Raw genomic sequence first — 57274 nt, 5'->3', positions numbered from 1 at the left:
GCTCCTTGCAGAGTTGCAGAACTCTACAAGTATGCACCACGAGGCGGCACCCTCGGGCCGCTGACGACCGCAGGTCCGGATTCACCCGTCCGCGGCGGTTTCGGCGGAAGCGGATCGCCCATACCGTGGACACGGGCACGACGAGAGGACAACGACGATGTTGAACACCATCACCCGTGACGGGGCGACGTGGATGCAACGCGCTCCCGGTGAGCAGCACTACTCGGCACGCTGGGACAACGGGCACCTGCTCCTGCACGCCGACAAGGAGTGCTGCCGTCTCGACGACCCGGTGGTCGTCTCACCGAAGATCGTGCAGACCCTCTGGGAGAGGGACGCCGCCACGAGCTCCACCGCCGACGAGAACGACGTCCAGTGGTGCGAGAAGTGCGCGACGAAGCGGGTCGACTAGCCCGCCCGGCACCCGGTGCCGCCCCGGTCGACGCTGCCGGCCGGGACGCCCTGGTGACTAGCTCGCCCGGCACCCGGTGCCGCCCCGGTCGACGCCGCCGGCCGGAACGCCCTGGGACGACCCCCCAGGGGCACAGCGAGATGCGACGGGATCGGCGATGAGGCTGCCCGCCGTTACCCTTGACCCGCCATGACTGCCCCGAAGACCTACGACGTGCGCACCCACGGGTGCCAGATGAACGTCCACGACTCCGAGCGCCTCGCCGGGCTGCTCGAGACCGCCGGCTACGTCGACCTCGCGAGCGTGCCCGAGGGCGTCCGCCCCGAGGTCGCCGACGTCGTCGTCTTCAACACGTGCGCCGTGCGCGAGAACGCCGACAACAAGCTCTACGGCAACCTCGGCCAGCTGCGCCCGGCCAAGACCGCCAACCCCGACCTGCAGATCGCCGTCGGCGGCTGCATGGCGCAGAAGGACCGCGACACCATCGTGACGCGCGCGCCCTGGGTCGACGTCGTCTTCGGCACCCACAACATCGGCAGCCTCCCGGCCCTGCTCGACCGCGCCCGGCACAACAAGCGGGCCGAGGTCGAGATCCTCGAGTCGCTCCAGACCTTCCCGTCGACGCTGCCGACCCGCCGCGACTCGGCGTTCGCCGGGTGGGTGTCGATCTCCGTGGGCTGCAACAACACGTGCACGTTCTGCATCGTGCCGAGCCTGCGCGGCAGGGAGCAGGACCGCCGCCCGGGCGAGGTGCTCGCCGAGGTCGAGGCGCTCGTCGCCCAGGGCGTCGTCGAGGTCACCCTGCTCGGGCAGAACGTCAACACGTACGGCGTCGAGTTCGGTGACCGGCTCGCGTTCGGCAAGCTGCTCCGGGCCTGCGGCGAGGTCGAGGGACTCGAGCGGGTGCGCTTCACGAGCCCCCACCCGGCGGCGTTCACCGACGACGTCATCGCCGCGATGGCCGAGACCCCGAACGTCATGCCCAGCCTGCACATGCCGCTGCAGTCGGGCTCGGACCGGGTGCTCAGGGCGATGCGCCGGTCGTACCGCAGCGCGCGGTTCCTCGGCATCCTCGACGCCGTGCGCACGGCCATCCCGGACGCCGCGATCACGACCGACCTCATCGTCGGCTTCCCCGGTGAGACGGAGCAGGACTTCGCCGAGACCCTGCGGGTCGTCGAGGCCGCCCGCTTCTCGAGCGCCTTCACCTTCCAGTACTCGATCCGCCCGGGCACCCCTGCCGCGACGATGCCCGACCAGTTGCCCAAGGCCGTCGTGCAGGAGCGCTTCGAGCGGCTCATCGAGCTCCAGGAGCGGGTCTCGTGGGCCGAGAACCGCGGCATCGAGGGCCGCGAGGTCGAGGTCCTCGTCGCCCCGGGCGAGGGCCGCAAGGACGGGGCGACCGCGCGCCTGTCGGGCCGGGCCCGCGACAACCGGCTCGTGCACTTCGCCGTGCCCGCGGGGGCCGAGCGACCGCGGCCGGGCGACGTCGTCACGGTGGGCGTCACCTACGGCGCGCCGCACCACCTCGTCGCCGACAGCGGCGTGCACGGTGGGACGTATGCCGTGCGCCGCACCGCCGGGGGTGACGCCTGGGAGGCCCTGCAGGGCGCCGCGGTCCCGGGCAAGCCGGCCGTCTCCCTCGGGATGCCGTCGGTCGGGGTGCCGCCGAGGCCGGCGGTCACCGTCTCGGCCTGCTCCGCCTGACCGGACCTCAGATCAGGGCCCACGCCCCAGCGCCGGCAGCGACGGCGACGACGGCGAGGGCGAGGACGATGCCGACGAGCCGCCGGCGGCGGTCCGGGCCCCGGCGGGCGAGGTCCTTCTCGCGCTCGGGGGAACGCGCGGCCGCGTACAGGGCCGAGGGGTCGAAGGGCTCGAGGTCGAGCTTCGGCAGGCCGGAGGTGTTGTGTGCCAACGGTCTCCTCGTTTCGCGACGGCGGCTGGGGTCGACGACAAGGCTAGGGTCGCGACGCGTCCGCCGCCCCGGGAACCGGCCCCGCGGCGCGAGGACTGACCGAACGGCCGAGGCCCTCGACCTGTTCGGTCGAGGGCCTCGGGTGCGTCGGAGGAGGGCTCAGGGCTCGCCGATGGCCCCGTCGGCCTTCCCCTGGGCCTGGTCGACGTGCTCTGCGTACTTCCCGCCGGTCGCGGTGTCGACGGCGTCGCCGCCGCGATCGATGGCCTGGTCGCTGAGCTGCTCGACCTGGTCGGGGTGTTGTGTGGCCAGGTCCTGGAGCTTCTCCTTGGCGCTGTCGAAAAGACTCACGTGACCTCCTCTCGCTCGGGGGCATGGTCTCCCACGAGGGGAGTCCCTCAAGGGAACGCCATGAGCGGGCCGAGCACAACCCCTTGCATGCCCCTTCGACGCGCAGCCTCCGCGGCACGACGCCCCCCGCGCAGCCGCCGAGCCCGGTCCGGCGGGCTGCGCGGCCTCTGGAAGAATCCCGGCATGGCCATCCGTCCCGTCGTCATCACCGGGGAACCCGTCCTGCACCGCCGGGCGCAGCCCGTCGAGGTCATCGACGACGGCACCCGCGAGCTCGTCGCCGACATGTACGAGACGATGGATGCCGCCCGCGGCGTCGGTCTCGCCGCCCCCCAGGTGGGGGTCGGCCTGCGAATCTTCACGTGGCAGCTGGCCAACGACGACGGCATCCCGCCGCGCGGCGTCGTCATCAACCCCTACCTCACGTCGGCGAAGCCCGTCGTCGGTGACCCCGACCCGCACGACGAGGTCGAGGGCTGCCTGTCCGTGCCGGGGGAGTCCTTCCCTCTGCGCCGGGGCGAGGCGGCGACCCTGAGCGGCCTCGACCTCGAGGGCCGCGAGCTGCGCTACGAGGCGACCGGCTGGTTCGCCCGGATGCTCCAGCACGAGTACGACCACCTCAACGGGTTCCTCTACGTCGACCGGCTCACCGGCAAGTGGTCGCGCCGGGCGCGCAAGGCGGTCAAGGCGCACGGCTGGGGCGTGCCCGGCCTCAGCTGGACCCCCGGTGTCGACCGCGACCCGTTCGGCCACGACGACGACACCCCCGAGGGGGAGCGTGTCGACTGACGGCGGCCCCACCGTCGTCGCCGTCGTCGGACCGACGGCCACCGGGAAGTCCGAGCTGGGGCTGCGCCTCGCCGAGGAGCTCGGTGGCGAGGTCGTCGGCGCGGACGCGAGCCAGCTCTACCGCGGCATGGACATCGGCACCGCCAAGCTGGCGCCCGACGCGCGCCGCGGCATCCCCCACCACCAGATCGACGTGCTCGAGGTCACCGAGGAGGCCAGCGTCGCGGCGTACCAGCGTCACGCCCGCGCCGACCTCGCCGACATCCGGTCCCGGGGGCGCCACCCCGTCGTCGTCGGCGGCTCGGGGCTGTACGTGCGGGCCCTCCTCGACCGCCTCGACATCCCGCCCACCGACCCCGCCGTGCGGCGACGGATCGAGGAGCACGCCGACGAGGTGGGCACCGACGTCGTCCACGCCGAGCTCGTCGACCGCGACCCGCTCGCCGCCGCGGCGCTCGAGCCGGGCAACCGGCGCCGCATCGTGCGCGCACTCGAGGTCATCGAGCTCACCGGGCGACCCTTCTCGGCGACGCTGCCACGCCGCGAGTTCGTGCACCCGACGCTCGTCCTCGGCCTGCTGCCACTTCGCGAGGTCCTGGACCGGCGGATCGCGCAGCGGGTCGAGCGGATGTGGGCGCAGGGGCTGCTCGACGAGGTGCGCACGCTCGAGCGGCACGGCATCCGGTCGGGGCGCACGGCGAGCACCGCCATCGGCTACGCCCAGGCGCTCGCGCACCTCGACGGCCTGCTCGACGAGGCGGCCGCCCGGGAGCAGACCGTCACCGCCAGCCGCCGGCTCGCCCGCCGCCAGGAGTCGTGGTTCCGCCCCGACCCGCGGGTCACGTGGGTCGACCCCACCGACCCGGATGCCGTCGACGCGGCGGTCGCCGGGGTGCTCGCCGCCGTCCGCCGGGGCGTGGGCGACAATGGCCGGCATGGCTGACCGGCTGACCTTCACGAAGGGGCACGGCACGGAGAACGACTTCGTGCTCGTGCCGGACCTCGACGGGGCCCTCGGCCTGTCCGCCGCCCGGGCGGCCGCGCTCGCGGACCGGCGCGCCGGCATCGGCGGCGACGGGGTCATCCGGGTCGTGCCCACCGACGCGGCCGACGAGCCCGACGTGCGGGCCCAGGCCCCGCGGGCCCGCTGGTTCATGGACTACCGCAACGCCGACGGCAGCCTGTCCGAGATGTGCGGCAACGGGACCCGGGTCTTCGCCGCGTTCCTGCGCCGGGAGGGCCTCGAGACCGCGGACGCCTTCGCGATCGCCACCCGGGCCGGGGTCAAGCAGGTCCGCGTCGACGTCGACGGCTTCGCCGTGGGGCTCGGCCCGTGGCGCCTCGGCGACCCCGCCACCGCCGACCGCGACGGCTTCGACGCGCTCGTCCACCTCGACGACGGGGACCCCTTCTCGGCGCTGAGCGTCGACCTCGGCAACCCGCACACCGTCGTGGCGCTGCCCGAGCAGGTCGAGCTCGAGGCGCTCGACCTCACCGCCGCCCCCGTCGTGCGGCCCGACCCCCCGCACGGCACGAACGTCGAGCTCGTGCGCCCGATGGGCCCCGGCCACGTCGCGATGCGCGTGCACGAGCGCGGGGTCGGCGAGACCCGCTCGTGCGGCACCGGCGCGTGCGCCGCCGCCATCGCGACGAGCTTCTGGGCCGGGTCGCTCGACACGGGCGCCACGTGGCTCGTCGACGTCCCGGGCGGACGCCTCACCGTGCGGCTGCTCCCCGACCGCGGGGTCGAGCTCGCCGGCCCCGCCGTGCTCGTCGCCGACGGTGCCGTCGACCTCAGCGTGCTGCCGGCCTGACCTCGAGCACCCGGAAACCGCGGCTCGACGCGAACCGGCGGCACGGCATCGCGAGGTCGGCCTCGATCCACCGCTGGAGGCTGTCGGAGCCGAGGTTGCGCTGCACGACGAGGTACGCGACCCCGTCCGGCGCCAGGCGGGGGAGCCAGGTGCGCAGCAGCGCGTGGAGTGCCACCTTGCCGACCCGGATCGGCGGGTTGGACCAGATGAGGTCGAGGCGCACGGCCTCCGGGATGCCGTCCGGCGTGCTGGCGCGCACGCCGTCGAGCCCCAGCGCGGCCGCGTTGCGTCGCACGAGGTCGAGCGCGCGCTCGTTGACGTCGACGGCGTGCACGGTCGCCGCGGGGGAGTGCAGGCCCAGGGTGAGGGCGAGCGGCCCCCACCCGCAGCCGAGGTCGAGGAACGTGCCGGTGGGTGGCGGGTCGGGGGCCTCGTCGAGCAGCACGGCCGTGCCCTTGTCGACTCCGCCCGGGGAGAAGACCCCCGGCGCGACCTCGACCTCGACCTCGCGTCCGGCGAGGCGCACCCGCACCCGGCGGCGCTCGTCGGCGCTGGCCGGTGCGGCCGTGAAGTAGTGGTCGTCCTCGCTCATCGCAGGGCCACGGTAGCGGCGCCCGGAAGAAACCGTTCGCCCCGGTGCGTTGACCGATGAGACCCTAGGGAGAACATGACTGCACGACACATCCTCTCCGGGCGGGCCGACGCGCTCGCCGACCCGACCGCAACCTCCGCGGGTGACCAGGCCTTCGACGACTCCGGCTTCGTGCGCCCACGCGAACCGTGGGACCCGGACGACGACGCCTTCGACGGCGAGCAGCTCGACCGCGAGGAGCGCGCCGCGCTCCGCCGCGTCTCAGGGCTGTCCACCGAGCTCGAGGACGTCACCGAGGTCGAGTACCGCCAGCTGCGCCTCGAGCGCGTCGTCCTCGCGGCGGTGTGGAGCGAGGGCACGGCCGACGACGCCGAGAACTCCCTGCGCGAGCTCGCCGCGCTCGCCGAGACGGCCGGTTCGGAGGTGCTCGCCGGCGTCGTCCAGCGCCGTGCCACCCCCGACCCGGCGACCTACCTCGGCAAGGGCAAGGCCGCGGAGCTGCGCGACATCGTCATCGCCGAGGGTGCCGACACCGTCGTCTGCGACACCGAGCTCGCGCCGAGCCAGCGCCGGGCCCTCGAGGACGTCGTCAAGGTCAAGGTCATCGACCGCACCGCCCTCATCCTCGACATCTTCGCCCAGCACGCGAAGAGCCGGGAGGGCAAGGCCCAGGTCGAGCTCGCTCAGCTCCAGTACCTCCTGCCGCGGCTGCGCGGCTGGGGCGAGTCGATGTCGCGCCAGGCCGGCGGCCAGGCCGCGGGCGGGCAGGGCATGGGCTCGCGCGGACCCGGTGAGACCAAGATCGAGCTCGACCGCCGGCGGATCAACACGCGCATCGCCCGCCTGCGTCGCGAGATCAAGGAGATGAAGACGGTCCGCGACACCAAACGGGGCAGCCGCCGCGCCAACGCCGTCCCGAGCGTCGCCATCGCCGGGTACACGAACGCGGGCAAGTCGAGCATCCTCAACCGGCTCACCGGGGCCGGGGTGCTCGTCGAGAACCAGCTCTTCGCCACCCTCGACCCCACGGTGCGCCGAGCCGAGACCCCCGACGGGCGGATGTACACGCTCACCGACACCGTCGGCTTCGTCCGCCAGCTGCCGCACCAGCTCGTCGAGGCGTTCCGGTCCACCCTCGAGGAGGTCGCCGACGCCGACCTGCTCCTCCACGTCGTCGACGGCTCGCACCCCGACCCGGAGGGCCAGGTCTCCGCCGTGCGCGCCGTGCTCGCCGACGTCGACGCGACCGACGTCAAGGAGGTCATCGTCATCAACAAGGCCGACCTCGCCGACCCCGAGGTCATCGCCCGCCTGCGCCGGCACGAACAGCACTCGATCGTCGTGTCGGCCCGTACCGGCGCGGGCCTCGACGAGCTGCGGGCGCTCATCGCCGCAGAGCTGCCCCAGCCGGACATCGACGTCGACGTGCTCGTCCCCTACGACCGGGGCGACCTCGTGAGCCGCATCCACGAGACCGGCGAGGTGCTCGCCAGCGAGCACGTCGCCGACGGCACCCGGCTCACCGCCCGGGTCGGGCCGGACCTCGCCGACCACCTCACCGCGTTCCGGGCCTGACCCCCACGCACCGGCCCGGACGGGCCGCACGGATAGCCCTGTGCGCCTGTGGCCCCGGGTAGCCTCGCGCGAGTGCAGAGGGCGCCGCGGGAGATCTCGACGAACCGCCTCACCCTCCGACGACCGGTCGGGGGTGACCGGTCGTTGTGGGTGCGCGTGCACCGAGACCCCTCGCTGCACGCCTTCGCCCCGTGGACGATGGCCGTGAGCGACGAGGCGGCCGAGGCGGGCTTCGGCGACTGCCTCGACCGGTGGCGCCGGACCGGCTTCGACCACGCGGTCGTCGAGGAGTCGAGCACCCGGTCCGGGATCGGGGTCGGCGGCCTGCGCCGGGGTACCGACGACTCCGGCCACGAGGTGCTCGCCCTGACCTACCGGCTCACGCCCTCGGCCCACGACCGGGGACTGGCCACCGAGGCGACCCGGGCGTGGGCGGCCCACGCGGTCGAGTGGCTGCCGGACCTGCCGCTCGTCATGTCGGGCCGCGAGAGGGACGAGCGGGCGATGCGCACCGCCCTCGCCGCCGGCCTGGAGCGGGTCGGCACCGTCGACGACGCCCCGCCCGGGGAGGCGGCCTCGACCCTGCTGCAGGCCCCCTCGGTGCAGGCCCATGACCGGTTCGACGAGCAGACCCGCGAGTCCCTGCTCGACCTGTGGTGCGCCGTCAACGACGCCGGGGGAGCCGTCGGCTTCCTCCCGGGGGCCTCGCGCACCCAGGTGGCCCGGACCCTGTCCGTGCACGAGGAGGGCATGGCCGACGGGGGGACGACGGCCGTCCTCCTGCGCGGTTCCGGGGGCCGGGTCGTCGGTGCCGGGTTCTGGGTCACCGACCGGAACCCGATGCTCGGCCACACCCGCACGGCCTACCGGGTCATGACGCTGCCCGAGCACCGCGGCCGCAACCTGGGGCGCCTCCTCATGGCGGCGATGCACCGCGTGGCCCGTGAGCAGGGGGTCGAGGTCGCCGTCCTCGACGTCCGCAGCGGCCTCGGCACGACCCGCTTCTACGAGGGTTGCGGGTACGTCGAGGTGGGGCGGCTGCCCGGGGTCATCCGGGTCGCCGCCGGGGACGACCGCGACTCCGTCGTCATGGCTCGTCGCCTCGACGACCGACCGATGGTGGCGGACGGTCGGGCCTGACCGGCGGCTCCTCCAACGCACGCAGGGTCGCCGGGTCGCCGAGGGCGGCCTCCGCGAGGGCCAGGCCCGAGCCGCTGTAGATGTGCAGCACCGTGTCCGCGCCGTGCGCGAGCAGGTCGGTGACCTCGTCGTCGTAGCGCGCCACCGCGGCGACCGTGCCGGTGAAGTGCCGGGCCCGCACGACGGCGAGGGCCCCCAGGTTCGCGTGGTGGAAGGGCATGGCGAGCACGACGGTGTGGAGGGAGCGGACCGCGACGAGGCGACGCCACAGGGCCGAGTCCGTCGCGTCGGCGGCCACCGCCTCCACTCCCTGTGCGGACAGCTGGGCGACCCGCTGCTCGTCGTGCTCGATGCCGAGGACGCGCAGCCCCTCCTCCGCGAGCCGGGTGTACGCGGCGGTCCCGACGCGCCCGAGACCGAGCACGAGTGCGTCGACGTCGTGCAGCGGGATCGGTCGCTCGGCCGGGTCGAGCCGCGCGGGGTCACGGTCCGGCCAGCGGCGCTCGACGGCATCCGCCCAGCGCTCGGCACGCAGGTTGACCGCCGTCGAGACCAAGAAGCTCGCGGCCACGGCCACCGACATCGTCGTGACCCAGCCCGGTTCGAGCAGCCCGGCGCTCGCCGCGGTGGCCGCGACGACGAGCGCGAACTCGGAGTCGTTCGCCAGCGCAGCAGCGGTGAGGGCCGACGTCCGGCGGCGCACCCCGAGCGCACTGAGCAGCACGAGGTAGAGCGCGGTCTGGGCCGGCAGGAGGAGCAGGAGGAGCAGGCCGGTGGCCACCTGCCCCGGGGTCGGGACGCCGTTCAGCCCGATGGACAGGAAGAACGCGACGAGGAGCAGCTCCTTGACCGAGAACAGCGACTTGACGAGGTCGCCGGACCGCGGGTGGGGCGCGAGCAGCAGGCCCATGACGACCGCCCCGAGCTGACCCTCGAGCCCCACCGCCTCGAAGAGCAGGTAGCCCGGCACGAGCGCCACGACGACACCGAAGAGCACCTGGAGCTCGCCGTGGCCGAGCCGTTCCCAGACCGCCGCGAGGAGCCGTCGGGCAGGCCAGAGCAGCACGAGGGCCAGCGCCCACGGACTCGGCCGGCTCGTGCCGCTCACCGCGATGAACGCGACGACCGCGAGGTCCTGGACGACGAGGATGCCGATCGCGATCCGTCCGTAGCGCGAGCGTGACTCGCTGCGCTCCTCGAGCACCTTGACGACGAGCACCGTGCTCGAGAAGGCGAGGGCGAACGCGAGCAGGGTCAGGGTCGACGCGGGGAGACCGGTGAGGCCGCCCACCCCGACGGCGGCCAGCCCGGCGAGCACGACGAAACCGGCTCCGACCATGAGCACGAGGTGTGCCGTCGCGGTGAGCCACACCTCGCGCCGCAGGAGCAGGCGCACGTCGAGGGAGAGGCCGACCGCGAAGAGGAGGAGGGTGACGCCGAGCTCGCCGAGGGTGTCGACGACGGGGTGCTTCTCGACGCCGAGCGCCGCGAGGGCGAAGCCGGCGGAGAGGAAGCCGACGAGCGGCGGGAGCCGGAGCCACCGGGCGAGCGAGCCCCCCGCGAGGGCCGCGACGAGGTAGGTGGCCGCGAGCGTCATCGCCGGGGCCGCGTGCTCAGCTCAGCCCCACGACGCGACCGTCGTCGTCGACGTCGATGCGGTGCGCCGCGGGTTCGCGGGGCAGGCCCGGCATCGTCATGATCTCGCCGGTGACGAGGACGACGAACCCGGCACCTGCCGCGAGCCGCACCTCGCGCACCGTCACGGTGTGCCCCGAGGGGGCGCCCCGCAGCGAGGGGTCGGTCGAGAACGACGCCTGGGTCTTGGCCATGCAGATGGGCAGGTGGCCGTGCCCCTCGGCCTCGATCTGCTCGAGGCGGCGCCGGGCCTTGGGCTCGAAGGCCACCCGCGACGCACCGTAGACGCGGGTCGCGACGGCCTCGGCCTTCTTCTCGAGCGAGAGGTGGTCGTCGTAGACGAAGCGCATGTCGCTCCTGCCCTCACGCACCGCCTCGACGACGCCGCGGGCCAGGGCCTCGGCCCCGACCCCGCCGTCGCGCACGTGCGTCGCCGGGTAGGCGCGCACGCCCTCGTGGCGGCACATCCGCACGACGAGGTCGACCTCGGCGTCGGTGTCGCTCGGGAAGCGGTTGACGGCGACGACCGGGGTGAGCCCGAGCACGCCGCGGACGTTGTCGAGGTGCCGGCGCAGGTTCGTCATCCCGGCGCCGACGGCGGCGAGGTCCTCGCGGTCGACCTCGCCCACGGGGACGCCGCCGTGGAACTTCAGGGCCCGCACCGTGGCGACGACGACGGCGACCGCAGGCCGCAGCCCGGCGGCGCGGCACGTGATGTCGACGAACTTCTCGGCGCCGAGGTCGGCGCCGAAGCCGGCCTCGGTGACCACCCAGTCGCCGAGCTTGAGCGCGGCCCGGGTGGCCATGACCGAGTTGCAGCCGTGGGCGATGTTCGCGAACGGGCCGCCGTGGATGAACGCGGGCGTGTGCTCGAGCGTCTGGACGAGGTTCGGGGCGAGCGCGTCGCGCAGCAGGACGGTCATCGCCCCCTCCGCCCCCAGGTCGCGCGCGGTGACCGGCTGCTTCGTGCGGGTGTGCGCCACGACGACGTCGCCGAGGCGACGCCGCAGGTCGGCGAGCGAGGTGGCGAGGCACAGGATGGCCATGACCTCCGAGGCGACGACGATGTCGAAGCCGTCCTCGCGGGGGATGCCGTTGACGAGGCCGCCGAGGCCGATGACGATGCCGCGCAGCGCCCGGTCGTTGAGGTCGACGACCCGCTTCCACGTGATGGTCCGTGCGTCGATGTCGAGGGCGTTGCCGTGGTGGAGGTGGTTGTCGATCATCGCCGCGAGCAGGTTGTTGGCCGCGGCGATCGCCGCGAAGTCACCGGTGAAGGCGAGGTTGATGTCGACCATCGGCACGACCTGCGCATAGCCTCCGCCCGCGGCGCCGCCCTTGATGCCGAAGACCGGCCCCATCGAGGGCTCGCGCAGGGCGACGACGCTGTTCTCGCCGATCCGCCGCAGGGCGTCCGCGAGGCCGACCGAGGTCGTCGTCTTGCCCTCACCTGCGGGGGTCGGTGACATCGCGGTGACGAGGACGAGGTGGCCGTCAGGACGGTCCTCGAGCGTCGTCAGCCACGGGATCGAGACCTTGGCCTTGGTGTGGCCGTACGGGACGAGGGCCGCGGCGGGGATGCCGAGCGCGTCCCGGGCCAGGTCGGCGACGGGGGTGATGTCGGCCGACTCGGCGATCTCGATGTCGGACGGGAAGGGCACGGGGGCGTCGACGTCGATGGTCACCAGCCCATCGTGGCACCGACCGCCCCGCTGTCGTCGCACTTCGTGGGGTGTTCCGCAGACGGGCACCGAGGCGCGCCCACGGCCCCCCGACGGGGACGATGGCACCATGGCCGCTGCTCCGCCGCCGGGTCCCGGACCCGGCCACGTCACCCGGATCGCTCGCCGCCGCGCCCTGCCCGGCCACGAGGCGCAGTACGAGGCGCTCGTGCGGGAGATGTTCGGGACCATGCGCGGGCACCGGGGCTTCCTCGGCGCCGAGCTGCTGCCGCCCGAGCGGCACGGCGAGGACTACCAGGTCGTCGTCAACTTCACCGACGAGGACGCCCTCGCCGCGTGGGACGCGAGCGAGGAGCGGGCCGCCGTCCACGCGAGGATGCGCGAGCACGCCGTCGGCGAACCGGAGCACCGCCGGCTCTCGGGCCTCGAGGCGTGGTTCGCGCCCGCCGTCGTCCCGGCCTCGATGCACCCGCCCCGGCACCGGATGGCGCTCGTGACGTGGCTCGGGATCTGGCCGACCGCCTCCCTCGTGCTGTGGCTGCTCGCGGGTCGGCTGCAGGACCTCGGGCTGCCCTTCCTCGTCGTCACGCTCGTCAACACGGCGGTCATCACGGCGCTCATGACGTGGGTCGTCATGCCCCGGCTCACCCGGCTGGCCCGCCCCTTCCTCGCCGGACGTCGCCGCGCCGGGTAGCGCCGCGTGCTGTGGACGGTCGCGACCACCCCGTCGGCCGCACGGCATACCCTGCTCTCGTGCCGACCCTCGACGACCTCCTCCACGCGGCCGTCGCCGGTGTCGGCGGCACGGAGCGACCCGGCCAGGTGCAGATGGCGCACGCCGTCGCGGAGGCCATCGACGGCAGCGGCCACCTCCTCGTCCAGGCCGGCACGGGAACCGGGAAGTCGCTCGCCTACCTCGTGCCCGCGGTGCGTCACGCCGTCGACACGGGCCGGCCCGCCGTCGTCGCCACCGCGACGCTCGCCCTCCAGGCCCAGGTCGTCGACCGCGACATGCCCCGGCTCGCGGACGCCGTCGCACCGCTCCTCGGACGTCGCCCGACCTACTGCCTCGTCAAGGGCCGGCGGAACTACCTGTGCGCGCACAAGCTGCACGGCGGCTTCCCCGACGACGACGCCGACGCGCTCATGTCCGTCGGCGCGGTCGACCAGCAGGCGTCGCGGCTCGGCGCCGAGGTGGTGCGCCTGCGGGAGTGGGCCGAGGTGACCGAGTCGGGCGACCGCGACGAGCTCGTCCCCGGCGTGTCCGAGCGGGCCTGGCGCCAGGTCTCGGTCTCCGCCGAGGAGTGCCTCGGCAGCCGCTGCCCGATGGTCGCCGAGTGCTTCGTCGAGCGGTCGCGGGAGGCGGCGCGCGACGTCGACGTCATCGTCACCAACCACTCGTTCATGGCGATCGACGCGTTCGAGGGGCGCCAGATGCTGCCCGAGCACGACGTCCTCGTCATCGACGAGGGGCACGAGCTCGTCGACCGGGTCACCTCGACGATCACCGACGAGCTCACCCCCGGCATGGTCCGGGCCGCCGCCCGGCGCGCCGGCCGCCAGGCCGACGCGTCGTCCACCCTCGACGAGGCCGCCGACCTGCTCGAGTCCGTGCTCGAGCCGGCACCTGAGGGGCGGCTCACCGGCATCCCCGACTCCCTCGCGATGGCGCTCGGGCGCGTGCGGGACACCGCCCGTGCCGTGCAGAGCGAGCTCAAGCCCGCGCAGGGCGACGAGCCGGACGCCGCGCGCCAGGTCGCGCGGGCCGCCGTCGACGAGGTGTACGACAACGCCTGCCGGGTGCTCGAGGAGCGTGAGCTCGACGTCGTCTGGGTCAGCCGCGACCCCCGCCGGGGCCCGGTGCTGCGGGTGGCCCCGATGAGCGTGGCGGCGCTCGTGCGCGAGAAGGTGTTCGACGAGCGCACCGTCGTGCTCACCTCGGCCACCCTCGAGCTCGGCGGGTCGTTCGACGCGGTCGCGGGCACGATCGGGCTGCGCGGCGACGGGGCCCCGCCGTGGCGCGGACTCGACGTCGGCAGCCCGTTCGACTACCCGCAGCAGGGCATCGCCTACGTCGCGCGGCACCTGCCGGCCCCGGGGCGCGACGGGCTCGCCACCGAGACCCTCGACGAGATCGAGGCGCTCGTGCGGGCTGCCGGCGGCCGGACCCTCGGGCTCTTCTCGTCCATGCGCGCGGCCCGCGAGGCCACCGACGCGATGCGCGAGCGGTTCGCCGACGCGCAGGGCGACATCGCGTTCCTGTGCCAGGGCGAGGACCAGATCAGCACGCTCGTGCGGCAGTTCGCCCGCGACCCGCGCACCTGCCTGTTCGGCACGCTCTCGCTGTGGCAGGGCGTCGACGTGCCCGGCTCGTCCTGCCAGCTCGTCCTCATCGACCGCATCCCCTTCCCGCGCCCCGACGACCCGCTCGCCTCGGCCCGATCGCAGGCCATCGCCCGGATGGGCGGCAACGGGTTCATGGCCGTCTCCGCCACGCACGCCGCGCTCCGCCTCGCCCAGGGCGCCGGGCGCCTCATCCGCCGGGCCGACGACCGCGGGGTCGTCGCGTTCCTCGACCACCGGATGATGACGGCCCGCTATGCCGGGTTCCTCCAGCGGTCGCTGCCGCCCTTCTGGCCCACCGCCGACCGGGAGATGGTGCTCGCCGCCCTCCGCCGGCTCGACGAGACCGCGTCACCGCCGCTGCCCGTCGCCGAGCCCGCCCTGCGCGGGCTGGCCGGGGCGCTCGCGGGCCCCGTCGGCGACACCGCCCGGGCCGCGGATGCCGCGGCACCGGTGCCCGAGCGGCCGGTCGCCGAGGCGCCTCCGCCGGCGGCGTCGTCGCGCACCGCGGTCACCCACGGCCACGCGTGGACCGCGCAGGAGGACGAGGAGCTGCGCGACGGGACCGAGCTCGGCCTGACCCTCGACGAGCTCGCCGAGTCGATGGAGCTGCCTCCGGAGACGGTCGCGGCCCGCCTCGCGGGCCTCGGCCTCGAGGCCGGCCGGGGCCCGACGCTCACCTTCGGCTGACGGCGGCTCGTGGCAGAGTGACGGGCATGGAGGACGAGGTCGCGGTGCACCACCGGGTGCCCCCGTACGTCCTCATCGCCGGGCCCGAGCAGCTGCTCGCGGAGCGGGCCCTGGCCCAGACGCTCGACGACCTGCGGGTGACCCAGCCCGACCTCGAGACGATCCGCCTGGATGCCGCGGCCTACGAGCCGGGCGAGCTCACCCTCCACGCCAGCCCGTCGCTGTTCGGCGGGGCGAAGTGCATCGTCGTCCACGACCTCGACGAGGCGGCCGACGACCTCCAGGGCGACCTGCTCGCCGCGCTGTCCGTCGACCCAGAGCCCGACCTCACCCTCGTCGTCCTGCACAAGAGCGGCACCCGCGGGAAGAAGGTGCTCGACACCCTCAGGGGGTCCGGGGCGCGGGTCATCGACGCCCCCGCGATCAGGACCGACCGCGACAAGGCCGACTTCGCGGCCCACGAGTTCCGGCGGGCCCGGCGCAAGGCGACGGGGGAGGCGGTGCACGCCCTCGTCGAGGCCGTGGGCAAGGACCTCCGCGAGCTCGCCGCCGCCTGCCAGCAGCTCATCGACGACACCCACGGCGTCATCGACGAGCAGGTCGTGCTCACCTACCACGGGGGCAAGGTGGAGGCCACCGGCTTCCGGGTCGCCGATGCCGCCCTGGCCGGCGACACCGGCGAGGCCCTGCGCCTGCTGCGGCACGCGATCGCCGTCGGGGTCGACCCGGTGCCCATCGTCGCCGTCCTCGCCCAGCAGGTCCGCCAGCTCATCAAGGTCGGGTCGGCCGGACGGGGCCGCTCCGCCGACGTCGCGCGCGACGTCGGCATGGCGCCGTGGCAGGTCGACAAGGCGCGGCGGGCGCTCGGCGGCTGGTCCGCCGACGCCCTCGGGCGGTGCGTCCGGGCGATCGCCGCGGCCGACCTCGAGGTCAAGGGCGGCGGACGCGACCCGGTCTACGCGGTCGAGCGGGTCGTCCTCACGATCACCGGCGAGCACGCCCGCAACTCGGGGTGACGGCGGTCGCCGCACCCGCTCCGCCGGCGACGTTTTGGAGCGGGCGGCTCCCCGCTGGTAACTTTGCTCCCTGCGTGTGCGCTTGAGGTCGTGCGCGCACGAGAGAACCACCCAGCGCACGTCAACCACGGGTGCCCCACGCCCGGTCCCGACGCGCGGCTGCCGCCCTCTACACGGCACACCGACCCCAGCAGAAAGCACACACAGACCAGTGGCGAACATCAAGTCCCAGCTCAAGCGGATCAAGACCAACCGCGCCGCGACCGAGCGCAACAAGGCGATCAAGTCGGAGTTCAAGACCGCGATCCGCAAGTTCCGCGAGGCCGCCGACGCCGGCAACGCCGACGAGGCCCAGGCCGCCCTGCGCTTCGCCTCCGTCAAGCTCGACAAGGCCGTGAGCAAGGGCGTCATCCACAAGAACCAGGCCGCGAACAAGAAGTCCGCGATGGCCAAGCGGGCCAACGGTCTCTGACCGCACGCCCGCTCCCGACGGGGCCCGTCGCCGCTCGCGGTGACGGGCCCCGTCGCGTCACCGGTGCAGGTCGGCGACCGCCCGCGCGACGGAGCGGAAGCGTTCCGGCGACAGCACGGCCCCCTCGCGCCTGACGCGCCGGGGGTCCACCCGCACGACGCGGTCGACCCGCACCTCGCTCGGGCGGCCGCGGCGGTCCCACGCCCCGCTGCCGATGTCGACCCACCGGCGCCGCACGTCCGGCACCGGGTGGCCGTCGTGGTCCCTGCTCGACAGCTGGAGGCCGAGGAGCCAGTCCCCGTCGTGACCCACGAGGAGCACCGGGCGGTCCTTGCCCCGGGAGTGGTCCTCCTCGAAGGGAACCCACGTCCAGACGATCTCGCCGGGGTCCGGGCGACCGTCGGGGCTCGGGGCGTAGACCGGGGCCAGCGCGCCGGTGTAGTCCCCGGGGTAGCCGGATGCCGGTCGCGTGCCGAGCCACCGGCGCAGCGAGGTGGCCGCGGAACGCAGCAGGCCGCGGCGCAGGGGCGGGGGAGTCGACGTCACGGCAGCAGGGTATTCCGCCCTGAGGAACCCGGTTTTGCGCAGGTAAGCCTTACCTAATACCTTGGTGCTCGTCCCGGTCCCCTCCGCGAGGAGCACCCTCCATGTCCGTCCGACGCGCGCTCGCCCTCGGCGCCGCCGCCCTCATCGCCCTCACGACCGCCGCCTGCGGCCAGGAGGAGGGCGAGGAGCCCCTGTCCGACGACGCGCTCGTCATCTACTCGGGCCGCAACGAGAACCTCGTCGGCCCGCTCCTCGACCGGCTCGAGGAGGAGACCGGCATCGACGTGCAGGTGCGCTACGGCGGCTCGAGCGAGCTCGCCGCCCAGCTGCTCGAGGAGGGCGACGGCACCACGGCCGACCTGTTCTTCAGCCAGGATGCCGGGGCGCTCGGTGCCCTCGCCAAGGCGGGGCGGCTCGAGACCCTTCCGGCGGCGACGACCGCCGCGGTCCAGGAGGGGTTCGCGGACCCGGACGGCCGCTGGGTCGCGACCTCGGCCCGGGCCCGCGTCATCGCCTACGACCCGGCGCAGGCCCCCGAGACCACCGAGATGACGACGGTCGACGCGGTGCTCGACCCGAGGTACAAGGGCAGGGTGGGCTTCGCCCCCACGAACGCCTCGTTCCAGTCCTTCGTCACCGCCCTGCGGGTCAGCAAGGGCGAGGAGGGCGCCCGCCAGTGGCTCGAGGCGTTCAAGGCCAACGAGCCCAAGGCCTACGACAACAACGTCCTCGTCCTCGACGCGGTCGACTCCGGCCAGGTGGCCCTCGGCCTCGTCAACCACTACTACTGGTACGAGCGGGTCGCCGAGAAGGGCGCGGACGCGGTCAACGCGAAGATCCACTTCCTCGACGCCGACGACCCCGGGGCGCTCATCAACGTCGCCGGCGCCGGCATCCTCGCGGGGAGCCCGCAGCGTGACGCCGCGAACTCGGCGATCGAGTACCTCCTGTCGCCGGAGGGCCAGCAGTACTTCGCCGACGAGACCGCGGAGTACCCCGTCGTCCCCGGGGTCACGGCGACGAAGCACGACCTCGTGCCCCTCGCCGAGCTCGAGGGCTCGAGCATCGACCTCAACGCGCTCGACTCGCTCGAGCAGACGCTCGTCCTCCTCGACGAGGTGGGGCTGACCTGAGCACGCTGACGCCGCCCGGGGTGCGGGACGCCGAGCCGGCGACCCGCACCCCGGCGCGCCGTCGGGGCCCGGCCCCCCCGCTCTTCCTCACCGCGCCCTCGGTCGTCGTCTCGCTCATCGCCCTCCTGCCGATCGGCTACCTCCTCATCCGCACGGCGGAGGCCGGGCTCGCCCGCGTCGTCGACATCCTCGTGCGCGAGCGCACCGTCGAGCTCATCGCCCGCAGCCTGCTCCTCGTCGTGCTCGTCACGTCGCTCAGCGTCGCCATCGGCGTGGGGCTGGCGTTCCTCGCGACCCGCACGGACGTCCCCGGGCGACGCACGATCGCCGCCCTCGCGGCGCTGCCGCTCGCGATCCCGAGCTACGTCGCGGCGTTCGCCTGGATCTCGGCCGTTCCGCAGCTCGCCGGGCTCCCGGGGGCGGTCCTCGTGCTCACCCTGTGCTGCTACCCCTACGTCTACCTGCCGGTGCTCGCGGCGCTGCGCCGCGCCGACCCGGGGGTCGAGGAGGTCGCCCGCAGCCTGGGCCGCAGCCCGTGGCAGACCTTCCGCGAGGTCACCCTGCGGCAGGTGCGCCCCGCCGCGGCGGCCGGGGGCCTGCTCGTCGCGCTCTACACGCTGAGCGACTTCGGCGCGGTGTCGATCCTGCGCTACGACGTCTTCACCCGCGTCATCTACACGGCGTACCGGTCGAGCTTCGAGCGTTCGACCGCCGCCGTCCTCTCGCTCCTGCTCGTCGCGCTCACCGTCGCGATCAGCATCGGTGAGTCGCGGGTGCGGCGGCGCGACGTCGCCCGCGTCGGGGCCGGCACCGCGCGGGCCGCCGTCCCGGTGCGGCTCGGGCGCGGGCGCCTCCCGCTCGCCGGGGCGTCGGCCGTCGTCATCGGGCTCGCGCTCGCCTTCCCGGTCGCCTCGCTCGCGTACTGGTTCGCCACGGGGCTGTCGGCCGGCCTCGACGTGGCGCACCTCGGCGAGAGCATCGTCGCCACCGCGTGGCTCTCGCTGCTCGGGGCGATCGCGTGCACGCTCGGGGCCGTGCCGGTGGGCATCCTCGCCGCCCGCCACCGGGGGCGGTTCACGACGGTCGTCGAGCAGGTGACGTACGCGGGGCACGCCCTGCCGGGCATCGTCGTCGCCCTCGCGCTCGTCTTCCTCGGCGTCCGGGTCGTCCCGTGGGCCTACCAGGAGGCGCCGCTGCTCGTCCTCGCCTACGTCGTGCTCTTCCTGCCCACCGCGGTCGGGTCGGTGCGCAGCTCGGTGGCCCAGAGCTCGGTGCGTGGCGAGGAGGTGGCCCGCTCGCTCGGGTCGCGGCCCGGGGAGGTGCTGCGCCGGGTCACCCTCCCGCTCGCCGCGCCCGGCATCGGGGCGGGTGCCGCGCTCGTGCTGCTCACCTGCATGAAGGAGCTCCCGGCGACGCTGCTGCTGCGGCCGACGGGCACCGACACCCTGGCCACGAGCCTGTGGACCGAGACCGGTGTGGGAGCCTACGGTGCAGCGGCCCCGTACGGCCTGGCCCTCGTGGTCCTCGCCGTCCTTCCCACGATCTGGCTCATGCGCCTGTCCGACCCGGACCGAGGAACGTCCCGATGAGCACCCTGACGATCCGCGACCTCGACGTCACGCTCGGCGAGATGGCCGTGCTGCGCGGGGTCGACCTCGAGGTGCCGAGCGGCTCGGTCACGGCGGTGCTCGGGCCCTCCGGCTGCGGCAAGACGACCCTGCTGCGGGCGGTCGCCGGGTTCGTGCGGCCCGAGGGCGGCGAGATCCGGATCGGCGACGCCGTCGTCGTCGGTCCCGGGCGCCACCTCGCGCCCGAGCGGCGCGGGGTCGCACTCGTGCCGCAGGAGGGTGCGCTCTTCCCGCACCTCAGCGTCGGCCAGAACGTCGCGTTCGGCCTGCCCCGGTCCGAGCGGCGGCGTTCGCCGCGGGTCGCCGAGGTCCTCGAGCTCGTCGGGCTGGCCGGCTACGAGGACCGCCGTCCGGACGAGCTGTCCGGGGGCCAGCAGCAGCGGGTCGCGGTGGCCCGTGCCCTGGCTCCTGACCCCTCGGTCGTGCTCCTCGACGAGCCGTTCTCGGCCCTCGACGCCTCGCTGCGCGAGTCCGTGCGCAGCCAGGTCCGTGACGCCCTCGACCGCTCCCGCGCGACAGCACTCGTCGTCACCCACGACCAGGACGAGGCGCTGTCCGTCGCCGACTCGGTGGCGGTCCTCGACGAGGGCCGCATCCTCATGCACGCGACCCCCCAGGACGTCTACCGGGCGCCCACCGGGCTCGGGGTGGCCCGGTTCGTCGGCCAGTGCGTCGAGCTGCCGGCCGACGTCACCGGCGGCGTGGCCGCGACCGCGCTCGGGGCCCTCGCCGTCGACGCGGCCGTGGCGGGGCCGGCACACGGGGTCGTCATGCTCCGCCCCGAGCAGCTGCGCCTCCTGCCCGCCGACGCTCCCGACGGCACCGCCGGCGAGGTCGTCGGCGGGGAGTACTTCGGCCACGACGCCCTCGTGCGGGTGCGGTTGTCCGGGCCCGGCACCGGCCCGCCGTTCGACGTGCAGGTGCGCACCCTCGGCGAGATCCCGGAGCGCGGGCCGGTGCGCGTCGCCGTCAGGGGCGCCGCCCGGTTCTACCCGCTCGGCTGAGAACCGGCGAGCGGGTGCGCCAGCTCGTCGGCGGGCAGGCGGGCCCAGACGATGGCCACGACGGCGGCGACGAGGGGGACGAGGCCCGCGACGGCGTACGTCGCCCGGAGGCCGATGAGCTCGGAGACCGGGCCGGCGAGCGCCATCGACACCGGCATGAGCGAGACCGACACGAAGAAGTCGAGGGAGGCGACCCGGCCGAGCAGCTCGGGCGGCACCCGCAGCTGGAGCAGGGTGCCCCAGATGACCATCGGCGCCGAGAACAGCGCCCCGATGACGAAGGCGCACGCCACGACGACCCAGAGCTGCGTCGTGACGCCGATGAGCAGGAACGGCAGGCACGCCACACCCCAGCCGAGGTTCATGAGGGTGAGGTAGCGGCGCGGCATCCGCACCGACGCCATGACGAGCGAGCCCACGGCGCCGCCGATGCCGAAGCCGGCGAGGGCGAGGGAGTGGTCGCCGGGACCGCCGCCGAGGACGTCCTTGACGAGGAAGGGGATGAGGACCTCGAGCGGCCCCATGACGACAAGGACCATGAGGGAGGCGAACAGCAGGGTCGCGAGCAGCCACGGGGTGCGCACCATGTAGGCGAAGCCCTCACGCATGTCCCGGGCCGCGGACCGCACGGGGTGCGCGGCGTGCTCGGGGTCGAGGGTGCGCCGGATGGGGGTCTGGGGCACCTTGAGCAGGGCGAGGACGGTGCCGACGCAGCTCACCGCGGCGATGGTGAAGGCGGCGCCCGGGCTGCTCGCCGCGACGACCGCTCCCGCGACCGCCGGGCCGACAGCCTGGGAGATCGTCGGCCGCACCATGCCCTCGAACCCGTTCACGGCCTGCAGGTCCGACTCGGGGACGAGGGCGGGCAGCCACGCGGAGTAGGCGGGGTAGTAGAACGCCATCGCCATACCCGTCGTGAACGCGACGCCGGCGAGGACCCACAGCGCGTTGAGGTCGGCGGCCGAGAGCAGCGCGACGAGCGACATGCCGGCCAGCTCGACGCCGGCGACGGCGAGGAGCACGACCCGCTGGGGCACCCGGTCGGCGACGACACCCGCGACGAGCGCGGGCAGGAGCACCCCGACGGCGCTCGCCGTCGTGACGACGGAGAGCTGGGCCGGGCCGCCGCCGAGGCGGATGACCTCCCACACGAGCGCGACGATCCACACCCCCGCCGCGAAGGAGCTGGCGGTGAGGGACACCGCGAGCCACCGGTAGGCGGGGGTGCTGAACGGCGTGAGAGCGCGGGGCAGCCGCCGGCCGACCACCTGGTCGCCGACGGCGTCGCGGATCGTGTCCGACAGCGGGTCGCTCACCGGTCCAGCATGCAAGGCGGCACCGACAGGGTGCCACCGGGTTTCCGACCGCCCGGGGTGAGCGGGCGGCATCCGAGGACGTGGGAGACTGGTCGGCAGTGCCCTGACCCGTCCGCCCCACCCACGCAAGGATCCACCACCTCGTGTCCCCCCGCGCCCGCACCGTGCTGCAGCCGCACGCCACGCCGCCGGAGGCGATCCGCAACTTCTGCATCATCGCCCACATCGACCACGGCAAGTCGACGCTCGCCGACCGCATGCTCCAGATGACCGGGGTGGTCGACGACCGGGCGATGCGCGCCCAGTACCTCGACCGGATGGACATCGAGCGCGAGCGCGGCATCACGATCAAGAGCCAGGCCGTGCGGATGCCGTGGGAGCTCGAGGGCGCCCCGGTCGTGCTCAACATGATCGACACCCCGGGCCACGTCGACTTCACGTACGAGGTGAGCCGCAGCCTCGCCGCGTGCGAGGGCGCGGTGCTCCTCGTCGACGCCGCGCAGGGGATCGAGGCGCAGACCCTGGCGAACCTCTACCTCGCGATGGAGAACGAGCTCACGGTCATCCCGGTGCTCAACAAGATCGACCTGCCGGCGGCCCAGCCCGAGAAGTACGCCGAGGAGCTCGCCGGCCTCATCGGCTGCGAGCCGGACGACTGCTTCCGGGTGTCGGGCAAGACCGGTGTCGGCGTCGAGCCCCTCCTCGACGCCATCGTCCGCCAGGTCCCCGCCCCGACCGGCGACGCGGACGCCCCGGCCCGGGCGATGATCTTCGACTCGGTCTACGACACCTACCGCGGCGTCGTCACGTACGTCCGGGTCGTCGACGGCAACCTCAACCCGCGCGAGCGCATCGTCATGATGTCGACCAAGGCCACCCACGAGCTGCTCGAGATCGGTGTCATCAGCCCCGAGCCGGTGCCCGGGAAGGGCCTCGGCGTCGGGGAGGTCGGCTACCTCATCACCGGGGTCAAGGACGTGCGGCAGAGTCGCGTCGGCGACACCGTCACCAACCTGGCCAAGCCGGCCAGCGCCCCGCTCGGCGGGTACCGCGACCCCAAGCCGATGGTGTTCTCCGGGCTCTTCCCCCTCGACGGCTCCGACTACCCCGACCTGCGCGAGGCGCTCGACAAGCTCAAGCTCAACGACGCCGCGCTCGTCTACGAGCCCGAGACCTCGGTGGCGCTCGGCTTCGGCTTCCGCTGCGGGTTCCTCGGCCTGCTGCACCTCGAGATCGTGCGCGAGCGGCTCGAGCGCGAGTTCGGCCTCGAGCTCATCTCGACCCAGCCGAACGTCGTCTACGACGTGACGATGGACGACGGCACCGAGATCGTCGTCACCAACCCCAGCGAGTTCCCCGGCGGGAAGGTCGCGGAGGTGCGCGAGCCCAAGGTGCGCGCCACGATCCTCGCACCGAGCGAGTACATCGGCGCCATCATGGAGCTCTGCCAGGGCAAGCGCGGCACCCTGCTCGGCATGGACTACCTGTCCGCGGAACGCGTCGAGATGCGCTACACCCTGCCGCTCGCCGAGGTCGTCTTCGACTTCTTCGACCAGCTCAAGTCGCGCACCCGCGGCTACGCGAGCCTCGACTACGAGCCCGACGGCGACCAGGTGGCCGACCTCGTCAAGGTCGACATCCTCCTCCAGGGCGAGACCGTCGACGCCTTCTCGGCGATCGTCCACAAGGACAAGGCCTACGGCTACGGCGTCATGATGGCCGGCAAGCTCAAGGAGCTCATTCCGAGGCAGCAGTTCGAGGTGCCGATCCAGGCCGCCGTCGGCGCCCGGGTCATCGCGCGCGAGAACATCCGCGCCATCCGCAAGGACGTCCTCGCCAAGTGCTACGGCGGCGACATCTCGCGCAAGCGCAAGCTGCTCGAGAAGCAGAAGGCGGGCAAGAAGCGGATGAAGAACATCGGCTCGGTCGAGGTGCCGCCCGAGGCGTTCATCGCCGCCCTCACCTCCGACGGCGCCGGCGCCCAGGCCACCAAGAAGTAGGCCGGGCTCAGCCCGACCGCTCGGCGATGCCGCGCAGCCGGGCCACGTAGGCCTCCCACCAGGCCTCGTCCACGTCGGGCAGGTTCGTCATGCCGTCGCGCAGCCCGCGCGCACCGTCGAGCTGCTCGCGCAGGATGTCGAGCTGGCCGGCGTGCCGGGCTGTCTCGACGGCCATGTGCACGAGCAGGGTGTGCAGGTCGGTCTCGGGCGTGCGCCACCACGGCACGGATGCCGGGGCGTCGGGCGGGAGGGGCTCGATGGTCTCGTCGGCGAACGCCGTGACCCGCCGGTAGAGGTCGAGGACGTCGGCGGGGGACTCCTCGGCCGTCGCCCACATGTCGGCGTTCGGCTCGGCGTCGTCGGCCCAGAAGGCCATCGGCTCGGGCCAGGGGCGCCCCAGGCACGCCCCGAAGTACTCCGCCTCGACGCCCGCCAGGTGCTTGACCACCCCCAGCAGGTTCGTGCCGGTGGGGGTCAACGGCATCCGCTGGTCACGCTCGGTGAGCCCTTCGACCTTCCAGAGCACCGTCTCGCGCAGCCCTTGGAGGTAGCGCCACGCCGTCTGCTTCGCATCCATCCGGCCAACCTCTCACGAGGCGGGGACACTCGACTCCTCGACAGGGTCGGCCTGCACCGGCCCGTCGCTCCACGCGTGCGGTCGCTGCGCCAGCTCGAGCACGGCGAGCACGTCGCGGGGCCACACGTCGTCGTCGGTGGTCGCGAGGTCGGGCAGCGCCCACCAGCGGATGTCGGCCACGGTCAGCAGCTCCTCCTCGGTGTGCGCCGTGGTGTCGACCTCGAAGGCCGGCACCCGCACGACGTAGAACACCTCGGTCTGGTCGACGACCTTGTCGCTGTACCCGTGGACCGCGACGCGGGTCAGGACCGGCCCGACGAGCTCGTCGGCGTCGACGACGAGGCCGGTCTCCTCCCACAGCTCGCGCACCGCCGCCTCGTGGTCGCTCTCGCCCGGGTCGACGCCCCCACCGGGGGTGACCCACCAGTGGGCGACCGGGTCGAGGCCGAGGTCGGAGTCGAGGAAGAGCAGCATCCGGTCGTCCTCGTCGAGCAGGAGCACGCGCACGGCCCGACGGTCGTAGCGCGGACGGTCCTGCGGCGCGGGCACGACGAACCCGGGCTGTCCGGGGTACGCGGGGGTGGGCATCGCCACACGCTAGCCCGACCCGCCCTACCGGTCGGTAACATCTGCGGGTGCCCGATACCTACGCCCTCTACCGGTCGATGTCCGCCAAGCCGCTCGGCAAGCGGGTCTTCTCGCTCCTCTTCGCGACCAAGGCGCCCTACTTCCGCACGATCCGCCCGCAGGTGCGCGACGTGCGCCCGCACCACGCCGAGCTGACGATCCGCAAGCGGCGGGCCGTGCAGAACCACATCGGCACCGTCCACGCCATCGCGGTGTGCAACGGCCTCGAGGCCGCGATGGGCCTGCTCGCCGAGGCGACGACGCCGCCCGGGCGCCGGTGGATCCCCAAGGGGATGACGGTGTCCTACCTCGCGAAGTCGACGACCGACCTGCTCTGCGTCGCCGAGACCGACCCCGCCGACTGGGCCGCGGCGGGCGACGTCCCGGTGCGGGTGCGCGCCGTGCGCACGGACGGCACCGTCGTCGTCGAGGGCGTCATCACGATCTACGTCAGCGAGAAGCCGGCTCGGTGAGGCGCGCCCGGAGCAGCTCGACGTCGGCCGCGGTCCACCCGCGCTCGCGCAACCAGCCGGGTGCGCCGCCCCAGCCCTCGTCGACCGCGTCGAGGATCGCCTCGATCGACTCGGCCCGCGGCAGCTGGTCGTCGGGCTTCTGCCGGGCCAGCGCCGCGGCGTAGGCCTCGCGCGGCAGCAGCCGGCCGATGATCGCGTCGATCCGCTCGGCGGTGAGCACGTAGTCGGCGACGATCTCCTCGCGCGGCACGCCGGCCACGTCGAGCGCCATCGCGACGACGGTGCCGGTGCGGTCCTTGCCCGCGGCGCAGTGCACGACCGTCGCGCCCCGCGCGTGGGCGACGACGCGCAGCGCGGCCGCGACCGAGTCGGGGCGCCGGGCGAGGTAGCCGAGGTAGTGCTCGGCCCAGAACGCCGCGTCACGGGTCGGTCGCTGCTCGTCCCACGCCGTGAGCAGGGCCCGCTCGCCGACCTGCTCGGTGCTCTCGCTCGGCAGCCGCTCCTCGATGAGCGAGTGGTGGTGGTGGGTCAGGGACCCGATGCGCCGCAGCGGCCCCGGACCCTCGATGTGCAGCTCGTGGTCGGTGCGCAGGTCGACGATGTCGGTGACGCCGAGCTCGTCGACGAGGCGGGTCACGTCGGCGTCGGTGAGGTCCTGGAGGTTGTCGGATCGGATGAGCCGACCGGATGCCGTGCGCCCGCCACCGCGCGTCGGCAGGCCACCGAGGTCGCGCATGTTCACCAGGCCGTCGAGGTCGATCCAGCGCTCCGTCACCGGGTCATCGTAGGTCGACCGGGTGGACGACAATGGGGCGGTGCCCCGACTGCCCGACGGCGACCCCGCCCCCGTGTCCGGCGAGCTGGCCGAGGGCGCTCTCGCCTCCCTCGCCGGCTCCCGGTTCGGCGTCTACGTCCACGTGCCGTACTGCTCGGTGCGGTGCGGCTACTGCGACTTCAACACGTACACGCTGACCGAGCTCGGCCCCGGCGCGTCGACCGCGAGCTTCGTGGACCAGGCGCTCGCCGAGCTCGACCTCGCGGTACGAGTCCTCGGCGAGCACGCCCGCCCGGTCGACACCGTCTTCGTCGGCGGCGGGACCCCGACCCTGCTGCCGGCGGCCGACCTCGTCCGGTGCGTCGACGGCATCCGGTCGCGGTTCGGGCTCGCCGCCGACGCCGAGGTGACGACCGAGGCCAACCCCGACTCGGTCACCCCGGCCGACCTCGCCGAGCTCGCCGCGGGGGGCTTCACCCGGGTGTCGATCGGGATGCAGTCGGTCGTACCCCACGTGCTGCGCACCCTCGACCGCACCCACGACCCGGCCCGGGTCGCCACCGCGGTCGAGGGGGCGAAGGCGGTGGGGCTGGCCACGAGCGTCGACCTCATCTACGGCACGCCGGGGGAGAGCCTCGACGACTGGCGGGCCAGCCTCGACGCCGCCGTCGCGCTCGGGCCCGACCACGTCTCGGCGTACGCCCTCGTCGTCGAGGAGGGCACCCGGCTCGCGGCGCAGGTGCGGCGCGGGGAGCTGCCGATGCCCGAGGGGGACGACGAGGCCGACAAGTACGAGCTCGCCGACGAGGTGCTCGCCGCCGCCGGGTTCGGCTGGTACGAGGTGAGCAACTGGGCGCGCACCCCCGCGGGCCGGTGCCGGCACAACGAGGGATACTGGCGCGGCGACGCCTGGTGGGGGGTCGGCCCGGGTGCGCACAGCCACGTCGGCGGGGTGCGCTGGTGGAACGTCAAGCACCCGCGAACCTACGCGGCGCGCCTCGCGGCCGGGGTGTCGCCGGCGGCCGGGCGCGAGGAGCTCACCGCAGCGCAGCGCCACGACGAGGAGGTCCTCCTGGGGGTGCGGCTGCGCGAGGGCCTCCCCGTCGGCGCCCTCGACGACGACGGCCGCGCCGCCGTCGCGGGCCTCGTCGGGGACGGGCTCGTCGACGGCCGCGCGGCCGTGCTCGACCGAAGGGTCGTGCTCACCCGGCGCGGACGGCTCCTCGCGGATGCCGTCGTGCGCCGGCTCGTCACTTGACGAACTGCGGGGTGAGCGGCGGGTTCCACCAGTCGCCGTTGTTCGCCTTCACGGCACCGATGATGTGCATGACGATCGCCCACACGACGGCCGCGCCGAAGGTGAGGAAGCCGACGAGCACGAGCATGAGCGGCAGCGACACGAGCATGACGATGCCGGCGATGATCTGGATGTTGAGGGCGTTCGCCGCGTGGTGGCGCACGAACGGCCCGCGGTCGCGGAACACGAGGTACATGACGAGCGCGCAGACGAAGCCGAGGAAGCCGCTCGACAGCACGGTGGCCGCGAGGGTGACGCCGTGCGCCGCCATGCCGGTCGTGCGCTCGTCGGAGGGCTTCATGGGGTTGGTCGCGACCTCGTAGCCGGGGGCGGGGGCGCCCGCCGGCGGCGGCGGGGGCGGCGGGGGCTGCTGGCCGTACTGCTGCTGGGCGTACTGCTGCTGGCCGTAGAACTCGCCGGCGACCGGGTCGCGGAAGGTCGTGACCGGGGGGACGGGGTACGGCACCGGCTCGGCCGGCGGGGGCGGGGGCGGGGGAGCCGCAGCCTCCGGGGCGTCCGGGGCAGCAGCGGCGTCGGCGGACTCGAGGTCGGCGGGCGGCGGCGGGGGAGCGGTCGGGTCGCTCGGTGTCTCGTCGGGACGGGGCGTGGTGTCGCTCATCTGTTCTCCTCATGGGGTGGTCTACATCCATCAAACACCCGACCGCGCCGCCGCCACAGGGTTCCCGGGGTGGAGCCGGGGTCGGGGTCAGGGTCGCGTCAGGGCCGACCCCGAGGTCACGACCCCGGGGCGGTGACGAAGTCGATGAGCTCCTCGACGCGGCCGAGCAGCTCGGGCTCGAGGTCGGCGTAGCCGTCGACGGCACCGAGGATCCGCCGCCAGGCGGCCGCGAGGTCCTGCTGGCTCTCGTGCGGCCAGCCGAGGTGGGCGGCGATCCCGACCTTCCACGGGGTGCCGCGCGGGACGACCGGCCACGTCTCGAGGCCGAGCCGCTGGGGCTTGACCGACTGCCACACGTCGACGTACGGGTGCCCGACGACGAGCACGTGCGCGGCGTGGGGACGCACGGCCCGGGCCTGCTCGACGACCCGCCACTCCTTCGTCCCGGGCACGAGGTGGTCGACGAGCACGCCCATCCGCCGGCCCGGACCGGGGGCGAAGGCCCGCACGGCCCCGGCGAGGTCGTCGACGCCGTCGAGCATCTCGACGACGACGCCCTCGACCCGCAGGTCGTCCCCCCACACCTTCTCGACGAGCTCGGCGTCGTGCCGGCCCTCGACGAAGATCCGCGACCCGCTCGCCACCCTGGCCCGCTGCCCGGCAACGGCGCGCGACCCGCTCGCGGTGCGCGCGGACGCCGCACGCGCCTGCGCCAGGCGGGCGTCGGCCGCGGCGCGCGGGGGAGTGAGGGTCACCGGCGCACCGTCGACGAGGAAGCCGGGGCCGAGGCGGAACCCCCGGGTGCGTCCGTGCCGGTCCTCGAGGTGGACGACGTGGACGCCGCCTGCCTTCTCGACGCGCACGACGGCGCCGCACCACCCGGTCTCGACGTCCTCGACGACGGTTCCCCTCTCGGCGGGGAGCTGCACGGATCGTCCCCGCGGCGGCGTGCGCCAGCCCTCGCCGAGCACGTCGCTGCCATACCTGTCGACCACGGCCGCGAGGCTAGCCCGGCCCGGCCGCCGCGCCCGGGTGGCGCGCCGTGGAGGGCCGGTCACGGTGGCGGCGTCGCGGGGGCACTGTGGCGCATCCCGTAGAATTGGCACTCCGAGTGCGAGAGTGCCAGACGGAGGTGACCACCCCATGAGCGAGGACCGACGGCTGCGCGTGCTGCGCGCCATCGTCCAGGACTACGTCCAGACCTCCGAGCCGGTGGGCTCCAAGGCGCTGCTCGAGCGCCACCAGCTCGGCGTCTCGGCGGCCACCGTGCGCAACGACATGGCCGCCCTCGAGGAGGAGGGCCTCATCGCCGCTCCGCACACGAGTGCCGGGCGGGTGCCCACGGATGCCGGGTACCGCCTCTTCGTCGACCGGCTCTCGGCGATCAAGCCGATGAGCGCCGCCGAGCAGCGGGCCATCGCCCACTTCCTCGAGGGCGCCGTCGACCTCGACGACGTCGTCGACCGCACGGTGCGGCTCCTCGCCTCGCTGACCCGGCAGGTCGCCGTCGTCCAGTACCCCTCCCTCGCGCGCTCCTCCGTGCGGCACGTCGAGCTCGTGCCGATCGGCGGGCACCGGCTCCTCGTCGTCCTCATCACGACGACCGGGCGGGTCGAGCAGCGCGTCATCGACGTCGGCACCGACCTCCTCCTCGACGACGAGGGCGAGGGCGAGGCCACCCTGGCCGTCCTGCGCACCGAGCTCAACCGGGCGACGAGCGGACGCACCCTCGCGGAGGCCTCGGCCGAGCTCGCGTCGGTGCCCGAGCGGTTCGACCCGGGGCTGCGAGACCTCGTGCGGGCCATCGGCACCGCGCTGCAGGACTCCCTCGTCGAGGAGCGCGAGGAGCGCGTCGTCCTCGCCGGCACCGCCAACCTCGCCCGGGTCGGCCCCGACTTCACGACGAACCTCGGGCCGGTCCTCGAGGCTCTCGAGGAGCACGTCGTGCTGCTCCAGCTGCTCGGCACCGTCGCCGAGCAGGGCGAGCGCATCGCCGTGCGGATCGGGCACGAGAACCCGTACGCCGGGCTCCAGGCGACGTCGATGGTGACGACCGGCTACGGTGCCGGGTCCGACCTCGTCGCGGGCCTGGGCGTCGTCGGTCCGACGCGGATGGACTACCCCACGACGATGGCGGCCGTCCGGGCCGTCGCCACGTACGTCTCGCGCATCCTCGCCCAGTAGGCGCCCGCCCGCCCGTCCCCCTGAACCCCGTCCCGAAGGACCTGCCACCCGTGAACGACTACTACGCCGACCTCGGGGTCGCGCGCGACGCGAGCCCCGAGGACATCAAGCGCGCCTACCGTCGCGCTGCGCGGCGCCTGCACCCCGACGTCAACCCCGGCCCCGAGGCCGAGGAGCAGTTCAAGAAGGTCTCCCAGGCCTACGACGTGCTGTCCGACGCCGACAAGAAGCAGGCGTACGACATGGGGTCCGACCCCTACGGCTCGGGTGCGGCGGGCTTCGGCCAGGGCTTCTCGTTCAGCGACATCATGGACGCCTTCTTCGGCGGCCAGGCGGGGACGGCCGGGAGGGGGCCGCGCTCGCGCACCACCCGGGGCCAGGACGCCCTCGTGCGCCTCGACATCGACCTCGCGGACGCCGTCTTCGGCGCCCAGAAGGAGCTCACGATCGACACCGCCGTCGCCTGCGGCACCTGCCACGGAGGCGGGATGCAGCCCGGCACGACGACGCGCACCTGCGACGTCTGCGCCGGCCGCGGCGAGGTGCAGCAGGTGCAGCGCAGCTTCCTCGGGCAGGTCATGACGACCCGGCCCTGCATGACCTGCCAGGGCTTCGGCCAGCTCATCACCCACCCCTGCTACGAGTGCTCCGGCGACGGGCGCGTGCGCACCCGCCGCACCCTGACCCTCAAGGTGCCGCCGGGCGTCGACACCGGCACCCGGATCCAGCTCGCGGGCGAGGGTGAGGTCGGGCACGGCGCCGGGCCCGCGGGTGACCTGTACGTCGAGGTCGCCGTCAACCGGCACCCGGTCTTCCAGCGCCGCGGGGACGACCTCCACGCGACGATCGAGGTGCCGATGACCGCGGCCGCGCTCGGCGCGACCCTGGGCATGGAGACCTTCGACGGCCCGCGGGACCTCGACGTGCGCCGGGGCACCCAGTCCGGCGACTCGATCACCCTGCGCGGGCTCGGGGTGACGCACCTGCGCGGCACCGGGCGTGGCGACATCGTCGTCCACGCGATGGTGCAGACCCCGACCCGGCTCGACGCCGAGCAGGAGGAGATCCTCCGTCAGCTCGCCAGGGCGCGCGGCGAGGAGCGACCCGAGGGCCGGGTGGCCAACCCGGCCGAGGGCTCGATCTTCGGCAAGCTGCGCGACGCCTTCAAGACCCGCTGAGCCACGGCATCCCGCGCGCGAGACGATGACGCTGCCCCTCCACCTCCTCGCGCCCGAGGCGCTCGCGGGCCGGGGGGTCGGCGACGTCGTCGTCGTCGACGGCCCCGAGGGGCGGCACGCCGCGACGGTGCGCCGCACCCGGGTCGGCGAGCACCTCCTCCTCACCGACGGTGCGGGCCTGCGCGTCGAGGGCGAGGTCGTGGCGGCCGGCTCGGGCACCCTCGACGTGCGCGTCGTCGCGGTGAGCACCGACCCGGTCCCGAGCCCGCGCCTCGTGCTCGTGCAGGCGCTCGCGAAGAACGACCGCGACGACCAGGCGATCGAGGCCGCCACCGAGTGCGGTGTCGACGAGGTCGTGCCCTGGCAGGCGGCGCGCAGCGTCGTGCAGTGGCGCGGGGAGCGCGGCGAGAAGGCGTGGCGCAAGTGGGATGCCGTGCTCGTCGCCGCGACGAAGCAGTCCCGCCGCACCCGGCGGCCCGTGCTCGCGCCGGCGGCGACGACGGCCGACCTCGCGCGGCGCGTCCGTGCCGCCGGCGCCGCCTTCGTGCTCCACGAGGACGCCGCGATGCCGCTCGCGACCGTCACCCTGCCGGATGCCGGTGACGTCGTGCTCGTCGTCGGGCCCGAGGGCGGGGTCTCGCCCGAGGAGCTCGCGGCGCTCGAGGCGGCCGGGGCGCTCGCCGTACGGCTGGGGAGCACGGTGCTCCGGTCGTCGAGCGCCGGCCCCGCAGCCCTGGCGGTCGTCAGCGCGATGAGCCGCTGGCGCTGACGACTAGATTCGACCCATGAGCGAACCCACGGGCGAGGACTGCCTGTTCTGCCGCATCGTCGCGGGCGCCCTCCCCGCGCAGGTCGTCGGCGAGAGCCGGCACTGCCTCGCGTTCCGCGACATCGACCCGGCCGCCCCGACGCACGTGCTCGTCGTGCCCCGGCGGCACGTCCCCGACCTCGCGAGCCTCGCCGCGGCATCCCCCGACGAGCTCGCGGATGCCGTCGCCCTCGCCGCCCGGGTCGCCGACGACGCGGGCCTGCCGGGCTACCGCACCGTGGCGAACACCGGCGCGGCGGCCCAGCAGAGCGTCTTCCACGCGCACCTCCACGTCCTCGGCGGGCGCACGCTGAGCTGGCCGCCCGGGTGACCGTGCGAGGTCGTGCCCACGGGAATCCGTGGTGCCCGCCGTCGGTGCGGGCTCGTAGACTCGTCCCACGATGACTGACGCCCATACCGACCAGCCCGCAGGCCCCGACGCGGGGGCCGGGCAGACGCACCCCCACGTCCGCGAGCACACCGTCGTCGTCCCGCCCGACGTCGCGATGGTCACCCTTCTCGGCCCCCGGGACGAGATGCTCCGCACGATGGAGCGCCAGTTCCCCCATCTGGGCATCCACGTCAGGGGCAACGAGTTCCACATCTCCGGCCCGAGTGCCGACGTCGCGCTCGTCGAACGGCTCATCGACGAGCTGCTCGACGTCATCGAGGGTGGCCAGCCGCTCAACCGCGACGCGGTCGAGCGCTCGATCCAGATGCTGCGCGCCCAGACCGTCGAGCGGCCCGCCGACGTGCTCACGATGAACATCGTCTCCAACCGCGGTCGCACGATCCGCCCCAAGACGCTCGGCCAGAAGCGCTACGTCGACGCCATCGAGGACAACACGATCGTCTTCGGCATCGGCCCGGCGGGCACCGGCAAGACCTACCTCGCGATGGCCAAGGCGGTCGCGGCGCTGCAGGCCAAGCAGGTCAACCGGATCATCCTCACCCGCCCCGCGGTCGAGGCGGGCGAGCGCCTCGGGTTCCTCCCGGGCACCCTCAACGACAAGATCGACCCCTACCTGCGCCCGCTCTACGACGCGCTGCACGACATGGTCGACCCCGAGTCGATCCCGCGGCTCATGGCAGCCGGCACCATCGAGGTCGCCCCCCTGGCCTACATGCGCGGCCGAGCGCAACCGCTCGACAGCAGGGTGCTGACACCCGAGGGCTACCGCCGCTTCGGAGACCTGGAAGTCGGCGACCTCGTGGTGGGGTCGAGCGGCCTGCCGACCCATGTGCTGGGCGTGTTCCCGCAAGGACGTCGGCGGGTCTACCGCGTCACGACCCAGGACGGCGCGTCGACACTGGCCTGCGGGGAGCACCTGTGGACGGTCCGCACCGCCGAGGACCGGCGGCGAGACCGCTGGCGCACTGTCCAGACCCAGGACATGGTGGGCCAGGAGCGCCGCGCCCACGCACGACGGTTCGAGCTGCCCCTCGTCGACGCCGTCGAGTTCGTTCCGCAGGAGGTCCCCATGGACCCCTACGCCCTGGGGCTGCTGCTGGGCGACGGGTGCATCACGACGCGCACGACGCCGTCGTTCACGAGCACGGACCCCGAGCTCGTCGAGGCGCTGCAGGACGCCTTCGACGACGTGGCACTACCCGTGGACGTCACACCAAGGGGGCCCATCGACGACACGCTCCACCACCGCGGACACGGCCGCGGGGGCCTGCGCGTGGCCAACCCGGTCACCACGATCCTGCGCCAGCTGGGCCTCGCCGGCACGCGGTCCTCGACGAAGTTCGTCCCGCGGTCCTACCTGCACAACTCCTCGTGGGTGCGCCTCGCCCTGCTCCAGGGGCTGCTCGACGTCGACGGCGGTCCCGTCGTCCAGCAGGACCGCACCTGCCGGGTGCAGTACTCCACGACGTCCCCACGGCTGCGCGACGACGTCGTCTTCATCGTGCGTTCCCTCGGTGGTGTCGCCTACTGGCGCTCGCGCCCGGCGGAAGGACGAGCACCAGGGCGGGCAGCCGGTCGGGAGGTGCCGTACCGCAACGACGCCTTCGTCGTGGACATCCGACTCCCCGAGGGCTACCAGCCCTTCCGCCTCGAGCGGAAGCGGACCTGCTACGAGGCGACGGGCGGTGGTCGCCCGATGAGGTTCGTCGACCGGGTCGAGCCCCTCGGCGAGGTCGAGACGATGTGCATCCAGGTGGCGGCGGCCGATTCGCTGTACGTCACGGACGACTTCGTCCTCACCCACAACACCCTCAACGACGCGTTCATCATCCTCGACGAGGCGCAGAACACCACGCCCGAGCAGATGAAGATGTTCCTCACCCGCCTCGGCTTCGGCTCCAAGATGGTCGTCACCGGCGACGTCACCCAGGTCGACCTCTCGGGCGGAAACCTCAGCGGGCTGCGGGTCGTGCGCGACATCCTCCTCGACCTCGAGGACGTCCACTTCGCCGAGCTCACGGCCGTCGACGTCGTTCGTCACCGGCTGGTCGGCGCCATCGTCGACGCCTACGGCCGCTGGGACGACAAGCAGCCCAAGGGCCCTCGCCGGTGAGCATCGACGTCCTCAACGAGACCGAGTTCGCGCTCGACGAGCTCGAGCTCGTCGCCTGCGCGCGCTACGTCCTGGCCCAGATGCGGGTGCACCCGCAGGCCGACCTGTGCCTCCGGCTCGTCGACGAGGACGCGATGGAGACCCTTCACGTGCAGTGGATGGACCTGCCCGGCCCGACCGACGTCATGAGCTTCCCCATGGACGAGCTGCGCCCGGCCCGCGAGGGCGCCGAGCCACAGGAGGGCGTGCTCGGCGACATCGTCCTGTGCCCGGGGGTCGCCGCGAGGCAGGCCCGCGAGGCCGGCCACGCGACCGAGGAGGAGCTCCTGCTGCTCACGACGCACGGCATCCTGCACCTGCTCGGCTACGACCACGCGACGCCCGAGGAGGAGACGGAGATGTTCGAGCTGCAGCGCCAGCTGCTCCTCACCTTCCTCGCCACCCGCGGCCGGCCCACCACCTGATCGCCGACCCCCATGACCCGCCTCGTGACCCTCGCGGTCCTCGCCACCCTCCTCGCCTTCCTCATCTCCACGGCCGAGGCCGCGTTCCAGCGGATGTCGCGCACCCGCGCCCAGGAGCTCCTCGACGAGGGAAGACCCGGCGCCAGGGCGCTCGTGCGCGTCGTCGGCGACACCGCGGCGTACCTGTCGGTGCTGTCCTTCCTGCGCGTCATCGCCGAGTCGACCGTCGCGGTCATGGTGACCCTGGCCGTCACCGACTACGTCGACGGCACGGTCGAGGGCTTCCTCGTCGCCATCGCGATCATGGCCCTCATCTCGTTCGCCGTCGTCGGCGTGTCCCCGGGCACGCTCGGGGCGCAGCACAGCGCCCGGGTGGCCCTCGCAGCCGCCCCGAGCACGGTGTGGCTGCGGCGCGTGCTCGGCCCGTTCTCGCGGCTGCTCATCGCCCTGACGAACGCGATCACCCCGGGCAAGGGGTTCCGCGACGGCCCGTTCGAGAGCGAGAGCGAGCTGCGCGACCTCGTCGACATGGCCCGCGACCACGCCCTCATCGAGGCCGGCGAGCGCGAGATGATCCACTCCGTCTTCGAGCTCGGCGACACGCTCGCGCGCGAGGTCATGGTGCCGCGCACCGACATGGTGGCCATCGACGACGACCGCACCTGCCGCCAGGCGATGAGCCTGTTCCTGCGCTCGGGGTTCTCGCGGATCCCGGTGCTCGGCCGCGACGTCGACGACGTCGCCGGGCTGCTCTACCTCAAGGACGTCATGCGTCGGCTCAACGCCGACCCGGATGCCGGGGCGCTGCCGGTCACCGAGCTCATGCGGCCGATGCCGTTCGTCCCGGAGAGCAAGCCGGTCGACGACCTGCTGCGCGAGATGCAGCGTGACCAGACCCACTTCGCCGTCGTCGTCGACGAGTACGGCGGCACGGCCGGCCTCGTCACGATCGAGGACATCCTCGAGGAGATCGTCGGCGAGATCACCGACGAGTACGACCGGGAGGCCCCCGAGGTCGAGGACCTCGGCGACGGCCGGGTCCGGGTCTCCGCGACGATGCACGTCGACGACCTCGCCGAGCTGTTCCACGTCGCGCTCGACGAGGAGGAGGTCGACACCGTCGGCGGGCTCATCGGCAAGGAGCTCGGCCGCGTGCCGATCCTCGGGTCCACGTGCGAGGTGGCCGGCCTGCGCCTCACCGCCGAGCGCATGTCGGGGCGGCGCCACCGCATCGCGACCGTCGTCGTCGAGCGGGTCGAGCCGGTGCCGATGGCGCCGGAGATGGAGGAGCGCGCCGGATGAGCGCCAACGAACCGCACGAGCGGGAGTACGTCGCGGGTTTCGCGTGCCTCGTCGGCCGCCCCAACGCCGGCAAGTCCACCCTGACCAACGCGCTCGTCGGCAGCAAGGTCGCGATCACGTCGAGCAAGCCGCAGACCACGCGGCACACGATCCGCGGCATCGTCAGCGGGGAGCACAGCCAGCTGATCCTCGTCGACACCCCCGGGCTGCACAAGCCGCGGACCCTGCTGGGGGAGCGCCTCAACGACCTCGTGCGCGAGACGCTGCTCGAGGTCGACGTCATCGGCTTCTGCCTGCCGGCCGACCAGCGGATCGGGCCGGGGGACCAGTTCATCGCCAGGGAGCTCGCCGAGATCATGGGCGGCCGGCGCACGCCCGTCGTCGCGATCGCCACGAAGTCCGACACCGTCGACCGGCAGCGGCTCGCCGAGCACCTCATCGCGATCGACCGGCTCGGCGACTGGGCGGCCATCGTGCCGTGCTCGGCCACCCGCGGCGACCAGGTCGGGGAGGTCGCCGCGGTCCTCGCGGAGCACCTGCCGCCCTCACCCGGGCCGCTGTACCCCGACGACGTCCTCACCGACGAGCCCGAGCTCGTCATGATCGCCGAGCTCGTGCGCGAGGCTGCGCTCGAGGGCGTGCGCGACGAGCTGCCGCACAGCCTCGCCGTCGTCGTCGACGAGGTCGTCCCGCGCGAGGGGCGCAGCCCCGACCACCCCCTCCTCGACGTGCGGGTCAACGTCTTCGTCGAGCGCGACTCGCAGAAGGCCATCGTCATCGGGCGCGGCGGCTCCCGGCTGCGCGAGGTGGGCACGACCGCTCGCCGCGGCATCGAGGGGCTGCTCGGGCAGCGGGTCCACCTCGACCTGCACGTCAAGGTCGCCAAGGACTGGCAGCGCGACCCCAAGCAGCTGGGACGCCTCGGGTTCTGAGGACCCGCCCCGGGGCCTGCGCTGGGCCGCCCCACCCACCTCGACCCCTGCGCGTATCACCGACGCCCGCGACACGCTCCTTTCTGGTTGTCGGCGACCGGACCCCGGGTGAACCATGGGGTCACCCGCACGGGAGGAGCGATCCATGGAGGACCAACCGGACCCGCACGGCCTCGGCGCGCACGACCTGTCCACCGTCCCGCCCGAGGAGATCAGGTTCGGGGTGGTCATGAACGGCGGGGTCTCGCTCGCCGTGTGGATGGGCGGGGTCGCCCTCGAGCTCGACCGGCTCGTCAAGGCCGGGGACGGGCAGGGGCCGTACGCAGACCTGCTCCGCCTCACGGGATGCCGGGCCCGGGTGGACGTCGTCTCGGGCACCTCCGCGGGCGGGGTCAACGGGGCCGCGCTCGCCCTCGCCCAGGTCAACCGCTACGCCGACCTCGCCTCGCTGCGTGACGTCTGGGTCGAACAAGGGCGCATCGAGGCCCTGCTGCGGCAGCCGTTCCGGGGTGCCCCGAGCTCGCTGCTCAAGGGCGACGACCACTTCCTCCCCCAGCTGCACGCGGCGATGGCGCGGCTCGCGGACCCCCTCGACCTCGTCCCCGCCGACCAGGCGCCGATGGACCTCACGATGGCGACGACCGTGCTCGGGGGGAACCAGGAGGTCACGGTCGACTCGCTCGGGCAGCGGCTCCCGCAGACCGTCCACGCGGCACGGTTCCGGTGGCGGCGGCCGACGGACGCCCGGGACGTGACGGGGGAGCCGGGAGAGCCGGGAGAGCCGGGGGAGGCGGAGGCCGGTGCCGGCCCCCGGCATCCGGAGCGGGTCGACCCGTTCTGCGCCGGCCGGATCGCCGTCACGGCGGCCCAGATGGCGCTGGCGGCACGCGCCTCGTCGAGCTTCCCCGTGGCGTTCGAGCCGACCTTCGTCCCGGTGCCCACGGGGGGTGCGGCGGACACCGACACGACGGGCCTGCGCCCCTCGATGGCCGACGTCGTCGAGGAGTGGGGCGACGCGTTCCCGGCGCGCGACCGGTCGCGCTTCGTCGTCGACGGTGGCGTCCTCGCGAACACCCCGACCCGCGCGGCGGTCGAGGCGATCGGGTTGATGCCGGCGGAGGGCCCGGTGCGCCGCGTCATGCTCCTCGTGTACCCCCACGCGCCGGCGCCCGGAGCGGACCCCGGCGACGACGCGACGCGGCCGCCCACGCTCGCCGGGTCGCTCACCGGCGTGCTCGGAGCCCTGTCGGCCCAGGGGAGCCGCACCTTCGTCGACGAGCTCGAGGACCACAACATCCGCGCCGCGAGCCGGCGGGGGACCCGCTCGGACATCCTCGGCGGCTTCGGGGACCGTGGGCCCGGGGGCCGGACTCAGGACCTCGAGGGCCTCGGGGCGGAGCTCTTCCCCCACTACCGGCGCCTGCGGATCTGGCACGCGGCACGGGACCTCGCGCGGCGACAGGTCGGCCACCGGCCCCCGGCGTCCTGGCCCGAGGGTGACGACGTCTGGGACTACGAACGGATCCGGCGGGCCGCCGAGCTCGCCCAGCAGGCGGTCGAGGACGCCCGCGGCGGGGGAGGGAGCCCGACGAGCCCGGTGCACGGCATCCCCTACCTGCCCGAGACCTACCCGACCCGCGACGCGCCCGACACGGGGTCGCCGTGGCGGTGGGGCGTCTCCGGAGCGGTGTCCGTGGCCGAGACCGTGAACGAGCTGCTCCGCGAGCTCGTGTGGATGCTGCCCCCGGGCGACGACTGGACCACATCGAGTGACGCCCGCAAGCACGTGACGGAGCTGATCCGGGACATCCGGGAGTGCCGGCACCTCACCGACGACGCGTGGGAGGAGGACGAGGTGCTCGCCGCGCTGCGGCCCGACCAGCACTACTGGATGCTGCGCCTCGCGTCGTACGCGCGGCTCATGGGCGGAGGGGGCGACGAGGGTGTGCGACAGGCGATCTCGCGTGTCGCCCAGTCGGAGTACGAACGTCGTTTCGAGGTCGGGAACGACCTCGGAGCGGCCGAGGCGTGGCGGGCGTCGGTGACCGCCCACCTCGAGGAGGTCCTGCTCGACCCGCACCGGGCCCCCGGGACCGCCGGCGAGGCGGTGGCCCAGCGCGTCCGGGCCGTCGTCGACCAGCTGCTCACGGTCGTGCCGGTGCTGCGGCGGGCGGCGGGCTCGCGGGTCATCACGTCGGCCTCCCGGGCCGGCGACGTCCTCGGGGACCGGCGCTCGCTCGAGCGGTGGTGTGCCGCACTCGCGCCGGGAACCGGCGCCGTCACGGTATCCGGGCTCCTCACCACCCTCCTCCAGCTCGAGGTCGCCAGCACGACCATCGGCGACGACACGATGACCGGCTCGACGATCCCCATCGAGGTGGTGCAGCTCTCGGCGCAGACCCGCAACGCGTTCGCCCGGCACTCGACCACCGGGGACGACAAGCTCGGCGGCTGGTCGGTCAAGCGCTTCGGCGGGTTCCTCAAACGGTCCTGGCGGGTCAACGACTGGACGTGGGGCCGGCTCGACGCCGCGACGGTGCTGTGCCGCACCGTCCTCGACCCGGCCCGGGTGCGGCGGGTGGCGTACCTGTCGGGGTACCTCACCTCCCACCCCGACCCGTGGCGGCTCGCCGAGAGCACCGTCGACGGCCTCGTGGCGTCGCTGTTCGCCGGCACCGGGCTCAGGGACGACCCGCGGGTGCGCGACCTGCGCGACCGGGCGGTCGTCGAGCTGGCGGGCGCCTTCGCCGTCGAGACGACGCCGACGGGCCAGCTGCCACCCTCGATGCCGGCGCTCGCGGACCTGTTCGCGTGGTCGGTCCAGCTGGCGACGATGCCCGAGGAGGTCGCTGCGCTCGCGGCCGCGATCCGCGAGGACCGCGCCGACGGGGCCAACCCGCGCTCCCGCGGCGAGCTGTTCCTCGCCGCCGAGGCGCCGCTCGTCGGGCGCCTCGAGAGCGCCCTCGGCGAGGGCTCCCAGGTCTCGGGGGCCGACCGGGTCGCGCTCCTCGCGGCCTTCGACCGGGCCGGGGTGGGCCGCGAGCCGCTCACGGACGAGACCTCGAGCGACCTCATGATCCGCAACGCGTCGACGGCCGGTGCCGTGTCGGCGACGGTGCTCGACTCACCCTCCTCGGGTCTGGGAGCGGTGCGGCCGGTGACCCGCCTCGTGCGCGGTGCGATGCTCGTCCTGCACTGGACCATCGTCGGCCTGACGTCGCGCGGGGTCGTGCCGCGGATGCTGGCCCTGCTCGGGCTCTCGCTGGGCGGCATCCTGCTCACCGCCTCGCTGCTCGGCGCGCTCCCCGGTGCGTGGTCGGGGCCGGCCGCCCTGTTCGGCGCCTCCTGCCTTCTCGCGGCGTTCGCCTTCGGCGCGCTGCGGACGGGGACGATGCTCCACGGGCTGGTGCTGCTGAGCCCGATCGTCCCGCTGCTGACGTTCGCGCTGTCCCAGCTGAGGGCGGTGGGGGAGGACGAGGCCGCCGCCGAGGGAGCCGCGCGGGGCGGCGTCACCCTCGCCGCGATGATCGGCATCGCCCTGGGGCTGCTCGTGCTCGGCAGCCTGCCGGCCGCCTACGGCAGCGTCTGGCTGGCCCTCGGGTCCCTCGCGGACCGCCGTGGGGTGCCGCACCTCGACACGTCCGGGCGCTCGAGGGTGGCGCGGTGGTGGGTCGGTGCCGTCCGGCGCGCGCGGGGGGTGGGGCGGTCGCTGCCCGCCCTCGTCGTGCCCGCGGTGGTCGTCGCCGTCCCCGTCGTCGTCGCGTGGTGGATCGTCGACACCGGGATCGAGCAGGTCGCCGGCTGGCTCACCGAGAACCGGTGGTGGTTCGTGGGGCTGGCCGTCGCGTGCCTCGTGCTGGGGTCGGTGGCCGCGTTCTTCTTCGGCGACCAGCTGCGGCCCGCCACCCGGGTGCGCAGGCCGGGTGCCGACGCGCTCCGGTGGGACTACGGCCCGCTCGTGAGCTCGGCGGGGGTCAACGCCTCCTGGGCCGTCCTGTACGGCGCCGGGTACTTCGTCATCGCGATCGCCGTCGTGTGGTCGGCGCTGGCGGGTGAGGGCGAGACCCGTTCGTGGCTCGTCGCCCTCGTCGTCACGGCCCTCGTCCTCGGCGTCGCGCTCGGGCTCCTCTACCCCCTCGTGGCGCCTCTGCTCGCGCTGCGCGGCCTCGAGCGCCGCGAGCTCGCGCGCGACCTCGAGCGGACCGGTGTCCGCTACGCCGTCGCCGATCCGGTCGTCCTCGACGACGACTCGCAGCGTGAGGCCTACGCCCTGGCGACGGCCCGCAGGTCCTACGCCGTCGACCTGGCCGAGCGGGGAGTCGCCTACCGGTGGCTCGTCTCCACGGCTCCGGGCATCGACGGCCGGCGCCCCTCGCTCGCCCCTCGAGGTGCCGAGATGCTCCGGCGCCTCGACGAGGCGCGGGCCGTGCCACCACCGAGCGGGCTCCGCTGGCGGGTGCGACGTGCTGCGTGGCGGGTGTCCCGCAGCCGCCGGGGGGACGGGTAACCCGGTGGGACGCCGCGCCGCTCGCGGGCCCGGCTCGTCGCTTCCCGTCGTGGCGCTCGTCGTCGTCGCCCTGGTGGTGGCGCCCGTCATCGTGCTCGCGAGCACGTCGGACCGGGACGTCGTCGGCACGCCGGGTGAGGCGACGACGCGACCCGGCGTGCCGGCATCCGGCACCGACCTCGACGAGCAGCTCCGTGACGCCGCGTGGGCGAACGACGTCGAGCGGGCCCGTCAGCTGGTGGCGGCCGGCGCCGACGTCGATGCGCAGGACTCCACCCAGCAGTCGGCCTACCTCATCGCGACGAGCGAGGGGTACCTCGACCTCCTCGACCTCACCCTCGCCGCCGGAGCCGACATCGACGCCAAGGACGGCTGGAACGGCACCGGGCTCATCCGGGCGGCGGAGCGCGGCCACCACCTGATCGTCGGCAGGCTGCTGCGGGCCGGCATCGACAAGGACCACGTCAACCGCATCGGATACCAGGCCGTGCACGAGGCGGTGTGGTTCGGCGCGGACGCGGCCGACGAGCTGGCGACGGTTCAGGTGCTCGTCGCGGGCGGCGTCGAGCTCGACCGGCCCTCGGGCACCGAGCGGCTCACCGCGCTGCAGATGGCCCGGGAACGCGGGTACCCCCGGCTCGAGCGGGTGCTGGACGCGGCCCGCCGCCACCGGCCCTTCACCGACCCGGATGCCGCACTGCTCGCGGCCGCCGCGTCGGGGGAGGCCGACGCCGTCGCCCTGGCCCTGCGCGACGGGGCCCGCCTCGAGGCGAGGGACTCGGCCGGGCGCACCGCGCTCCTCCTCGCGTCGGCGGAAGACCACGTGGAGGCGGCGCGCGTGCTCGTGGCCATGGGCGCCGACCCCGACGCGCGCGACGACCGGCAGGACACGCCGTGGCTCGTCACCGGGGTCACCGGGAGCGTCGAGATGCTCGAGACGCTCCTTCCGGCGGACCCGGACCTCACCCTCGTCAACCGTTTCGGCGGGGTGTCCGTCATCCCGGCGAGCGAGCGGGGCCACGTCGAGTACGTACGACGCGTCGTGACGACGGGCATCGACCTCGACCACGTGAACCGGCTCGGGTGGACGGCGCTGCTCGAGGCGGTGGTGCTCGGTGACGGGGGAGTGCGTCACCAGGAGGTCGTGCGCATCCTGCTGGCTGCGGGCGCCGACCCGTCCATCGGGGACCGCGAGGGGGTCACGGCTCTCGAGCACGCGGAGCGGTTGGGGCACGCCGAGCTGGCCGCGATCCTGCGCGAGGCCGGGTGAGGCGGGCGGCCCGGGCGGGCGCGCGCGACCATCGCCGAGCGGGAGGCGACCGGCTCGTCGAGGTGGCCGGCCGCTTCCTCGCCGCCGGCTCCGCCTGACGGGGCCGCTGTAGCTATACGGCGCGCATCCGGGACCCGGCCCGCTTCGGGTCGATTGTGGCTCGAGGTGGCCGTGGGAGGCTGGGTGTACGTGAGGCTCGGCGCTGGAGTGCGCCGTGCCGAGGCGCTTCGTCCACAGGGCGTGCGGTCGTTGCCGTCGTCCACAGGTGGGCGGCGGGTTCGGGCCGGTGTCGGTGGACACCTGTACGGTTTTCTCATGAGGGGGAGATCGGGTTTCGAGGGGTCGGGCGGCAGCCCGGGGAGTGGTGTGCCGCAGCCGGTTCCAGACGCCACGCCACGCGAGCGGGGGGATGGCGTGCCGCCCGGTGGTTCGGATGCCGCGCCGTGGATGCCGTGCCGCGCGGTGGTGGCGGTGTCCCGCCTGGGGGCGGCAGTCAGGTCTCCGCCGCCGGTAGCGGGGATGCCGTGACCGAGGGCGCCGTGGCCCGACCGGTGTCGGAGGCAGTGCCGTCCGGCGGGGATGCCGCCGCGTCTGGTGGTGTGGTGGGGCCGGTGGTGGCGTTCCAGGGGTGGCTGGCGGGGGTGGATGTCGGGGGGCTGAGCGACGCGGAGCGGGTGGACCTGGTCGGGGTGTTGGAGCGGGTCAAGGGGTCGGTGTGTGCGGTGCAGGCGCGGGCCACGGATGCGGTGCGGTGCTCGCGGGAGGTGGTGGCGCCGGTGGACGCGGCCCGTTCGGTGGGGTCGGTGGTGGCGTTGGCGCGCCGGGAGCCCCCGTCGGCGGGGGACCGGTTGGTGGGGGTGGCCCGGGCGTTGGTGCACGAGATGCCGGTGACGATGGCCGCCCTGGCGGCCAGGGTGATCTCGGAGCGGCACGCGGTGGCGGTGGTGGCGGCCACGGCGTGCCTGTCGGTGGAGGATCGGGGGGTGGTGGATGCCCGGGTGGGTCCGGTGCTGCCCGGTGTGGGGGTGCAGGGTGCTGCGGGTGCGGCGGGGCGGGTGGCGGCGGAGCTGGACGCGGCGGCGGTGGTGGCCCGGCGGGCGGCGGCGGTGGCCTCGCGGCGGGTGACGACCCCCCGGCCCCGCAGGGGATGGCGTACCTGTGCGTGCTGGGTCCGCTCAAGGATGTGGTCGGGGCGTACGCGGCGGTGCGGGCCCGGGCCCGGGCGGTGGCGTCCGGGCAGTGCCCTGAGGAGGGTCCGCAGGGTCGGGGGGTGGGGGCGGTGATGGCCGATACCGCGTTGCGGGTGTTGTCCGGGCGGGCCGTGGGTGAGCTCACTGCGGTGGAGGTGCACCTGGTGATCACCGACATGGCGTTGTTCGGGGTCGGGGATCCCAAGCGGTCGGTCAACGAACCGGCTCGCATCCCCGGCCACGGCAGTGTGCCCGCCCCGATCGCCCGGGCCTGGCTGCGCAAGAACCTCGACCCCGACGACGACGACGAACCCGACGACGCCGCAGGGGACGACACCGTGCCCGATGACGCGCCTGACGACACCGTGCCCCGAGAGGCCGCTGGAGTCGACGATGTCGTTCCCGACGACCACGTGCCCGACGAGCCTGTGCCGAACGACGCCCTGCGCGACGACGCTGAACCTGACGAGACCGGGCCCGACGAGGCGACCCAGGACGCTGACGGTGACGAGGCTGAGCCGGAGCTGGCCGTGCCCGACGAGGCGGCTGACGACGCTGAGCTTGACGAGGCCGGGGCCGACCCCGCGGGGCCCGAAGCCACAGCTGATGGTCCCGCCGGGGGCGCCACGGCTCGGTCCCGGGGCGCCGGGCAGGGAACCCGGGCCCGGAAGCCCGAGGCGGGTTCCCGGGTGGCGCGGGTGTGGCTACGTCGCCTGTACACCAGCCCGGACGGGCGCGACCTGGTCGGCATGGACTCACGACGGCGCACGTTCTCGGGGTTGCTGCGCCGGATGCTGGTGCTGCGCGATGACGTGTGCACCACCCCGTGGTGCCAGGCCCCGATCGTGCACGCCGACCACGCCCACCCGGCCCGGGCCGGCGGGGTGACCGGGTACGGCAACGGTGACGGGCGGTGCGCGAGGTGCAACCAGGTCAAGGAGGCCCCGGGGTGGTCGGTGCGGGTCATCGACGACGGCCTGCCCGGGCGGAACCGGCCGCGCCGCGTCGAGGTGACGACCCCGACCGGGCACCCCTACCGCTCGGTCGCGCCGCCACTGACCGGCTGGGGGTGGGAGGAGACGCCCGGCCCGGACATCCCCCGGCCCGCAGACGACCAGGACCTCGGCGCCGAGCACTCCTCCGCCCCCGCCACACCCGGCATGGACCACCCGACCGGCAGCCCTCCCCCCGAGCCCGCGACGTCGAGGAAGCCGTGGTGCTCCGCGGCCGCTGACGGAACGCCCGCATCGTGAGCCCGGTGACCGACATGCGGACCTCTCCCTAGACTGGTGCTCATGCGAGTCGGAGTCTTCGGAGCCACCGGTCAGGTCGGCAACGTCATGCGCACGCTTCTCGACGAGCGGGGCTTCCCGGTCGACGAGATCCGTTTCTTCGCGTCGGCGCGGTCCGCCGGTACGACCCTGACGTGGAAGGGCGAAGAGGTCACGGTCGAGGACACCGCGACGGCGGACTTCTCCGGCCTGGACGTCGCCCTGTTCTCCAACGGCGGTGCGACGAGCCGGGAGTGGGCGCCGCGCGTCGCCGCCGCCGGGGCCGTCGTCGTCGACAACTCGAGCGCCTGGCGCAAGGACCCCGACGTGCCGCTCGTCGTCTCCGAGGTCAACCCGGAGGACCTCGACGTCATTCCCAAGGGCATCGTCGCGAACCCGAACTGCACGACGATGGCCGCGATGCCGGTCCTCAAGCCGTTGCACGACCTCGCTGAACTGGTGCGGCTGCACGTCAGCAGCTACCAGGCGGTGTCCGGCTCGGGCGGCGTCGGTCTCATCGAGCTGGACTCCCAGCTGCGCGGCGGCTACGCGTCGGGTGACCCCAAGGACCTCGCCCTCGACGGGTCGGCCCTCACCCTGCCCTCGCCGCAGGTGTACGCGGTTCCGGTCGGCTTCAACGTCGTGCCCCTCGCCGGCTCGATCGTCGACGACGGCTCGCTCGAGACCGACGAGGAGCAGAAGCTGCGCAACGAGTCGCGCAAGATCCTGCACATCCCCGGTCTGCGCGTCTCGGGCACGTGCGTCCGCGTCCCCGTCTTCTCCGGCCACAGCCTCGCGATCCACGCCGAGTTCGACCGCGACATCAGCCCCGAGCAGGCCCTCGAGGCCCTCGCCAAGGCACCCGGCGTCGTCGTCACCGACGTGCCGAACCCCCTGCAGGCGACCGGTCACGACGAGGTCTTCGTCGGCCGCGTCCGCACCGACCAGGCAGCACCCGAGGGCAGGGGCCTCAACCTCTTCGTCGTCGGCGACAACCTGCGCAAGGGCGCGGCGCTCAACGCGGTGCAGGTCGCCGAGGAGCTGCTCAAGCGCCGCTGAGCCCTCGCGCCCCCTCGTCCGTTAGAACGGTTCTGCGCCGTTTCGCGGGGCTGCTGACCGCGGCTCCCTACCCTCGTGGACTGCGACGGTGCGACGGCGGAGACGACCGGCTCACCGGCATCCTCGTCGACGGCGCGTCCGGCAGCATCACCCGGTCGACCGTCGACTCGCTGCGCGAGGGGGCAGCGGGTCCAAGAGGGCAACGCGATCGTCGTGCGCAACAACGCCACCGCGGCCGGACCCACGGTCGACAGCAACACCGTCACCGCCTGCGGCCACGGCGTCCTGCGAATCACCCGCGCGCGGTCGGCTCAGCGCACCCGTCGCCAGACGGACTCCTCGGTGCTCGGCCCCGGCTCCCAGCGTGCGATCCACGGCCCGGTGCCCTCGCTCTGGTCGAGCACGCCCTCCTCGAGCCAGGTGACGTCGCCGTCGAGCACGGCGTTGGCCAGCCTGCGGTCGGTGGAGTCGGTGTTCGCCCAGAGCTCGTCGAAGAGCACCTCGACGCGCTGCCGGGCCTGACCGCAGAACGCGTCGGCCAGCCGCTGTGCCGACCGGCCCCGCACCGGGTCGTCGGCGAGCAGCATCTGCGCCCGCACGCACGCCGCGGACATGGCGAACAGCTCGGCTCCGATGTCGACGACCCGGCCGAGGAAGCGCTGGTGGTGCTCCATTGCCGCCTGCCACCGCGACATTCCGTAGAACGTCTGGCGGGCCATCCGGCGCGACGAGCGCTCGACGAAGCGCAGGTGCCGGGCGAGCGGCCCGAACTCGGCGTACGAGGTCGGCAGGGCCCCGGGCCCGGCCACGAGCTGAGGCAGCCACCTCGCGTAGAACCCGCTCGCCCCGGCTGCCGCGCGGGCGCGGGCCTGCAGGTCGGCATCCGGCGACGCGAGGTCGCCCGCCGCCGCGAGGTGCTCGTCGACGGCCTCGCGGGCGATGAGCAGGTGCATGATCTCGCTCGAGCCCTCGAAGATCCGGTTGATCCGCAGGTCGCGCACCAGCTGCTCCGCCGGCACCGCACGCTCCCCGCGGGCGGCGAGCGAGGCCGCGGACTCGTAGCCGCGGCCACCCCGGACCTGCACGAGCTCGTCGGCCACCCGGCAGGCCATCTCGCTCGCCCAGAGCTTGGCCAGCGCCGCCTCGATCCGGATGTCGGTGTCGCCCGCGTCCGCCAGCGCGCAGGACAGCTCGACGACCGACTCGAGCCCGTATGCGGTCGCCGCGATGAACGCCAGCTTCCCGCCGACGGCCTCGTGCCGGCCGACGGGTCGACCCCACTGGACCCGCTCGGCCGACCACTCTCGCGCGATCTTGAGCGACCACTTGGCCGCCCCGGAGCACATGGCCGGGATGGACAGTCGCCCCGCGTTGAGGGTCGTCAGCGCGATCTTCAGGCCGTCGCCCTCGCGGCCCAGCCGGTCCTCGACCGGAACGCGCACCCGGTGCAGCCGGGTCAGGCCGTTCTCGATGCCGCGCAGCCCCATGAACGCGTTGCGCCGCTCGACGGTGATGCCGGGTGCGGTCCCCTCGACGACGAAGGCGGTGATGCCGCCCCGCCCGCCCGGGTGCGCGGGGACGCGCGCCATGACGACGAGCAGCTCGGCGACGACGCCGTTGGTCGTCCACAGCTTCACGCCGTCGAGCAGGTAGGCCGTGCCATCGTCCGTCGGGACGGCGGTGCTCTCCATCCGCGCCGGGTCCGACCCGACGTCGGGCTCGGTGAGCAGGAACGCCGAGATCGCCCCCGCCGCGCAGCGGGGGAGGAACCGCTGCTTCTGCTCCGGCGTGCCCACCAGCTTCACCGGCTCGGGCACGCCGATCGACTGGTGCGCCGAGAGCAGCGCCCCGAGGGACGGATGGACCGACCCGATGAGCATGAGCGCCCGCGCGTAGGACTGCATCGTGAGCCCGAGCCCGCCGTACTCGGTGGGGATCTTCATCCCGAAGGCCCCGATGTCGGCCAAGGCCCGGATCGCCTCGTCGGGCACCTGCGCCTCGCGTTCGATGCGGGCCCCGTCGATGCCGGTCGCGACCTCGCGCAACCGCTGGAGGAACGCCTCCCCCCGCGCCTCGTCGCCGGCGTCGGCCCGCGGGTGCGGGTGCACGAGGCCGAGGTCGCAGCGCCCCAGGTACAGCTCCTTGGCGAAGCTGGGTCGGCTCCAGCCGGTCTCGCGCGCCTGCTCGGCGACCTCGCGCGCCTCCCGCTCCGAGACCCGAGGCGGACCGGACGCGTCGCCCCCGCCGCCCGCGTCGCCCGCGTCGCTCCATCCGCTCCCGTCGCCCACGTCTTGTGCGCTCCGTGCGCCGCCTCGGTCGGACATCATCGCGCCCATCGCTGGCTCCTTCGCCGTCGGTGACCTCCAGTGTGTCCTCCGCGACCCCGAGGCGGCGGATGAGAGGCAGCGCACTGCGCGGCGGACGTCAGCCGTCCTAGAGTGGCGACATGGCCACTGAGGACGAGTTCCACGCCGCTTCCGAGGACGTCAAGACCCTCGCGAGCGACCCCGGCAACGACGCGAAGCTCAAGCTGTACGCCCTGTACAAGCAGGCGACCGAAGGGGACGTGCAGGGCTCCCGACCCGGTCTCATGGACTTCGTCGGGCGAGCGAAGTACGACGCGTGGGCGAAGTTGCAGGGTACGAGCGCCGACGACGCCCGCGACCAGTACGTCGCGTTCGTTCGTTCGCTCGGCGCCTGACGCCGAGGCGCCGCCCCTCGTCAGCCGCGAGGCAGGTCGGTGACGAGGTGGGTCCAGGTCTGGGTGACCTCCATGCCGACCTTGAGGTAGAGGTCGAGCGCGCCGGTGCGTGAGTCGGTCGAGAGCTCGCTGCGAGTCGCACCCTCCGCACGGGCCAGGCCGAACGCGTCGGCGAGCATGGCCTGCGCCAGCCCACGGCCGCGGTGCGCCCGGTCGACCGCCAGCTGGTGGACGTAGCCCGACCCCTGGCTGTCGAGGATCGTGAACGACGCGCCCACGACCGACCGGTCGTGCTCGACGACCCTGAGCTGCCACGGCTGCGTCCCGGGGCGGCGGACCGTCGTCGCGGCCCAGTCCTCGAACGACTCCCGCTCGCGCCCGGCCCACTCACCGAACGCCTCCTGGATCACCTCGTAGGCGGCCCGCTCCCGGTCCACTGCGTCGCCGGTGGCGAGCGAGTACCCCGCCGGCAACGGCCGTTCGCCGACCTCGCGCCCCTCGGGCAGCTCCAGCACCCAGGAGGTGTGGCCGAGCCGGTACCCCTGGGTGAGGAGCAGCCGTTGCGCGGCGGACCCGTCGGGCGTCGTCTGCCCGACCGTCGTCGCGCCCATGGTCCTCGCCCGCGACTCGGTCCACCGCAGCAGCCACGACCCGAGGCCGCGCCCGCGCACCGCCGGGTGCACGGCCCCCTCGGCGCGCGTGCCGCCACGGGTCACCTCGGCGGCCGCGACGAACTGCTCGGCCTCCAGGATGCCGATGCTGTCGGTCGCGAGATCGAAGCTCGGACGCGCCCAGTCACCGGCGAGGTCCTCGGGCTCGATCGCGAGGTGGCCGGCATCCGCGACCTCGTCCGCGGCGTAGACGGCGTACACCGCGTCGAGGTCAGTGGGGACGAGAGGTCGGGCCGTGAGCCCGCGTGGCAGGTCGGGGAGGTCCATGGACCCAGCATGGTCGCGGCGACGCCTCGGCGCACCCGAGTTCCGGCGGGAGGGCCGCCACGCCCGCCACGCCAGAGCGCGGCGGCGACGCGCAGCGCACCCGAGTTCTGGCGGCGGACTCGCCACGCCCGAGTTCTGGTGGGGAGGGCCCCGCCGCGCCGCGTTCCGGCGGCTACCCTCGGCGCCACCCGGGTCTTGTTCGCGGCGCCCGCGGCTTGACACGCGAAGCTCCGTGATGTGCGATATATCGCATGCCGGTGCCTCCCGCCCCAGCGCACGTTCAGCGCTCCCTGCTGCGCGACGACGTCTACACGCGGCTGCGCGACGCCGTCGTCGACGGCACCCTCGCCCCGGGGGAGCAGCTGCGCGATGCCGACCTCGCCGCGTGGCTCGGCGTGAGCCGCACTCCGGTCCGTGAGGCCCTCCAGCGGCTCGCCGGGGCGGGACTCGTGCTGACGACCCCCGGGCGGTCGACCACGGTCGCGACCCTCGACCGGCGCGAGATCCGCAACGCCCAGGTCGTCGTCGCCGCGATGCACCGCCTCGCCGTCGAGGAGGCCGTCGGCCAGCTCACGGCCGCCGACCTCGACGCCATGCGCGAGGCCAACGCGCGCTTCGCCGACGCTCTGGGGCGGGGCGACGCCGACGCCGCCCTCGCAGCCGACGACTTGTTCCACGCCATCCCCGTCGCCGCCGCGGCGAACACCGCCATCGCCACGGTGCTCGACCAGTTCACGCCCGTCCTGCGGCGCCTCGAGCGGCTGCGGTTCGCCTCGCTCTCGGGGCGCACCTCGGTGCGCCTGCACGACCGGCTCGTCGACCTCTGCGCAGCCGGGGACGCCCCGGCGGCCGCCCGCGTCGCGCACGAGACCTGGGAGACCCTCCAGCCGCTCCTCGACGCGCTCCCGCCCGAGAGCCCGGCTCCCGCCACCCCAGCTCCCGCCACCCCAGCGCCCGGCACAGCACCGACAGCCCTCGCCACCCCAGCGCCCGGCACAGCACCGACAGCCCCCGCCAGCCCACCCCCTGCCACCGCACCGACCGACATCGAGGACACGCCATGAGGCTGCACGAGTTCCCCCGCCACCCCCTCACCTTCGGCCCCAGCCCGGTGCACCCCCTCGACCGCCTCAGCGACCACCTCGGGGGCGCACGCGTGTGGGCCAAGCGCGAGGACGTCAGCAGCGGCCTCGCCTACGGCGGCAACAAGGTGCGCAAGCTGGAGTACATCGTCCCGGACGTCCTCGCCCAGGGCGCCGACACCCTCGTCTCCATCGGCGGAGTCCAGTCGAACCACACCCGCCAGGTCGCCGCGGTCGCCGCCCACCTCGGCCTGAGCTGCCGTCTCGTCCAGGAGAAGTGGGTCCCGTGGGACGACCCGGTCAACGACAAGGTCGGCAACATCCTGCTGTCCCGGATCATGGGGGCCGACGTCCGCCTCGACCCCGCAGGGTTCGACATCGGCATCCGCACGTCGTGGGAGGACGCGATCCGCGAGGTCGAGGAGTCGGGCGGGCGGCCGTACGGCATCCCCGCCGGCGCCTCGGAGCACCCGCTCGGCGGGCTCGGGTTCGCGAACTGGGCCTTCGAGGTCGCGGAGCAGGAGAAACAGCTCGGCGTCCACTTCGACACCGTCGTCGTGTGCACCGTGACCGGGTCGACGCACGCCGGGATGATCGCCGGGTTCGCCGCCCTCGAGGAGCTCACCGGGGTGCGCCGCCGGGTCATCGGCATCGACGCCTCGGCGACGATCGACAGGACCCGCGACCAGGTGGCCCGCATCGCGCGCCACACGGCCGAGCTCATCGAGCTGGGACGCGACCTGCGCGACGACGAGATCGAGGTCCTCGAGGGGTGGGCCGGCGACCGGTACGGCATCCCCGTCGACTCCACGATGGAGGCGATCAGCCTGAGCGGCCGCCTCGAGGCGATGATCATCGACCCCGTGTACGAGGGGAAGTCGATGGCCGGCCTCGTCGACCTCGTGCGCGACGGCGAGATCCCGAAGGGCTCGACGGTGCTCTACGCGCACCTCGGTGGGCAGCAGGCACTCAACGCCTACCACTCGCTGTGGCCGGCGTCGTGACCCCGCCGGATGCCGGGAGCCGTCCGGTCGCGCTCGTGCGGCGCCCCGGCCCGCGCCTCGCCGAGGGGCTCGTCACGCACGTCGAGCGCTCGCCCGTCGACGTCGACCGTGCGCTCGAGCAGTGGCAGGCGTATGCCGGGGCTCTCTCCGACGCGGGATGGGAGGTCGTCGAGGTCGAGCCGGCCGACGACTGCCCGGACGCCGTCTTCGTCGAGGACGCCGTCGTCGTCCACGGCGACCTCGCCGTCCTCACCCGGCCCGGCGCCCCGGAGCGCCGCGACGAGGTCGCAGGCGTCGAGCGCGCGGTGCGCGGCCTCGGGCTGCGGGTCGCGACGATCGAGGCGCCGGGCACCCTCGACGGCGGGGACGTGCTGCGCACCGGTGGCACGGCCTACGTCGGGGTCGGCGGGCGGACCAACGGGGTCGGCGTCCAGCAGCTCGCAGTGCACCTGCGCGAGTTCGGTGTCCGCGTCCAGGCCGTGCCGGTCACTCGTGCCCTCCACCTGAAGTCCGCGTGCACGGCCCTGCCCGACGGCACGGTCGTCGGCTGGGGTCCGGTCGTCGACGACAAGGAGGCGTTCCCCCGCTACGAGGACGTCCCCGAGGAGGGCGGCGCGCACGTCGTCGTCGTGGGCGAGGGGCACCTGCTCATGGCGACGAGCGCGCCGCGCACCGCGGCATCCTTCCGCTCCCGCGGCCACGAGGTGACCGAGGTCGACATCGGCGAGCTCGAGAAGCTCGAGGGCTGCGTCACGTGCCTGTCCGTCCGGGTGCGTGGCGGGGGTCGGTGAGTGGGCCGGGGTTGGCCGGATGCCGGGAGCATGGCACTCTGGACCCGTGCGTTCTGGACGCCTCCTCCTTCGCCGCCGCGGCGGGGCCTGAATCGGCCGCCCCTCGTCGCGGAGTTCCTGCTGCACCCGGCCGGGACCCCAGCAGACGAGACGAAGGCGTGAACCCCAGATGATCCACCCCCAGCAGCCCTCCGGGATGCCGATCCAGAAGTACGTGCCGTTCCAGAAGCAGATCGACGTCGAGCTCCCCGACCGCACCTGGCCGGACCGCACGATGACCAAGGCTCCGCGCTGGTGCGCGGTCGACCTGCGCGACGGCAACCAGGCCCTCATCGACCCGATGGACGCCGAGCGCAAGATGCGCATGTTCAAGCTGCTCGTCAGGATGGGCTACAAGGAGATCGAGGTCGGCTTCCCGAGCGCGAGCCAGACCGACTTCGACTTCTGCCGCGAGCTCATCGAGGGCGGGCACATCCCCGACGACGTGACGATCCAGGTGCTCACCCAGTGCCGCGACCACCTCATCGAGCGCACCTACGACGCGATCCGCGGCAGCCGCTCGGCGATCGTGCACTTCTACAACTCGACCTCGGTGCTCCAGCGGCGCGTCGTCTTCGGGATGAGCCAGGAGGGCATCATCGACATCGCCCTCCAGGGGGCGCGGCTGTGCCGGAAGCTCGAGGAGACGGTCCCCGAGACCGACGTCTACTACGAGTACTCGCCCGAGTCGTACACCGGCACCGAGCTCGAGTTCGCGGTGCGGATCTGCAACGAGGTCATCGCGGTCATCGACCCGACGCCCGACCACAAGATGATCGTCAACCTCCCGGCCACGGTCGAGATGGCGACGCCCAACGTCTACGCGGACTCCATCGAGTGGATGGTGCGCCACCTCGACCGGCGCGAGTCCGTCGTCGTCAGCCTGCACCCCCACAACGACCGCGGTGAGGGCGTCGCGGCGGCCGAGCTCGGCTACCTCGCCGGTGCCGACCGCATCGAGGGCTGCCTGTTCGGCAACGGCGAGCGCACCGGCAACGTCTGCCTCGTCACCCTCGGGATGAACCTGTTCAGCCAGGGCATCGACCCGCAGGTCGACTTCTCCGACATGGCCGACATCCGGCGCACGGTGGAGTACTGCACCCAGCTGCCCGTCCACGAGCGGCACCCGTGGGGCGGCGACCTCGTCTACACGGCCTTCTCCGGCTCCCACCAGGACGCCATCAAGAAGGGCTTCGAGGACATGGACCGGCGCACCGCGGCGGCGGGCACCGACGTCGACCACATCGACTGGGGCGTGCCCTACCTGCCGATCGACCCCCACGACATCGGGCGCTCGTACGAGGCCGTCGTGCGGGTCAACAGCCAGTCCGGAAAGGGCGGGGTCTCCTACCTGCTCAAGAGCGAGCACGGCCTCGAGCTGCCCCGCCGCCTCCAGGTCGAGTTCAGCCACGTCGTCCAGCGCCGCACCGACACCGAGGGTGGCGAGCTCTCGGCCGGGCAGATCTGGCAGATGTTCGCCGACGAGTACCTCCACGCAGACCGCCCCGACGAGCGGTGGGGCCGGTTCGCGCCCGTGCGCTCGACCCTCGTCGGCGCCGACGACGGCATGGACCACATCGAGTCCGTCATCACCGACCGCGGCAAGGAGGTCGAGATCTCGGGCACCGGCAACGGGCCGATCGCGGCCTTCATCGCAGCCCTCGAGCCCCTCGGTGTCGACGTCCGCGTGCTCGACTACCACGAGCACGCCCTGTCGGCCGGGGGTGACGCGCGGGCCGCGGCCTACGTCGAGTGCGCCGTGGGGGAGCGGGTGCTGTGGGGTGTCGGCCTCCACGAGTCGATCGTCAAGGCGTCGCTGCGGGCGATCATGTCGGCGGTGAACCGGGCCGAGCGCGACAGCGTCGTCCCGGTCTGACCCGGCGCCACCCGGCCCCGACATGGCGACCCCTCCCCGCGTGCTCGCCTGCGGGCTCGCGACGGTCGACGTCGTCCAGGCCGTCGAGCGGATGCCGGGCGCGAACGAGAAGGTCGTCGCGCTCGGCACCCGCGTCGAGGCGGGTGGTCCTGCCCTCAACGCCGCCGTGACCGCCGCCCTGCTGGGGATGCCGTGCCGCCTCGTCACCGGGGTGGGCGCGTCGCCCCTGGGGGCGGTGGTCCGCCACGACTGCGCCGAGCACGGCGTGGAGCTCGTCGACGTCGCCGGTCAGGGGTTCGAGCTGCCGGTGTCGACCGTGCTCGTCACCGCCTCGAGCGGTGAGCGCGCGGTGGCCTCGCGCAACGCCGCGGGGGCGAGCGGGTGGGCGTTGCCGGCGCGAGGCGACCTGGAGGAGCTGCTCGGCGGCGTGAGCGCGGTGCTCGTCGACGGGCACCACCTGCCCGTCGCCCGTGTCGTCGCCGCGGCGGCGCGCGAGCACGGCATCCCCGTCGTCGCCGACGCGGGGTCGTGGAAGCCTGGGCTGGACGGCCTGCTCGGCGACGTCGACGTCCTCGTCGCCTCGGCGGACCTGCGCCCCCCGTCAGGCGGGGGCCTCGACGAGCTGCTCGCGCTCGGGCCGACGTGGGTGGCGCGGAGCGCGGGTGCCGACCCGGTGCGGTGGCTCGCCGCCGACGGCTCCTCGGGAACGGTCGACGTGCCGGTCGTCGACGTCGTCGACACCCTCGGCGCGGGTGACGTCCTCCACGGGGCGTTGCTCGCGGAGGTGGGCCGGCACGGCATGCGCGACCTCCCTGTGGCGCTGGCCCGGGCGGTCGGGGTCGCCGCGCGCTCGGTCACCGTCGCCGGGGTCCGCGGCTGGGCGACGGCCTGACCCGTTCGGGTCTCTCGATGACGACCCGGGCGCCCGCTGCGCGACGCCGCGACCCCGTTCGCTACCTTCGGCACGTGGAAGCACGGGTGGGGCGCGTCGTCGTGGCGCTCATGGGCGTGCTGCTCGTGGCCGTCGGCTCGGTCGCGGTCGTCGCGCCCGTGCCGGTCTTCACGACCTACCGGCAGCCGGTCGTCGTGCTCGTCGCCGTGCTGTTCGTCGTCGTCGCGCTCGCCTGGCGGCCGCCGGCCCTGCTGCGACGGGCGGTGGCCTCGCGGTGGACCGCACCGGCCGTGGCCGTCGCCGGGGGGTGGGTCGCCGTCGTCGTCGCAACGTCGCTGCGGTTCCCGTGGTCGTGGGACCTCGGCGCCGTCCACCAGATCGCGCGCGTGCTGTACGCCGGGGAGCCGCTCAGCCCGTGGCGCGTGGGCTACCTCTCGCGCTACCCCAACATCCACCTCCTCGTCGACCTGCACCGCTCGACCCTGTGGGTCGAGGAGCGCACGGGCTGGGCGGCCGACACCGTCCTCGTCGTGCTCGTCGCACTCGCGGCCGGGGCGGGCACCTGGCTCGTCCACCCCCTCGTGGCCCCGGTGGCCGGCCGGGTGCGAGCGGTCGCCGCTCAGCTCGTCGTGCTCGCCCTCGTCGCCACGTCCCCCTGGGTGGCCGTGCCGTACACCGATGTCCTCGCCCTGCCCCTCGTCACGGCAGCAGTCCTCCTCGTGCTGAGGGCCTCCCGGCGGCGCGACCCGCTGGCCGTCGTCCAGCTGCTCGCGTCCGCGGCCCTCGCCGCGCTCGCGATCGCCCTCAAGACGACCCCGCTCGTCCTGCTCGTCGCCG

At 74.0% G+C, this 57274-nt stretch carries 50 protein-coding genes and 2 pseudogenes (1 of these 52 cut by a window edge); 37 read left to right on the top strand and 15 right to left on the bottom strand.

Annotated elements, in window-relative coordinates; translation table 11 throughout:
• Positions 1-157 precede the first annotated feature (157 nt).
• Entirely contained in the window at positions 158-412 is a 255-nt protein-coding gene (locus ABD899_RS07895) for a hypothetical protein (protein WP_345204337.1), read from the top strand.
• A 189-nt stretch (positions 413-601) separates the two neighbouring features.
• A complete protein-coding gene (gene miaB / locus ABD899_RS07890; RefSeq protein ID WP_345204335.1) occupies positions 602-2119 on the top strand; it encodes a tRNA (N6-isopentenyl adenosine(37)-C2)-methylthiotransferase MiaB in 1518 nt (505 codons plus the stop codon).
• Positions 2120-2126: 7 nt separating this feature from the next.
• Here the strand turns inward: miaB and ABD899_RS07885 are convergent, their stop codons facing one another.
• Together ABD899_RS07885 and ABD899_RS07880 are read right to left on the bottom strand one after the other, a co-directional pair.
• Entirely contained in the window at positions 2127-2330 is a 204-nt protein-coding gene (locus ABD899_RS07885) for a hypothetical protein (RefSeq protein ID WP_345204332.1), read from the bottom strand.
• Between the two features lie 159 nt (positions 2331-2489).
• Positions 2490-2681, bottom strand: a complete 192-nt coding sequence (locus ABD899_RS07880) for an antitoxin (RefSeq protein WP_345204329.1) — start codon at positions 2679-2681, stop codon at positions 2490-2492.
• A gap of 183 nt (positions 2682-2864) precedes the next feature.
• Between ABD899_RS07880 and def the strand changes: the two genes are divergently transcribed.
• The 3 genes from def to dapF are packed head-to-tail and all read left to right on the top strand — an operon-like array spanning position 2865 to position 5284.
• The gene (def, locus tag ABD899_RS07875; protein ID WP_345204328.1) at positions 2865-3470 is read left to right on the top strand and encodes a peptide deformylase; all 606 of its coding nucleotides are present in this window, start codon (positions 2865-2867) and stop codon (positions 3468-3470) included.
• Entirely contained in the window at positions 3460-4413 is a 954-nt protein-coding gene (miaA, locus tag ABD899_RS07870) for a tRNA (adenosine(37)-N6)-dimethylallyltransferase MiaA (RefSeq protein ID WP_345204325.1), read from the top strand. The genes def and miaA overlap by 11 nt, the downstream gene beginning before the upstream one ends.
• Positions 4397-5284 (top strand): diaminopimelate epimerase, encoded by an 888-nt coding sequence (gene dapF, locus ABD899_RS07865; protein ID WP_425474951.1) that lies wholly within the window; start codon positions 4397-4399, stop codon positions 5282-5284. Before miaA ends, dapF begins: the two co-directional genes overlap by 17 nt.
• On the opposite strand, the gene ABD899_RS07860 is transcribed toward dapF, so the two are convergent.
• Positions 5265-5876, bottom strand: a complete 612-nt coding sequence (locus ABD899_RS07860) for a class I SAM-dependent methyltransferase (protein WP_345204322.1) — start codon at positions 5874-5876, stop codon at positions 5265-5267. The two genes, dapF and ABD899_RS07860, sit on opposite strands and share 20 nt — an antisense overlap.
• 75 nt (positions 5877-5951) lie before the next feature.
• Between ABD899_RS07860 and hflX the strand changes: the two genes are divergently transcribed.
• The gene (hflX, locus tag ABD899_RS07855; protein WP_345204320.1) at positions 5952-7451 is read left to right on the top strand and encodes a GTPase HflX; all 1500 of its coding nucleotides are present in this window, start codon (positions 5952-5954) and stop codon (positions 7449-7451) included.
• A 72-nt stretch (positions 7452-7523) separates the two neighbouring features.
• A complete protein-coding gene (locus ABD899_RS07850) occupies positions 7524-8591 on the top strand; it encodes a GNAT family N-acetyltransferase (RefSeq protein WP_345204318.1) in 1068 nt (355 codons plus the stop codon).
• Here the strand turns inward: ABD899_RS07850 and ABD899_RS07845 are convergent.
• Both ABD899_RS07845 and ABD899_RS07840 read right to left on the bottom strand, forming a co-directional pair.
• Complete coding sequence (locus ABD899_RS07845; RefSeq protein ID WP_345204316.1) at positions 8539-10188, bottom strand: cation:proton antiporter domain-containing protein; 1650 nt, start codon at positions 10186-10188, stop codon at positions 8539-8541. The two genes, ABD899_RS07850 and ABD899_RS07845, sit on opposite strands and share 53 nt — an antisense overlap.
• 16 nt (positions 10189-10204) lie before the next feature.
• Positions 10205-11911 carry a formate--tetrahydrofolate ligase gene (locus ABD899_RS07840; protein WP_345204315.1) on the bottom strand — a complete coding sequence of 569 codons (1707 nt, stop codon included), beginning with the start codon at positions 11909-11911 and terminating at the stop codon, positions 10205-10207.
• A gap of 106 nt (positions 11912-12017) precedes the next feature.
• Here ABD899_RS07840 and ABD899_RS07835 point away from each other — a divergent pair, with 106 nt between their 5' ends.
• The 4 genes from ABD899_RS07835 to rpsT all read left to right on the top strand — a co-directional run bounded on the left by ABD899_RS07835 (position 12018) and on the right by rpsT (position 16429).
• Positions 12018-12602 (top strand): antibiotic biosynthesis monooxygenase, encoded by a 585-nt coding sequence (locus ABD899_RS07835; protein WP_345204312.1) that lies wholly within the window; start codon positions 12018-12020, stop codon positions 12600-12602.
• A gap of 59 nt (positions 12603-12661) precedes the next feature.
• Positions 12662-14941, top strand: coding sequence for an ATP-dependent DNA helicase (locus ABD899_RS07830; protein WP_345204310.1), 2280 nt, complete (start codon positions 12662-12664; stop codon positions 14939-14941).
• Positions 14942-14967: 26 nt separating this feature from the next.
• Positions 14968-15957 (top strand): DNA polymerase III subunit delta, encoded by a 990-nt coding sequence (holA, locus tag ABD899_RS07825; RefSeq protein ID WP_345204309.1) that lies wholly within the window; start codon positions 14968-14970, stop codon positions 15955-15957.
• A gap of 211 nt (positions 15958-16168) precedes the next feature.
• Positions 16169-16429 carry a 30S ribosomal protein S20 gene (gene rpsT / locus ABD899_RS07820; protein WP_345204307.1) on the top strand — a complete coding sequence of 87 codons (261 nt, stop codon included), beginning with the start codon at positions 16169-16171 and terminating at the stop codon, positions 16427-16429.
• A 57-nt stretch (positions 16430-16486) separates the two neighbouring features.
• Here the strand turns inward: rpsT and ABD899_RS07815 are convergent, their stop codons facing one another.
• Entirely contained in the window at positions 16487-16975 is a 489-nt protein-coding gene (locus ABD899_RS07815; RefSeq protein WP_425474950.1) for a type II toxin-antitoxin system PemK/MazF family toxin, read from the bottom strand.
• A 101-nt stretch (positions 16976-17076) separates the two neighbouring features.
• Between ABD899_RS07815 and ABD899_RS07810 the strand changes: the two genes are divergently transcribed.
• Genes ABD899_RS07810 through ABD899_RS07800 form a run of 3 tightly spaced genes read left to right on the top strand, consistent with a single transcriptional unit; the run spans position 17077 to position 20740 of the window.
• Positions 17077-18108 (top strand): extracellular solute-binding protein, encoded by a 1032-nt coding sequence (locus ABD899_RS07810; protein ID WP_345204305.1) that lies wholly within the window; start codon positions 17077-17079, stop codon positions 18106-18108.
• A 20-nt stretch (positions 18109-18128) separates the two neighbouring features.
• Positions 18129-19697, top strand: coding sequence for an ABC transporter permease (locus tag ABD899_RS07805; RefSeq protein WP_345204303.1), 1569 nt, complete (start codon positions 18129-18131; stop codon positions 19695-19697).
• Positions 19694-20740: an ABC transporter ATP-binding protein gene (locus ABD899_RS07800; RefSeq protein ID WP_345204302.1), complete on the top strand. Its 1047-nt coding sequence runs from the start codon at positions 19694-19696 to the stop codon at positions 20738-20740. The genes ABD899_RS07805 and ABD899_RS07800 overlap by 4 nt, the downstream gene beginning before the upstream one ends.
• Here the strand turns inward: ABD899_RS07800 and ABD899_RS07795 are convergent.
• Entirely contained in the window at positions 20725-22056 is a 1332-nt protein-coding gene (locus tag ABD899_RS07795; RefSeq protein ID WP_345204301.1) for an MFS transporter, read from the bottom strand. The two genes, ABD899_RS07800 and ABD899_RS07795, sit on opposite strands and share 16 nt — an antisense overlap.
• Before the next feature lie 143 nt (positions 22057-22199).
• Here ABD899_RS07795 and lepA point away from each other — a divergent pair, with 143 nt between their 5' ends.
• Entirely contained in the window at positions 22200-24056 is a 1857-nt protein-coding gene (lepA, locus tag ABD899_RS07790; RefSeq protein ID WP_345204299.1) for a translation elongation factor 4, read from the top strand.
• A gap of 7 nt (positions 24057-24063) precedes the next feature.
• On the opposite strand, the gene ABD899_RS07785 is transcribed toward lepA, so the two are convergent.
• Positions 24064-24633 (bottom strand): DinB family protein, encoded by a 570-nt coding sequence (locus tag ABD899_RS07785; RefSeq protein WP_345204298.1) that lies wholly within the window; start codon positions 24631-24633, stop codon positions 24064-24066.
• Positions 24634-24645: 12 nt separating this feature from the next.
• Positions 24646-25221 carry an NUDIX hydrolase gene (locus ABD899_RS07780; protein ID WP_345204296.1) on the bottom strand — a complete coding sequence of 192 codons (576 nt, stop codon included), beginning with the start codon at positions 25219-25221 and terminating at the stop codon, positions 24646-24648.
• 47 nt (positions 25222-25268) lie between these two features.
• Here ABD899_RS07780 and ABD899_RS07775 point away from each other — a divergent pair, with 47 nt between their 5' ends.
• The gene (locus ABD899_RS07775) at positions 25269-25733 is read left to right on the top strand and encodes a hotdog fold domain-containing protein (RefSeq protein ID WP_345204293.1); all 465 of its coding nucleotides are present in this window, start codon (positions 25269-25271) and stop codon (positions 25731-25733) included.
• Here ABD899_RS07775 and ABD899_RS07770 read toward each other — a convergent pair.
• Positions 25711-26508 carry a tyrosine-protein phosphatase gene (locus ABD899_RS07770; RefSeq protein ID WP_345204292.1) on the bottom strand — a complete coding sequence of 266 codons (798 nt, stop codon included), beginning with the start codon at positions 26506-26508 and terminating at the stop codon, positions 25711-25713. The two genes, ABD899_RS07775 and ABD899_RS07770, sit on opposite strands and share 23 nt — an antisense overlap.
• 40 nt (positions 26509-26548) lie before the next feature.
• On the opposite strand from ABD899_RS07770, the gene hemW reads away from it, so the two are divergent.
• Entirely contained in the window at positions 26549-27766 is a 1218-nt protein-coding gene (gene hemW, locus ABD899_RS07765) for a radical SAM family heme chaperone HemW (protein WP_345204290.1), read from the top strand.
• Here hemW and ABD899_RS07760 read toward each other — a convergent pair.
• Both ABD899_RS07760 and ABD899_RS07755 read right to left on the bottom strand, forming a co-directional pair.
• A complete protein-coding gene (locus tag ABD899_RS07760; RefSeq protein WP_345204288.1) occupies positions 27759-28424 on the bottom strand; it encodes a DUF4870 domain-containing protein in 666 nt (221 codons plus the stop codon). The two genes, hemW and ABD899_RS07760, sit on opposite strands and share 8 nt — an antisense overlap.
• A gap of 116 nt (positions 28425-28540) precedes the next feature.
• Positions 28541-29419, bottom strand: a complete 879-nt coding sequence (locus ABD899_RS07755; RefSeq protein WP_345204286.1) for a DUF3097 domain-containing protein — start codon at positions 29417-29419, stop codon at positions 28541-28543.
• Between the two features lie 148 nt (positions 29420-29567).
• Here ABD899_RS07755 and hrcA point away from each other — a divergent pair, with 148 nt between their 5' ends.
• The 11 genes and pseudogenes from hrcA to ABD899_RS07695 all read left to right on the top strand — a co-directional run bounded on the left by hrcA (position 29568) and on the right by ABD899_RS07695 (position 43594).
• Positions 29568-30608, top strand: coding sequence for a heat-inducible transcriptional repressor HrcA (gene hrcA, locus ABD899_RS07750; protein ID WP_345204284.1), 1041 nt, complete (start codon positions 29568-29570; stop codon positions 30606-30608).
• A 50-nt stretch (positions 30609-30658) separates the two neighbouring features.
• A complete protein-coding gene (dnaJ, locus tag ABD899_RS07745; protein WP_345204281.1) occupies positions 30659-31786 on the top strand; it encodes a molecular chaperone DnaJ in 1128 nt (375 codons plus the stop codon).
• A 25-nt stretch (positions 31787-31811) separates the two neighbouring features.
• On the top strand, positions 31812-32555 hold the full coding sequence (locus tag ABD899_RS07740) for a 16S rRNA (uracil(1498)-N(3))-methyltransferase (RefSeq protein WP_345204278.1): 744 nt from the start codon (positions 31812-31814) through the stop codon (positions 32553-32555).
• Positions 32556-32571: 16 nt separating this feature from the next.
• Positions 32572-32925, top strand: a complete 354-nt coding sequence (locus ABD899_RS07735; RefSeq protein ID WP_345204275.1) for a histidine triad nucleotide-binding protein — start codon at positions 32572-32574, stop codon at positions 32923-32925.
• A 175-nt stretch (positions 32926-33100) separates the two neighbouring features.
• Positions 33101-33730: pseudogene (locus ABD899_RS07730) on the top strand (PhoH family protein); the annotation flags it as partial.
• 1080 nt (positions 33731-34810) lie between these two features.
• Positions 34811-35119, top strand: a pseudogene (locus ABD899_RS07720) (PhoH family protein); the annotation flags it as partial.
• Positions 35116-35583 (top strand): rRNA maturation RNase YbeY, encoded by a 468-nt coding sequence (gene ybeY, locus ABD899_RS07715; RefSeq protein WP_345204274.1) that lies wholly within the window; start codon positions 35116-35118, stop codon positions 35581-35583. The pseudogene ABD899_RS07720 and the gene ybeY, both read left to right, overlap by 4 nt.
• 12 nt (positions 35584-35595) lie before the next feature.
• Positions 35596-36885 carry a hemolysin family protein gene (locus ABD899_RS07710; protein ID WP_345204271.1) on the top strand — a complete coding sequence of 430 codons (1290 nt, stop codon included), beginning with the start codon at positions 35596-35598 and terminating at the stop codon, positions 36883-36885.
• Positions 36882-37817, top strand: a complete 936-nt coding sequence (gene era, locus ABD899_RS07705) for a GTPase Era (RefSeq protein WP_345204268.1) — start codon at positions 36882-36884, stop codon at positions 37815-37817. Before ABD899_RS07710 ends, era begins: the two co-directional genes overlap by 4 nt.
• Positions 37818-37962: 145 nt before the next feature.
• A complete protein-coding gene (locus ABD899_RS07700; protein WP_345204265.1) occupies positions 37963-42324 on the top strand; it encodes a patatin-like protein in 4362 nt (1453 codons plus the stop codon).
• Between the two features lie 4 nt (positions 42325-42328).
• Positions 42329-43594 (top strand): ankyrin repeat domain-containing protein, encoded by a 1266-nt coding sequence (locus ABD899_RS07695; RefSeq protein ID WP_345204263.1) that lies wholly within the window; start codon positions 42329-42331, stop codon positions 43592-43594.
• 493 nt (positions 43595-44087) lie between these two features.
• On the opposite strand, the gene ABD899_RS07690 is transcribed toward ABD899_RS07695, so the two are convergent.
• Entirely contained in the window at positions 44088-44549 is a 462-nt protein-coding gene (locus tag ABD899_RS07690; protein ID WP_345204261.1) for a hypothetical protein, read from the bottom strand.
• A 399-nt stretch (positions 44550-44948) separates the two neighbouring features.
• Between ABD899_RS07690 and ABD899_RS07685 the strand changes: the two genes are divergently transcribed.
• Together ABD899_RS07685 and ABD899_RS07680 are read left to right on the top strand one after the other, a co-directional pair.
• On the top strand, positions 44949-46037 hold the full coding sequence (locus ABD899_RS07685) for a prolipoprotein diacylglyceryl transferase (RefSeq protein WP_345204260.1): 1089 nt from the start codon (positions 44949-44951) through the stop codon (positions 46035-46037).
• Positions 46038-46079: 42 nt separating this feature from the next.
• Positions 46080-47114 carry an aspartate-semialdehyde dehydrogenase gene (locus ABD899_RS07680; RefSeq protein WP_345204259.1) on the top strand — a complete coding sequence of 345 codons (1035 nt, stop codon included), beginning with the start codon at positions 46080-46082 and terminating at the stop codon, positions 47112-47114.
• 311 nt (positions 47115-47425) lie between these two features.
• Here ABD899_RS07680 and ABD899_RS07675 read toward each other — a convergent pair whose 3' ends face one another.
• On the bottom strand, positions 47426-49450 hold the full coding sequence (locus tag ABD899_RS07675; RefSeq protein WP_425474949.1) for an acyl-CoA dehydrogenase family protein: 2025 nt from the start codon (positions 49448-49450) through the stop codon (positions 47426-47428).
• A gap of 110 nt (positions 49451-49560) precedes the next feature.
• Here ABD899_RS07675 and ABD899_RS07670 point away from each other — a divergent pair, with 110 nt between their 5' ends.
• Positions 49561-49815: an acyl-CoA-binding protein gene (locus ABD899_RS07670; RefSeq protein ID WP_345204256.1), complete on the top strand. Its 255-nt coding sequence runs from the start codon at positions 49561-49563 to the stop codon at positions 49813-49815.
• A 20-nt stretch (positions 49816-49835) separates the two neighbouring features.
• Here the strand turns inward: ABD899_RS07670 and ABD899_RS07665 are convergent, their stop codons facing one another.
• The gene (locus ABD899_RS07665) at positions 49836-50753 is read right to left on the bottom strand and encodes a GNAT family N-acetyltransferase (protein WP_345204254.1); all 918 of its coding nucleotides are present in this window, start codon (positions 50751-50753) and stop codon (positions 49836-49838) included.
• A gap of 251 nt (positions 50754-51004) precedes the next feature.
• Here ABD899_RS07665 and ABD899_RS07660 point away from each other — a divergent pair, with 251 nt between their 5' ends.
• The 6 genes from ABD899_RS07660 to ABD899_RS07635 all read left to right on the top strand — a co-directional run.
• Positions 51005-51817, top strand: a complete 813-nt coding sequence (locus ABD899_RS07660) for a GntR family transcriptional regulator (RefSeq protein WP_345204253.1) — start codon at positions 51005-51007, stop codon at positions 51815-51817.
• On the top strand, positions 51814-52839 hold the full coding sequence (locus tag ABD899_RS07655) for a 1-aminocyclopropane-1-carboxylate deaminase (protein ID WP_345204251.1): 1026 nt from the start codon (positions 51814-51816) through the stop codon (positions 52837-52839). Before ABD899_RS07660 ends, ABD899_RS07655 begins: the two co-directional genes overlap by 4 nt.
• Complete coding sequence (ddaH, locus tag ABD899_RS07650) at positions 52824-53630, top strand: dimethylargininase (protein WP_345204249.1); 807 nt, start codon at positions 52824-52826, stop codon at positions 53628-53630. Before ABD899_RS07655 ends, ddaH begins: the two co-directional genes overlap by 16 nt.
• A gap of 169 nt (positions 53631-53799) precedes the next feature.
• Positions 53800-55545, top strand: coding sequence for a 2-isopropylmalate synthase (gene leuA / locus ABD899_RS07645; RefSeq protein WP_345204247.1), 1746 nt, complete (start codon positions 53800-53802; stop codon positions 55543-55545).
• Positions 55546-55567: 22 nt separating this feature from the next.
• Positions 55568-56437, top strand: coding sequence for a PfkB family carbohydrate kinase (locus ABD899_RS07640; protein WP_345204246.1), 870 nt, complete (start codon positions 55568-55570; stop codon positions 56435-56437).
• Between the two features lie 74 nt (positions 56438-56511).
• On the top strand, positions 56512-57274 hold the 5' portion of the coding sequence (locus ABD899_RS07635; RefSeq protein ID WP_345204244.1) for a glycosyltransferase family protein. The gene runs 758 nt beyond the window's last position; 763 of the gene's 1521 nt are visible here — the first part of the coding sequence; it begins with the start codon at positions 56512-56514; its stop codon lies beyond the right edge, outside the window.

Origin of the sequence: Fodinibacter luteus (genome assembly GCF_039541575.1) — a bacterium.
GTDB classification, from domain to species: Bacteria; Actinomycetota; Actinomycetes; order Actinomycetales; family Dermatophilaceae; genus Fodinibacter; species Fodinibacter luteus.
This window is presented reverse-complemented; position numbering and strand designations above follow the sequence as displayed.

Coding starts and splice junctions, on each gene's coding strand:
- ABD899_RS07670 (WP_345204256.1), top strand. CDS start 49,561: ATGGCCACTGAGGACGAGTTCCACGCCGCTTCCGAGGACGTCAAGACC.
- ABD899_RS07895 (WP_345204337.1), top strand. CDS start 158: ATGTTGAACACCATCACCCGTGACGGGGCGACGTGGATGCAACGCGCT.
- ABD899_RS07640 (WP_345204246.1), top strand. CDS start 55,568: ATGGCGACCCCTCCCCGCGTGCTCGCCTGCGGGCTCGCGACGGTCGAC.
- ABD899_RS07760 (WP_345204288.1), bottom strand. CDS start 28,424: ATGAGCGACACCACGCCCCGTCCCGACGAGACACCGAGCGACCCGACC.
- ABD899_RS07700 (WP_345204265.1), top strand. CDS start 37,963: ATGGAGGACCAACCGGACCCGCACGGCCTCGGCGCGCACGACCTGTCC.
- hflX (WP_345204320.1), top strand. CDS start 5,952: ATGACTGCACGACACATCCTCTCCGGGCGGGCCGACGCGCTCGCCGAC.
- ABD899_RS07740 (WP_345204278.1), top strand. CDS start 31,812: ATGACGCTGCCCCTCCACCTCCTCGCGCCCGAGGCGCTCGCGGGCCGG.
- leuA (WP_345204247.1), top strand. CDS start 53,800: ATGATCCACCCCCAGCAGCCCTCCGGGATGCCGATCCAGAAGTACGTG.
- holA (WP_345204309.1), top strand. CDS start 14,968: ATGGAGGACGAGGTCGCGGTGCACCACCGGGTGCCCCCGTACGTCCTC.
- ABD899_RS07680 (WP_345204259.1), top strand. CDS start 46,080: ATGCGAGTCGGAGTCTTCGGAGCCACCGGTCAGGTCGGCAACGTCATG.
- era (WP_345204268.1), top strand. CDS start 36,882: ATGAGCGCCAACGAACCGCACGAGCGGGAGTACGTCGCGGGTTTCGCG.
- ABD899_RS07710 (WP_345204271.1), top strand. CDS start 35,596: ATGACCCGCCTCGTGACCCTCGCGGTCCTCGCCACCCTCCTCGCCTTC.
- def (WP_345204328.1), top strand. CDS start 2,865: ATGGCCATCCGTCCCGTCGTCATCACCGGGGAACCCGTCCTGCACCGC.
- ABD899_RS07655 (WP_345204251.1), top strand. CDS start 51,814: ATGAGGCTGCACGAGTTCCCCCGCCACCCCCTCACCTTCGGCCCCAGC.
- ABD899_RS07735 (WP_345204275.1), top strand. CDS start 32,572: ATGAGCGAACCCACGGGCGAGGACTGCCTGTTCTGCCGCATCGTCGCG.
- dapF (WP_425474951.1), top strand. CDS start 4,397: ATGGCCGGCATGGCTGACCGGCTGACCTTCACGAAGGGGCACGGCACG.
- miaB (WP_345204335.1), top strand. CDS start 602: ATGACTGCCCCGAAGACCTACGACGTGCGCACCCACGGGTGCCAGATG.
- ABD899_RS07800 (WP_345204302.1), top strand. CDS start 19,694: ATGAGCACCCTGACGATCCGCGACCTCGACGTCACGCTCGGCGAGATG.
- ABD899_RS07665 (WP_345204254.1), bottom strand. CDS start 50,753: ATGGACCTCCCCGACCTGCCACGCGGGCTCACGGCCCGACCTCTCGTC.
- ABD899_RS07845 (WP_345204316.1), bottom strand. CDS start 10,188: ATGACGCTCGCGGCCACCTACCTCGTCGCGGCCCTCGCGGGGGGCTCG.
- ABD899_RS07660 (WP_345204253.1), top strand. CDS start 51,005: ATGCCGGTGCCTCCCGCCCCAGCGCACGTTCAGCGCTCCCTGCTGCGC.
- ABD899_RS07780 (WP_345204296.1), bottom strand. CDS start 25,221: ATGCCCACCCCCGCGTACCCCGGACAGCCCGGGTTCGTCGTGCCCGCG.
- ABD899_RS07835 (WP_345204312.1), top strand. CDS start 12,018: ATGGCCGCTGCTCCGCCGCCGGGTCCCGGACCCGGCCACGTCACCCGG.
- ABD899_RS07810 (WP_345204305.1), top strand. CDS start 17,077: ATGTCCGTCCGACGCGCGCTCGCCCTCGGCGCCGCCGCCCTCATCGCC.
- ABD899_RS07860 (WP_345204322.1), bottom strand. CDS start 5,876: ATGAGCGAGGACGACCACTACTTCACGGCCGCACCGGCCAGCGCCGAC.
- ABD899_RS07785 (WP_345204298.1), bottom strand. CDS start 24,633: ATGGATGCGAAGCAGACGGCGTGGCGCTACCTCCAAGGGCTGCGCGAG.
- ABD899_RS07675 (WP_425474949.1), bottom strand. CDS start 49,450: ATGGGCGCGATGATGTCCGACCGAGGCGGCGCACGGAGCGCACAAGAC.
- hrcA (WP_345204284.1), top strand. CDS start 29,568: ATGAGCGAGGACCGACGGCTGCGCGTGCTGCGCGCCATCGTCCAGGAC.